This is a genomic window from Billgrantia antri, from assembly GCF_019430905.1.
Lineage (GTDB): Bacteria > Pseudomonadota > Gammaproteobacteria > Pseudomonadales > Halomonadaceae > Halomonas > Halomonas antri.
Genome location: NZ_JAHYCA010000003.1, coordinates 565228 through 622898, shown reverse-complemented (window position 1 = coordinate 622898; position 57671 = coordinate 565228). Strand labels below are relative to the sequence as shown.

General features: G+C 64.9%; 45 protein-coding genes and 5 tRNA genes (2 of these 50 only partly in view). 26 read left to right on the top strand and 24 right to left on the bottom strand.

Annotated features, from left to right (window positions below; genetic code table 11):
- Positions 1–772, top strand: the final stretch of a protein-coding gene (locus KPL81_RS10900) for an SLC13 family permease (protein ID WP_219792014.1). 1097 nt of this gene lie to the left of the window's left edge; only the last 772 of its 1869 coding nucleotides appear in the window; the start codon falls outside the window, past its left edge; its stop codon occupies positions 770–772.
- A 55-nt stretch (positions 773–827) separates the two neighbouring features.
- Here KPL81_RS10900 and KPL81_RS10895 read toward each other — a convergent pair whose 3' ends face one another.
- From KPL81_RS10895 to betI, 4 genes are all read right to left on the bottom strand, one after another.
- On the bottom strand, positions 828–3272 hold the full coding sequence (locus KPL81_RS10895; RefSeq protein WP_219792013.1) for an acyl-CoA dehydrogenase: 2445 nt from the start codon (positions 3270–3272) through the stop codon (positions 828–830).
- 148 nt (positions 3273–3420) lie between these two features.
- Complete coding sequence (betA, locus tag KPL81_RS10890) at positions 3421–5112, bottom strand: choline dehydrogenase (protein ID WP_219792012.1); 1692 nt, start codon at positions 5110–5112, stop codon at positions 3421–3423.
- 241 nt (positions 5113–5353) lie between these two features.
- The gene (betB, locus tag KPL81_RS10885) at positions 5354–6823 is read right to left on the bottom strand and encodes a betaine-aldehyde dehydrogenase (RefSeq protein ID WP_219792010.1); all 1470 of its coding nucleotides are present in this window, start codon (positions 6821–6823) and stop codon (positions 5354–5356) included.
- On the bottom strand, positions 6820–7440 hold the full coding sequence (gene betI / locus KPL81_RS10880) for a transcriptional regulator BetI (RefSeq protein WP_209473124.1): 621 nt from the start codon (positions 7438–7440) through the stop codon (positions 6820–6822). Before betI ends, betB begins: the two co-directional genes overlap by 4 nt.
- A 167-nt stretch (positions 7441–7607) precedes the next feature.
- On the opposite strand from betI, the gene KPL81_RS10875 reads away from it, so the two are divergent.
- The 5 genes from KPL81_RS10875 to KPL81_RS10855 all read left to right on the top strand — a co-directional run bounded on the left by KPL81_RS10875 (position 7608) and on the right by KPL81_RS10855 (position 9169).
- On the top strand, positions 7608–8570 hold the full coding sequence (locus KPL81_RS10875) for a choline ABC transporter substrate-binding protein (RefSeq protein ID WP_219792008.1): 963 nt from the start codon (positions 7608–7610) through the stop codon (positions 8568–8570).
- Positions 8571–8646: 76 nt separating this feature from the next.
- Positions 8647–8723, top strand: a tRNA-Met gene (locus tag KPL81_RS10870).
- A gap of 144 nt (positions 8724–8867) precedes the next feature.
- A tRNA-Asn gene (locus tag KPL81_RS10865) sits at positions 8868–8943 on the top strand.
- 32 nt (positions 8944–8975) lie between these two features.
- Positions 8976–9051 (top strand) — tRNA-Asn (locus KPL81_RS10860).
- A gap of 42 nt (positions 9052–9093) precedes the next feature.
- Positions 9094–9169: transfer RNA gene (locus KPL81_RS10855), tRNA-Asn, on the top strand.
- A gap of 115 nt (positions 9170–9284) precedes the next feature.
- Here the strand turns inward: KPL81_RS10855 and KPL81_RS10850 are convergent.
- Complete coding sequence (locus tag KPL81_RS10850; RefSeq protein ID WP_219792006.1) at positions 9285–12368, bottom strand: bifunctional diguanylate cyclase/phosphodiesterase; 3084 nt, start codon at positions 12366–12368, stop codon at positions 9285–9287.
- Between the two features lie 315 nt (positions 12369–12683).
- Positions 12684–14756, bottom strand: a complete 2073-nt coding sequence (locus tag KPL81_RS10845; RefSeq protein WP_219792004.1) for a carboxy terminal-processing peptidase — start codon at positions 14754–14756, stop codon at positions 12684–12686.
- A 127-nt stretch (positions 14757–14883) separates the two neighbouring features.
- On the opposite strand from KPL81_RS10845, the gene KPL81_RS10840 reads away from it, so the two are divergent.
- Positions 14884–16182, top strand: coding sequence for a M18 family aminopeptidase (locus KPL81_RS10840; protein ID WP_219792002.1), 1299 nt, complete (start codon positions 14884–14886; stop codon positions 16180–16182).
- A 52-nt stretch (positions 16183–16234) separates the two neighbouring features.
- On the opposite strand, the gene KPL81_RS10835 is transcribed toward KPL81_RS10840, so the two are convergent.
- The 8 genes from KPL81_RS10835 to KPL81_RS10800 form a co-directional block, all read right to left on the bottom strand.
- A tRNA-Met gene (locus KPL81_RS10835) sits at positions 16235–16311 on the bottom strand.
- A 52-nt stretch (positions 16312–16363) separates the two neighbouring features.
- Positions 16364–17455, bottom strand: coding sequence for a redox-regulated ATPase YchF (ychF, locus tag KPL81_RS10830; protein ID WP_219792000.1), 1092 nt, complete (start codon positions 17453–17455; stop codon positions 16364–16366).
- Between the two features lie 117 nt (positions 17456–17572).
- Positions 17573–18154: an aminoacyl-tRNA hydrolase gene (gene pth, locus KPL81_RS10825; RefSeq protein ID WP_209473111.1), complete on the bottom strand. Its 582-nt coding sequence runs from the start codon at positions 18152–18154 to the stop codon at positions 17573–17575.
- Positions 18155–18238: 84 nt separating this feature from the next.
- The gene (locus KPL81_RS10820; RefSeq protein ID WP_219791998.1) at positions 18239–18883 is read right to left on the bottom strand and encodes a 50S ribosomal protein L25/general stress protein Ctc; all 645 of its coding nucleotides are present in this window, start codon (positions 18881–18883) and stop codon (positions 18239–18241) included.
- Positions 18884–19003: 120 nt separating this feature from the next.
- On the bottom strand, positions 19004–19945 hold the full coding sequence (locus KPL81_RS10815; RefSeq protein ID WP_010629229.1) for a ribose-phosphate pyrophosphokinase: 942 nt from the start codon (positions 19943–19945) through the stop codon (positions 19004–19006).
- Between the two features lie 102 nt (positions 19946–20047).
- Positions 20048–20896, bottom strand: coding sequence for a 4-(cytidine 5'-diphospho)-2-C-methyl-D-erythritol kinase (ispE, locus tag KPL81_RS10810; RefSeq protein WP_209473107.1), 849 nt, complete (start codon positions 20894–20896; stop codon positions 20048–20050).
- 4 nt (positions 20897–20900) lie between these two features.
- Entirely contained in the window at positions 20901–21521 is a 621-nt protein-coding gene (lolB, locus tag KPL81_RS10805; RefSeq protein ID WP_219791996.1) for a lipoprotein insertase outer membrane protein LolB, read from the bottom strand.
- 26 nt (positions 21522–21547) lie between these two features.
- The gene (locus KPL81_RS10800) at positions 21548–23182 is read right to left on the bottom strand and encodes a tetratricopeptide repeat protein (protein WP_240549169.1); all 1635 of its coding nucleotides are present in this window, start codon (positions 23180–23182) and stop codon (positions 21548–21550) included.
- Between the two features lie 350 nt (positions 23183–23532).
- Here KPL81_RS10800 and hemA point away from each other — a divergent pair, with 350 nt between their 5' ends.
- The 13 genes from hemA to KPL81_RS10735 all read left to right on the top strand — a co-directional run bounded on the left by hemA (position 23533) and on the right by KPL81_RS10735 (position 37463).
- Positions 23533–24798, top strand: coding sequence for a glutamyl-tRNA reductase (gene hemA, locus KPL81_RS10795; protein WP_219791995.1), 1266 nt, complete (start codon positions 23533–23535; stop codon positions 24796–24798).
- An 11-nt stretch (positions 24799–24809) separates the two neighbouring features.
- Positions 24810–25898, top strand: a complete 1089-nt coding sequence (gene prfA, locus KPL81_RS10790) for a peptide chain release factor 1 (protein ID WP_209473101.1) — start codon at positions 24810–24812, stop codon at positions 25896–25898.
- A complete protein-coding gene (prmC, locus tag KPL81_RS10785) occupies positions 25898–26734 on the top strand; it encodes a peptide chain release factor N(5)-glutamine methyltransferase (protein ID WP_219791993.1) in 837 nt (278 codons plus the stop codon). The genes prfA and prmC overlap by 1 nt, the downstream gene beginning before the upstream one ends.
- Before the next feature lie 188 nt (positions 26735–26922).
- On the top strand, positions 26923–27423 hold the full coding sequence (locus KPL81_RS10780) for a winged helix-turn-helix transcriptional regulator (RefSeq protein WP_209473097.1): 501 nt from the start codon (positions 26923–26925) through the stop codon (positions 27421–27423).
- Positions 27424–27428: 5 nt separating this feature from the next.
- Positions 27429–28178, top strand: a complete 750-nt coding sequence (locus KPL81_RS10775) for a HesA/MoeB/ThiF family protein (protein WP_219792208.1) — start codon at positions 27429–27431, stop codon at positions 28176–28178.
- 235 nt (positions 28179–28413) lie between these two features.
- Positions 28414–29709 (top strand): NAD(P)/FAD-dependent oxidoreductase, encoded by a 1296-nt coding sequence (locus KPL81_RS10770; RefSeq protein WP_219791991.1) that lies wholly within the window; start codon positions 28414–28416, stop codon positions 29707–29709.
- Between the two features lie 38 nt (positions 29710–29747).
- Positions 29748–31094: a glutamine synthetase family protein gene (locus KPL81_RS10765; RefSeq protein ID WP_219791989.1), complete on the top strand. Its 1347-nt coding sequence runs from the start codon at positions 29748–29750 to the stop codon at positions 31092–31094.
- A 67-nt stretch (positions 31095–31161) separates the two neighbouring features.
- On the top strand, positions 31162–32262 hold the full coding sequence (locus KPL81_RS10760) for a polyamine ABC transporter substrate-binding protein (protein ID WP_219791987.1): 1101 nt from the start codon (positions 31162–31164) through the stop codon (positions 32260–32262).
- A gap of 263 nt (positions 32263–32525) precedes the next feature.
- Entirely contained in the window at positions 32526–33602 is a 1077-nt protein-coding gene (locus KPL81_RS10755; protein WP_422674128.1) for an ABC transporter ATP-binding protein, read from the top strand.
- A 21-nt stretch (positions 33603–33623) separates the two neighbouring features.
- Positions 33624–34532, top strand: coding sequence for an ABC transporter permease subunit (locus tag KPL81_RS10750; protein ID WP_219791983.1), 909 nt, complete (start codon positions 33624–33626; stop codon positions 34530–34532).
- A gap of 2 nt (positions 34533–34534) precedes the next feature.
- Positions 34535–35371: an ABC transporter permease subunit gene (locus tag KPL81_RS10745; RefSeq protein ID WP_240549168.1), complete on the top strand. Its 837-nt coding sequence runs from the start codon at positions 34535–34537 to the stop codon at positions 35369–35371.
- Positions 35372–35397: 26 nt separating this feature from the next.
- Positions 35398–36690, top strand: a complete 1293-nt coding sequence (locus KPL81_RS10740) for an NAD(P)/FAD-dependent oxidoreductase (RefSeq protein ID WP_219791981.1) — start codon at positions 35398–35400, stop codon at positions 36688–36690.
- 197 nt (positions 36691–36887) lie between these two features.
- Positions 36888–37463: a glycine zipper 2TM domain-containing protein gene (locus KPL81_RS10735; RefSeq protein WP_209473085.1), complete on the top strand. Its 576-nt coding sequence runs from the start codon at positions 36888–36890 to the stop codon at positions 37461–37463.
- Between the two features lie 75 nt (positions 37464–37538).
- Here the strand turns inward: KPL81_RS10735 and KPL81_RS10730 are convergent, their stop codons facing one another.
- A complete protein-coding gene (locus KPL81_RS10730) occupies positions 37539–38915 on the bottom strand; it encodes a glutamine synthetase family protein (RefSeq protein WP_219791979.1) in 1377 nt (458 codons plus the stop codon).
- Between the two features lie 232 nt (positions 38916–39147).
- On the opposite strand from KPL81_RS10730, the gene KPL81_RS10725 reads away from it, so the two are divergent.
- From KPL81_RS10725 to KPL81_RS10715, 3 genes are read left to right on the top strand one after another with little or no spacing between them, the layout of a single operon-like run.
- Positions 39148–39915 carry a gamma-glutamyl-gamma-aminobutyrate hydrolase family protein gene (locus tag KPL81_RS10725; protein WP_219791977.1) on the top strand — a complete coding sequence of 256 codons (768 nt, stop codon included), beginning with the start codon at positions 39148–39150 and terminating at the stop codon, positions 39913–39915.
- Between the two features lie 14 nt (positions 39916–39929).
- Positions 39930–41327 carry an aspartate aminotransferase family protein gene (locus KPL81_RS10720; RefSeq protein WP_276314037.1) on the top strand — a complete coding sequence of 466 codons (1398 nt, stop codon included), beginning with the start codon at positions 39930–39932 and terminating at the stop codon, positions 41325–41327.
- Positions 41324–42826, top strand: a complete 1503-nt coding sequence (locus KPL81_RS10715; RefSeq protein WP_219791975.1) for an aldehyde dehydrogenase — start codon at positions 41324–41326, stop codon at positions 42824–42826. Before KPL81_RS10720 ends, KPL81_RS10715 begins: the two co-directional genes overlap by 4 nt.
- 88 nt (positions 42827–42914) lie before the next feature.
- Here the strand turns inward: KPL81_RS10715 and KPL81_RS10710 are convergent, their stop codons facing one another.
- The 4 genes from KPL81_RS10710 to KPL81_RS10695 all read right to left on the bottom strand — a co-directional run bounded on the left by KPL81_RS10710 (position 42915) and on the right by KPL81_RS10695 (position 47605).
- Positions 42915–43403 (bottom strand): hypothetical protein, encoded by a 489-nt coding sequence (locus tag KPL81_RS10710; protein ID WP_219791973.1) that lies wholly within the window; start codon positions 43401–43403, stop codon positions 42915–42917.
- Positions 43404–43529: 126 nt separating this feature from the next.
- Positions 43530–44654 carry an agmatine deiminase gene (aguA, locus tag KPL81_RS10705; RefSeq protein WP_240549167.1) on the bottom strand — a complete coding sequence of 375 codons (1125 nt, stop codon included), beginning with the start codon at positions 44652–44654 and terminating at the stop codon, positions 43530–43532.
- Positions 44655–44662: 8 nt separating this feature from the next.
- On the bottom strand, positions 44663–46132 hold the full coding sequence (locus KPL81_RS10700) for a Na+/H+ antiporter NhaC family protein (RefSeq protein ID WP_219791971.1): 1470 nt from the start codon (positions 46130–46132) through the stop codon (positions 44663–44665).
- A 63-nt stretch (positions 46133–46195) separates the two neighbouring features.
- Entirely contained in the window at positions 46196–47605 is a 1410-nt protein-coding gene (locus KPL81_RS10695) for an aminotransferase (protein WP_219791969.1), read from the bottom strand.
- Positions 47606–47768: 163 nt separating this feature from the next.
- Between KPL81_RS10695 and KPL81_RS10690 the strand changes: the two genes are divergently transcribed.
- Together KPL81_RS10690 and KPL81_RS10685 are read left to right on the top strand one after the other, a co-directional pair.
- Positions 47769–49016, top strand: coding sequence for a M20 family metallo-hydrolase (locus KPL81_RS10690; RefSeq protein WP_219791967.1), 1248 nt, complete (start codon positions 47769–47771; stop codon positions 49014–49016).
- On the top strand, positions 49013–50512 hold the full coding sequence (locus KPL81_RS10685) for an aldehyde dehydrogenase (protein ID WP_219791965.1): 1500 nt from the start codon (positions 49013–49015) through the stop codon (positions 50510–50512). Before KPL81_RS10690 ends, KPL81_RS10685 begins: the two co-directional genes overlap by 4 nt.
- Before the next feature lie 68 nt (positions 50513–50580).
- Here the strand turns inward: KPL81_RS10685 and KPL81_RS10680 are convergent, their stop codons facing one another.
- Positions 50581–51399, bottom strand: coding sequence for a helix-turn-helix transcriptional regulator (locus KPL81_RS10680; protein ID WP_219791963.1), 819 nt, complete (start codon positions 51397–51399; stop codon positions 50581–50583).
- Between the two features lie 193 nt (positions 51400–51592).
- On the opposite strand from KPL81_RS10680, the gene KPL81_RS10675 reads away from it, so the two are divergent.
- Positions 51593–52969: a DNA recombination protein RmuC gene (locus tag KPL81_RS10675; protein WP_219791961.1), complete on the top strand. Its 1377-nt coding sequence runs from the start codon at positions 51593–51595 to the stop codon at positions 52967–52969.
- A gap of 27 nt (positions 52970–52996) precedes the next feature.
- Here the strand turns inward: KPL81_RS10675 and KPL81_RS10670 are convergent, their stop codons facing one another.
- The 4 genes from KPL81_RS10670 to gatA form a co-directional block, all read right to left on the bottom strand.
- Entirely contained in the window at positions 52997–54691 is a 1695-nt protein-coding gene (locus tag KPL81_RS10670; protein ID WP_219791959.1) for a methyl-accepting chemotaxis protein, read from the bottom strand.
- A gap of 240 nt (positions 54692–54931) precedes the next feature.
- Positions 54932–55483 carry a cupin domain-containing protein gene (locus tag KPL81_RS10665; RefSeq protein WP_219791957.1) on the bottom strand — a complete coding sequence of 184 codons (552 nt, stop codon included), beginning with the start codon at positions 55481–55483 and terminating at the stop codon, positions 54932–54934.
- Between the two features lie 162 nt (positions 55484–55645).
- The gene (gatB, locus tag KPL81_RS10660) at positions 55646–57094 is read right to left on the bottom strand and encodes an Asp-tRNA(Asn)/Glu-tRNA(Gln) amidotransferase subunit GatB (protein WP_219791955.1); all 1449 of its coding nucleotides are present in this window, start codon (positions 57092–57094) and stop codon (positions 55646–55648) included.
- Positions 57094–57671 carry the end of an Asp-tRNA(Asn)/Glu-tRNA(Gln) amidotransferase subunit GatA gene (gene gatA, locus KPL81_RS10655; protein ID WP_219791954.1) on the bottom strand. Its footprint extends 883 nt past the window's final position, so 578 of the gene's 1461 nt are visible here — the last part of the coding sequence; its start codon lies beyond the right edge, outside the window; it ends in the stop codon at positions 57094–57096. Before gatA ends, gatB begins: the two co-directional genes overlap by 1 nt.

The window sequence follows — 57671 nt, the reverse complement described above, 5'->3', positions numbered from 1 at the left end:
GTACGGCATGCATCTGGTGGCCGTGGCCCGCGACGGCAGCCGGCTGCGCCAACGCCTGCGCGATATCCGTTTTCAGCCGGGTGACGTGCTGCTGTTACAGGGCGGCGAAAGCAACCTCAGTGATAGTTTGGCCACGCTGGGCTGCCTGCCGCTGGCGCGGCGCAACATTTCGCTGGGGCAGCCGCGCATGCTGCTGGTGTCGATCGCCATTTTCGCGCTTGCCATCTGCGCCATGTTGTTCGATCTGCTCCCCAATGCCATCGCCCTGGCGCTTGCCGCCGTGGTGTCGCTGCTGGTCGGGGTGCTGCCGCTGCGCGAAGGCTACCAGGCCGTCGATGGACCGGTGATCGTGCTGTTGGCAGCGATGATTCCAGTGGGCACGGCGCTCGAGACCAGTGGCGGCGCGGCGCTGGTCGCCGAGAGCCTGCTGCGCTTGGGCGGCACTTGGCCCGTCGTTTCGATTCTGGTGCTGCTGTTCGTTACCACCATGATGCTATCCGACGTGATCAATAACGCGGCCGCGGCGGTCCTCATGGCACCGATCGCCGTCAGTCTGGCCAACGGTTTCGAGGCTTCCGTCGATCCCTTCCTGATGGCCGTGGCCGTGAGTGCCTCCTGCGCCTTCCTCACCCCCATCGGGCACCAGTCCAATACCCTGGTGATGGGGCCGGGCGGCTATCGCTTCGGCGACTATTGGAAGATGGGCCTGCCGCTCGAGATGGTCGTGATGGCAGTGGCGATACCGATGATCCTGCTGGTTTGGCCGTTGTAGGAGAGGCAACGAAAAACCCCGGCGCTGGGCCGGGGTTGGGTAGGATGGACCGAACTTACGCCGCGTTGTGGCGCAGGATGTTGGCCTTGTCGGTGGCGAACTCGTCGTACTCGAAGTCGTCCACGCTAAGCAGTTCCAGCACCTCGGCTTCGAAGCCGCGCATGAACTCGGCGTCCTCCGCGCTGACCAGCTCCTTTTCACGCGCCGCCTCCAGGCGAGCTTCGGGGTGCAGCGCCTCAGGCGGCAGTTCGCCCTTGGCGTAGGCCTTGTTGACCGTACGGTAGAGCGCCTCGGCGCGGTCGTAGTCGGCGAGCAGCGCGTTGTAGCGAGCCAGGGGATTGTCTTTCACGCCGTCGTTCTGCTGCCAGGCCGCTGCGAGCAGCTTGGCGCGCAGCAGCGTGTCGCGCGACACCGCCTGGGCGATCTCGCGGGTCAACTGGTCGGCGGGGCGCTTCCAACGCCGCCCCAACGGCATCGTCACGGCACGTAGCACGCCGGCGAGCGCGCGGTTGGGCAGGTTGTCGAACAACTCGTCGAAGGCCTGTTCGGCGCGCTGCAGCAGATGAGTGCAGCTGTAGTGGAGCAGGGCCGCCTCGCCCTCCACCTTGTCGCCCTCCTGCCAGTGCTTGAGCACCATCGAGGCGAGGTAGAGATTGGAGAGCACGTCGCCCAGCCGCGCCGAGAGCATCTCGCGCTGCTTGAGCGTGGCCCCGAGGCTGGCCATGGCGGCATCGGCACACAGGCTGAAGCCGGCCGAGAGGCGCGCCATGTCGCGGGCATAGGGTGCAGCCACCGCGTCGAAGGGCACCTCCGGCTTGCCGATGCCGAGTCCCATGGTGAAGGCCCGGGCGGCGTTGCCGAAGACCAGCGCCGCATGGCCGAAGAAGGCGCGATCGAAGGCCGGCAGATCGTTGCTGTCCGAGGCGGCCAGCTCCTCGAGCACGTACGGATGGCAGCGGATCGCGCCCTGGCCGAAGATCATCAGGTTGCGAGTCATGATGTTGGCACCCTCTACCGTGATCGACACCGGGTTGGCGCTGTAGCCGATACCCAGGTAGTTGCGCGGGCCCAGGGTCACTGCCTTGCCGCCGTGGATGTCCATGGCATCGGAGAGCGCGATGCGCTGGAACTCGGTGAGCTGGCTCTTGAGGATCGCCGAGGGCACCGCCGGCTTCTCGCCGCGATCGATGGTATTGGCGGTCTGGTAGACCGCAGCCTGGGCGATGTATCCCAGCGCGGCCAGGCGTGCCAGCGGTTCCTGCACGCCCTCCATTTCCGCTACCGGGACGTTGAACTGGCGGCGAATGCGGGCGAAGCCGCCGGTCCAGCCCAGGGCATAGCGTGAGGTGCCGCTGGCGCCGGAGGGCAGGGTGATGCAGCGGCCGATGGAGAGGCACTCCACCAGCATGCGCCAGCCCTGACCGATCATCTCGGTGCCGCCGATGATGGTATCCAGCGGGACGAAGACGTCCTTGCCCTTGATCGGGCCGTTGAGGAAGGGGCTGCCAATGGGATGGTGGCGACGACCGATCTCCATGCCGGCGGTGTTGCGCGGTACCAGGGCCAGGGTGATGCCGCGATCCTCTTCCTCGCTCAGCAGGTGGTCGGGGTCGAACAGGCGGAAGGCCAGGCCCACTACGGTGGCGATGGGCGCCAGGGTGATCCAGCGCTTCTCGAAGTTGAGGCGCAGGCCCAGCACCTCTTTACCGTCGATCACCTGCTTGCAAACGATGCCGGTGTCGGGCAGCGAGGTGGCGTCACTGCCGGCGCGCGGGCCGGTGAGGCCGAAGCAGGGGATTTCGCGGCCGTCGGCCAGGCGCGGCAGATAGTGATCCTTCTGCTCCTGGGTACCGTACTTGAGCAGCAGCTCGCCCGGTCCCAGGGAGTTGGGTACACCCACCGTGACCATCAGCGTCTCGCTGATGGAGAGCTTCTGCAGCACCAGCGACTGAGCCTTGGCGGAGAACCCGAGGCCGCCGTACTCCTTGGGAATGATCATGCCGAAGAAGCCTTCCTGCTTCAGGTATTGCCACAGTTCCTCAGGCAGGTCGGCACGCTCCTTGGCGATCTCCCAGGCATTGCACATGCCCGCTGCCACCGAGCACTGGTGCTCGATGAAGGTGCGCTCCTCCTCGCTCAGACCATCGTCGCGGTAGCTCATCAGCTTGTCCCACTTGGGGCGACCTGAGAACAGCTCGCCGTCCCAGGCCACGGTGCCGGCTTCCAGCGCGATGCGCTCGGTGTCGGAGACCTTGGGCGAGACGCGCTTGAACATGGCGAACAGGCGCGGGGTGAGCCATTGGATGCGCAGTGCCGGCAGGCCGGCCACGGCCACGACTGCCGCGCCGAGCAGCAGCAGCACGCCCAGCACCGGGGACACCAGCAGACTCACCAGGCCAAGGCCGCCGAGCATTGCCAGGATCGGCATGGCGCCGGCCTCGCGCCGCAACAGCGCCAGCAGGCCAGCGACGGTGAGGATCAGCAGTATGAGGGTGAGCATTTCTTCAGCGCTCCCTTGGTTCATGTTTAGAACAGTTGTTTGAATGTGTCAGCCTAGCCCATCTTGGTACAGGTGACCAGCCCAGTGAAAGGCACGAACGAAGGCGCCCCGCTCGATGGCGGGGCGCATGACGTGGTGGCGTAGATGCTCAGCTCAAGCGACGCTGGGGCTCGCGCCGGGCCGGACTCTCGCCGGCCACGTAGTAGGGCGCGTCGGAGGGCGGCAGCGGTTCGCGACCACGGATGCGGTCGGCGATCTTCTCGGCCAGCATGATGGTCGGGGCATTGAGGTTGCCGGTGGGGATCACCGGAAACAGCGAGGCATCCACTACACGCAGCCCCTCCAGGCCATGCACGCGGCCTTGGCCGTCGACGACGGCGTCGTCGCCTTCGCCCATGCGGCAACTGCCGCATGGGTGGTAGGCGGTCTCGGCGTGCTCGCGTACAAAGGCGTCGAGCTGCTCGTCGCTCTGCACGTCCGGCCCCGGCGATATCTCACGGCCACGGTAGGGATCCATGGCCGGTTGGGCGATGATCTCGCGGGTCAGGCGAATGGCATCGCGGAATTCCTGCCAGTCCTTCTCCTTGGCCATGTAGTTGAACAGGATGCTGGGGGCCGCCTTGGGGTCGCGTGAGGTAAGGCGAATGCGCCCGCGGCTCTCCGAGCGCATCGAACCCACGTGGGCCTGGAAGCCGTGTGCCTGCACCGCACTCTTGCCGTTATAGCTGATGGCGATGGGCAGGAAGTGGTACTGCAGGTTGGGCCAGGGCTCCTCGTCGTGGGTACGAATGAAGGCGCACGACTCGAACTGGTTGCTGGCGCCGATGCCGCTACCGAGCAGCAGCCACTCGGCGCCGATCTTAGGCTGGTTGAACCACTTCAGCGCCGGGTAGAGCGTGATCGGCTGCTTGCATTCGTACTGGATGTACATCTCCAGATGGTCCTGCAAATTCTCGCCGACGCCAGGCAGCTCGTGAACCAGAGGGATATCGAATTCGCGCAGGTGCTCGGGGTTGCCCACTCCCGAGCGCAGCAGAATCTGCGGCGAGGCGATGGCCCCGGCGCACAGCAGCACCTCGCGGCGGGCGCGAACCTGCTGCGCCTGGCCGCGGCGCAGGTAACGCACGCCCACGGCACGCTTGCCCTCGAACTCGATCACGTCCGTGGTGGCGTGGGTCTCGATGGTGAGGTTATCGCGCTGCTTGGCCAGGTCGAGGTAGCCGCGGGCGGTGGAGGAGCGGCGCCCCTTGGGAGTGACGAAACGGTCCATGGGGCCGAAGCCCTCCTGCTGGTAGCCGTTGACGTCCTCGGTCTCGGGGTAACCCGCCTGTATGCCGGCGTCGACGAAGGCGCGGTAGAGCTCGTTGTTGCCCTCCTTGGGCGTGGCCACGCTGACCGGCCCGTCGCCGCCGTGGTAGGCGTTGGGTCCGATATCGCGGCACTCGGCTTTCCTGAAGTAGGGCAGGCAGTCGACGTAGCGCCAGTCCGAGAGGCCTGCCAGGTTGGCCCAGTTGTCGTAGTCCAGCGCGTTGCCGCGGATATAGCACATGCCGTTGATCAACGACGAGCCGCCGAGGCCCTTGCCGCGACCGCACTCCATGCGGCGGCCGTTCATGTGCGGCTCCGGGTCGGTCTCGAAGGCCCAGTTGTAGCGCTTGCCTTGCAGCGGATAGGCGAGCGCGGCGGGCATCTGGGTGCGAAAGTCGAAGCGGTAGTCGGGGCCGCCCGCCTCGAGCAGCAGCACGCTGACGTCTGCGTCTTCGGTGAGACGGGTGGCCAGCACGTTGCCGGCGGAACCGGCACCGATGATGACGTAGTCGAATTCATGCATCTGGGACATAACATCTCTCACTGGTAACGCGGCGGATCGGGCCTGCTAACGGGGTCGCTCGGGGCTGATCCGTCGACAAGCCTGCGAGGAGGCGCTGTGAACCCTTCCCTGGGCGCTACCTACGCCATCCATGGCGTAGGACCTCCTCTTCGGCTTGTCCCCGGCGCCCCTCGCTGCAGCCAGCCGCGCTTGCCTTGGGCAGACACTACATATGTGTGCGAGCGGCAATGACGGGTCTCTTCATTGATACTTAAAACACTGACTCGAAGGGTCCCATCTCCACCTGCACCGACTTGGTCTGGGTGTAATGGGCCAAGGTCTCGATGCCGTTCTCGCGGCCGACGCCGGACTGCTTGTAGCCACCCACCGGCATCTCCGCCGGCGACTCGCCCCAGGTGTTGATCCAGCATATGCCAGCCTCGAGGCGATGAATGGTGCGATGCGCTCGGGCCAGGCTCTCGGTGAACACGCCGGCGGCGAGGCCGTAGTGGGTGTCGTTGGCGCGGCGGATCAGTTCCTCCTCGTCGTCGAAGACGAGGATCGACATCACCGGACCGAAGATCTCCTCGCGTACGATGCGCATATCGTCGCTGCAATCGGTGAACACCGTGGCCGGCGCCCAGGCGCCGCGGGAGAAATCGCCTTCGGCCAAGGGCTCGCCGCCGATCAGCACCTGGGCACCGTCCTGCTTGCCGTATGCGATGTAGTCGAGCACCTTGGCTTGATGCTCGAAGCTGACCAGCGGGCCGAAGTTGACGCTGGGGTCGAGCGGGTCGCCGGCGCGGACACGTGCCACGCGTTCGGCGACCTTCTCCTCGAAGGCCTGCTTCACCGAGCGCTCGACGAAGACCCGCGTGCCGTTGGTGCAGATCTGCCCGCTGGAGTAGAAGTTGGCCATCATCGCGGCGTCGGCGGCGCGCTCGAGGTCAGCATCGGCGAACACGATCAGCGGCGACTTGCCGCCCAGTTCCATGGTCACGTCCTTGAGCGTCGAGCCGCCGGCCGCGGCCATCACCTTCTTGCCGGTGCCCACCTCACCGGTGAAAGACACCTTGGCGATGCCCTCGTGCGCGGTCAGCATCTGGCCGACGCGGCCGTCGCCATGCACGACGTTGAACACACCATCGGGCAGTCCGGCTTCGGTGAAGATCTCGGCCAGCTTCATTGCGGTCAGCGGAGTGACTTCGCTGGGCTTGAACACTATGGCGTTGCCTGCCGCCAATGCCGGCGCCGCCTTCCAGCAGGCGATCTGGATGGGATAGTTCCAGGCCCCGATGGCACCGATGACGCCGAGCGGCTCGCGGCGGGTATAGACGAACGACGACTCGCGCAGCGGAATCTGGGTGCCCTCGATGGCCGGCGCCAGGCCAGCATAATACTCGAGCGCGTCGGCGCCGGTGACGATGTCCACTGCGGCGGTTTCGCTGATCGGCTTGCCGGTATTGCGCGTCTCGAGCTCGGCAAGCTCGTCATTCCTCTCTCTCAAGAGCGCGACGGCACGATTGAGGATGCGACCACGCTGCATGCCGGTCATGGCGGCCCAGCGGCGCTGGCCTTCCCGTGCCGACTCGACGGCGCGGTCGACGTCGGCCTGGCTGGCCTGCTCGACCTTGGCCAACAAGCTGCCATCATAAGGATTGATGACGTCGAAGGTTTCGCCGGAAGTGGCCGGCTGCCGACGGCCCGCGATGAAGAGGGTCTCGGTGTTGGAAGCTGTCATGCTGTCTCCTTTGTGGACGCAAGGGAGGTTTCGTAGCCGGTCAGTAGCTGGTCGAGGTAGGCGTGTGCCAGGCGTCGGGCGCGTTCAGTATCCAGCCCTTCTGGGCTCAGGGTGCCGCGCAGCCACAGGCCATCGATCATGGCGGCCAGGCCGCGGGCGGCATCGCGTGCCTCTTCATGTGGCATCAGTCGGCGGAACTGGCAGCACAGGTTAGAGTAGAGTCGCTGGTCGTTGACGTGCTGAAGCCGTTGAAGCTGCGCCTTGTGCATGCTGCTGGCCCAGAAGGCGAGCCAGGTCTTGGCGGCCGGTCCAATGATCTGGCTGCGGTCGAAGTTACCGTCGATGATCGCGCCGATGTGCTCTCGCGGCGAGCCATTGACGAGCTGGCGACGGCGCTGGGCCACTGCCTCGCCGAGGTCGCTCAGGATCTGGCGCATGGTGGCCTCGAGCAGGCCATCCTTGCCGCCGAAGTAGTGACTGATGATGCCTGCCGAGACGCCGGCGTGCCGGGCGATGCGCATCACGGTGGCATCAGCCAGACCGACTTCGTCGATGGCGGCCATGGTGGCCTGAATGAGCTGGCTGCGTCGAATCGGCTCCATACCTGTCTTGGGCATCTTCGTTCTCCCGATGCCGGTTACGATTTGCAACCACGGCCATGCGTGGTTACCTTTGGGACTAGCTTGGCATTTTTTTATTGAACGTTCAATCAATATAAAATCACTAAGCCCGTCGAGGCATTCCACTCGTCCAAACGATGCTTCATCCGCAAGAGGAGAGCCGAATGAACAAGACGATCGCCATGCATTCCACCGCCCTGAGCCTTGGCATGCTCGCCTGTGGGCTGGTAGCCCCTGCCTGGGCCGACGAGCCGCAGAGTTGCGAAACGGTACGCTTTGCCGAGGTGGGCTGGACGGACATCACGGCTACCACCGCCATGACTAGCGAAGTCCTCGAGGCGCTTGGCTATCAGACAAAGGTCGACACGGTGTCCGTTCCGATTGCTTATTCGGGCATGCGTAACGGCGATTTCGACGTCTTCCTGGGAAACTGGATGCCGTCCATGGCATCGATCAGTGACCCGTACATCGAACGGGGCGAAGTCGATCGCCTGTCAGCCAACCTGAAAGGGGCCAAGTACACCCTGGCGGTACCGCAGTACGTCCACGATGCCGGGGTCACGTCGGTCGCCGACCTCGATGAACACGCCGATAAGTTCGAGTCCAGTCTGCACGGTATCGAGGCCGGCAACGACGGTAACGAGCTGATCCAGCAAATGATCGATGACGATGCTTTTGGCCTGGGGGGGTGGCAGTTGGTCGACTCGAGCGAGGCCGGCATGCTGGCCGAGCTACGCGCCCGGGTAACGCGCGAGGAGTGGATGGTATTCCTCGGTTGGGAACCGCACCCGATGAATACCACCTTCGACATTGCCTATCTTGAAGGTGCGGACGACTATTTCGGCCCCGACCTGGGCGGCGCTACCGTCTATACCAATACTCGAGCCGGCTTTGCCGAGGAGTGCAGCAATGTAGGCTCCCTGCTCGAGAACCTCAACTTCACGCTGGAGATGGAAAATCGCCTGATGGGCGAGATCATGAACGAGGGTAGCGACCCGCGCGAGGCCGCTCGGGCCTATCTGCAGGAGAATCCCGACGTGCTCGATGCCTGGCTGGAGGGGGTCGATACGCGTGACGGCGAGCCCGGCGCCGAGGCTGTGAAGGCCGAGCTTGGAATTGATGCCTGAACGCTCTTGCCAAGGCGGCGGGGGGCGGGCATAATTCTGCCCCATCGCCGCGCCGAAGCATGGCAAGGTGTGAAAAGGCTACGTAGCTCAGCCGGTTAGAGCACATCACTCATAATGATGGGGTCCCCTGTTCGAATCAGGGCGTAGCCACCAGATCGATCAGAACGCCCGTGCAGCCAAGCCTGCACGGGCGTTCTGTTTCCGGTCGCCGCGTCTTGCTCCGGAGGTGGCGTCGACGAGATCCGCCCTTGACCTTATGTGGCTGATCCGTATACTACGCACCGTGTTCAGGACGATTCCCGGATAGCTCAGTCGGTAGAGCAAGTGACTGTTAATCACTGGGTCGCAGGTTCGAGTCCTGCTCCGGGAGCCATTGAACACAAGCTGATTTGTGACGTTCGTCATTCCTCGATAGCTCAGTTGGTAGAGCAAGTGACTGTTAATCACTGGGTCGCAGGTTCGAGTCCTGCTCGAGGAGCCATCAGCCCTCCACGGAAAGCGTTGCACTTTCCCGCCGTATCGTTCCCGGATAGCTCAGTCGGTAGAGCAAGTGACTGTTAATCACTGGGTCGCAGGTTCGAGTCCTGCTCCGGGAGCCAAGTTCCGTTGTCCCGTCGTCTGTCATCGGCTCGCCAGCGCGCCGTGAGGTTTGCCGTTGCGCTGGCTGATCGCGCCTGTCGGCAAAACGTTGCAGCGGACTTCAGTCGGGTCGAGTCATATGCCCTGTCGTACTTCGCGTACCAGATAGCGACGCTCGATCTCGTCGGCCGCCAGCGCCGGGCTGAACAGGTAGCCTTGATAGCCCCAGCATCCCTGTAGCTTGAGGAACGCCAGTTCTTCCTCGGTTTCCACGCCTTCGGCAATGGTCTGCAGGCCCAAGGTATCGGCCAAGGCGATGATGGCCCGCACGATGCCCTGCTTCTTCTCGTCCTCGTGCACCCTCTGGATGAAGCTCATGTCGATCTTGACGGTATCGATGGGGAAGTCGCGCAGGTAGGCGAGCCCCGAATAGCCCGTACCGAAGTCGTCGATGGACAGTGCCACGCCAAGGCGTTTCAGTGCCTGCAGCGTGGATAGGGTGTAATCCAGGTCGAACATGGCCACGTGCTCGGTGATCTCCAGCTCGAGGTCGTGACCCGGTACCTTTCGCTCGTCGAGCCAGCGAGTCAGCTCGGCAACGAAATCGGAGCGGGAGAACAGCGAGGCCGAGACGTTGACCGCTATCGGTAGTATGCGACGTCCCTGGCGTCGCCATTGCGCCAACTGGTCGATTGCCGTCTTGAGCATCCAGCGATCGATGGCGGCGATCTGGCCGCTCGATTCGGCAAGCGGAATGAAGCTTCCTGGCGGCACCAGGCCGCGCTCGGGATGCTGCCAGCGGACCAGCGCCTCGAAGCCGACTAACTCATCGTCGGCGATGCCGAGCTTGGGTTGGTAGTGAGCTCGCAGCTCGTTGCGCTGCATGGCGCCGTCGAGTTCCACTCGCAGGGTCAGTCGATGCTGCGCCTGATGCTGCATATCGCTGGAATAGAACGCATAGATGCCCCGACCACGTGCCTTGGCCTGATACATGGCGGTATCGGCGGCCTGGATCAGCTCATCGAGACTGATGCCATCGCGAGGTGCCTGGGCGATGCCGATGCTGCAACCAATGTGCACAGGCTGTTGATCGAGCCGGTAGGGCTGGCGAACGCTGCGGATCAGGCGCTTGGCCAGTGAGCGTGCTTCCTGTCGCCGACCGGCCAGCAGTACCACGAATTCGTCGCCGCCGAAGCGGGCCAGCGTGTCGCCGTCGCGCAGCTCGCGCTGCAACCGGGCGGAGACCAGCTGCAGCAGAAGGTCGCCCTGCTGGTGTCCCATGGCATCGTTGACGTGCTTGAATTCGTCCAGGTCCACGAAGAGTACCGAGAGGGCTGCCGGACCATCGCCCAACTGCTCGATTGCATGCTGGAAGCGGTTCTCCAGTAATAGCCGGTTGGGTAGCCCAGTCAAGGCATCGTAATTGGCGAGATTGAGAATTTTCTGTTCGGCCTCTACCTGGGCCGAAACGTCTTCCATTACGGAGATGAAGTGCTCTATCTGGCCATCCTCTCCCTTTACCGCGGTGATGGTGCCGCGCTGGGGATAGTGTTCGCCGTCCTTGCGTGAATTCCAGAATTCGCCGGCCCAATGTCCTTTCGTCAGCAGGCTGCGCCACAGCGACTCGTAGAATGCACGGTCCTGTCGGCCGGACTGGAGCATGCGAGGATTGCGTCCGACGACCTCCCGATGGCTGTGGCCCGTGATACGCGTGAAGGAGGGATTGACGTCGAGAATGTGGCCGCTGGCGTCGGCAATGATGATGGCTTCGTGACTGTGCTCGAAGACCTCCGATGCCAGCTTCAGGCGTTGACGGTCCGCCTGCATGGTCATGGCAAAGGCAATGTCGTCGGCAAGTTCGTCGAAAAGACGCAGCATGTCGTCATCGAAGCCTTCGGGCAGCAGGCTGACGACGGTCAGAACGGCCTGCACCGGTTTGCCCTTCGGCTGGATGGGGAACGCGGCAAGGGTGCCGTGCTCCTCCGGCAGGGCGGGGGAGAGGTATGGCTGCCAGTGGCGTCGGATGACATGTTCACGGCCGGCCTGAGCCTGTCGGATCAGGTCCGAGTCGGGGTAGCAGCATGCCGGGGGCGGGCCACCGTCCTGGCGTACGCAGATTGCGTCCGGGCACTTGTCGGCCATGCCCGGACGTGGTGGCTGTAGCGGTGTGATGCAGGCCAGGCTGAAGTCGCTCTTGGCAATGATGACTTCGCACATCCGCTCGTAGAGCTGAGTCGGTGTCAGCTTGAGATCGATCAGTGCCTGATTGGCATGGCTGAGCATTTCGTACATGTCGCGCATCTTCTGCACGCGATTGAGGACGTGACGGCGTTCCTCGATCAGGGCACCGAGCAGCCACACCACCATCTGGTTGATCAACAGGAAAACCGAGACGGCGATCAGGCTACGCTGGGCGCTTATCGGCGTGGCACCGGCTGCCATGGCATCGGCTGCGCCAGCGATCAGGCTGGCCGAAAGGACGATGAACAGACTGTTCGTCAAGGGTAGCCGGATGGCGGTGACCAGCAGCAGCGGCGTCAGCAGGAAACTGTAGGTGGCCAGCGTCCTGCCGGCAGGATTGCTCATGCTGAAGATCGCAGCCGCAGCCAGGCAGGTGAGCCCCCACAGCGCCAGTGATTCCCAATGGTACGGGTGGGTGCGGGTGGAGGAAGGACGAAGGCACAGCACCAGTAGTGGCGCGAAGAGCAGCAGGCCGTTCAGGCGCTGAATGCACCACCACAACCATTCCGTGACGAAATGCCCATTCGCCTGGGACAGGCCCAGCGCCGTCAGGCTGGACGACAGCATTGCCGGAAGCAGGCAGCCCCAAAGCAGGAATTGCGAGATACCCCGCTGGGTGTCCGGAATGCGGCCTTCCGGCGCGTAATGCAGCAGTAGATATGCACCCAGCCAGGCCTGCGCCAACAGGGGGCCGCTGACCCATAGGGCGGCGAGTGGCGACAGGCCCTTGAGGCCAAGACACATGCCGAATTCCACTGCCAGGACTGCACCTGACAAGCGCAGTCGCGCGCCCCGGGAGGGGGGGAGTACGAGGAAAGCGGCAAGCAGGATCCCTCCTTGAGGCAGGATCAGGCTGAAACCGTGGCTGGGATTGCGTAGCAAGGACGCCGCCAGGGAGAGCACGAGGTAGGCCAGCAACCAGCCCGACCAGTGCTGGCTGGCGTACCGAGCCGCACGTGCCAACCGATGAGTCACCATACGTATTCTTCCCTTAGGGCGTGAACGGGTGATGACGGGCCGTGAGTGGAGCGAACTCGTGCGGCGCCCCGGTAGCACGCTGAGGTCGTGGTAAGGGTCATTCTCGTTGATCCGCTGCTACACGCCATCAACGCAGCGTGGACGAAACCGGAACCGGCACGCCGTGTGGCGGTGATGCTAACAGGGATGTACATGAGAATGGATGACCTATCTCATGGTTGCAGGGGGGAGGTCTGGTTGAGGCATCGAGGTGGAGGGGGACGAGGGACCGGCCCAGCGTGGGGCGGAGTCCTAAAGGAGTCCGCCCCACGGCCGCTAATAGCGGCCGGCCAAGCGTCGCTCGGTCAGCTCGGCGTAATCGGCGAGGATGGCGGCGGCTTCGGTCACCTGGACGCGATCCACGGGCTCGTTGCGTTCCGTTTCCTCAGCGCTTTGCTCGCTACGCGCGTCGCTCAGCTCGTCCAGTGGCTCCAGGCCCAGGGCCTGGCGGCGACGGTTCTCCAGTGCCAGTTGCTCGGCATCGCGGCTCTCCACTTCCTGCTGGCGCTGGTCGCGATCCAGGCTGACGCTGGTGTGCTCCTCGCGTAGACGACGGGCCAAGGCCACTCGCTCTTTCAGGTAAACGAAGTTGGGGTGGGATTCGGCGCGTTCCCGATGACGTGCGCGCAGGGTTTCGAGATGCTCCCACGGCTCGCCGTAGTGGCGGTACTGGACGGCCTGGACAGTATCCCACTCCAGCGCGTTATCCAGGCTGCTCTCGCCGATTCGCTCCGGGTCGACCATGTCGGGGAACAGGATGTCGGGCTCGACGCCGCGGTTCTGGGTGCTCTCGCCCGAGATGCGGTAGAACTTGGCACGGGTCAGCTTGATCTGGCCGTGGCTGAGGTCGTTCAGGGTCTGCACCGTTCCCTTGCCGAAGGTGGCGCTGCCCAGCACCAGCCCGCGGCCATAGTCCTGAATGGCGCCGGCGAAGATTTCCGAGGCCGAGGCGGACAGGCGGTTGACCAGCACGGCCAGGGGGCCGTCGTAGACGGTGCCGGTCTCGGTATCGCCATACAGGCTGATGCGGCCGCGTGCGTCGCGCACCTGAACGGTGGGGCCGCGGTCGATGAACAGGCCAAGCAGCGAGTTGGCTTCCTGCAGGGCGCCGCCCCCGTTGTTGCGAAGGTCGAGCATGATGCCGTCGACGCCTTCCGATTTGAGCCGCTCCACCTCGCGCGCCACGTCGCGAGTGGTGCTGCGAAACTCTTCCTCTCCGGCCTGCCAGGCGTCGAAATCGACATAGAAGGTGGGGATGGTGATCACGCCGATGCGCTTGACGCCGTCGTCCCGCTCCACCTCGACGATCTCGCCCTTGGCAGCCTGCTCCTCGAGGTCGACGGTATCCCGAGTAATCTCGACGGTATGCGAGCGGGTCATGTCCACGGCTTCAGCCGGCACTACCTCGAGGCGTACAACGGTCCCCTTGGGACCGCGAATCAGGTCGACCACTTCGTCCAGCCGCATGCCGACGACGTTGACCGTCTTCTCCTCGTCCTCCTGGCCCACCCCGACGATGCGGTCGGCGGGCTCAAGGACCCCGGCGCGGTCGGCCGGGCCACCCGCCACCAGGCTGGTTACCTTCACGTATTCGCCATCGGACTGCAGCATGGCGCCAATGCCTTCCAGCGACAGTCGCATCTGGATGTCGAACGACTCGCCCTGGCGCGGGGAGAGGTATTCGGTGTGCGGATCGATGCTGCCGGTTACCGCGGCCATGAACAGGCCGAAGACGTCTTCGGCGTTGGTCTGACGCAGGCGCGTGAGCTGACCCTCGTAGCGCTGGCGCAGGTTGTTCTCCACCTGCTCTTCGTCCTGGCCGCTGATGTCGAGGGTGAGAGCGTCGTTCTTCAGACGCTTGCGCCATAGCTCCTCAAGCTCGGCTTCGCTGGCGGCCCAGTCGGTATCGCGACGGTCGAGGTCGAGTCGCATGTCGGTTTCGTAGGTGAAACCCAATCCCTGATCCAGGGACTCGAGCAGCCATTCGAAGCGCGCTTCCGCACGATCGTGATAGCGGTGATAAAGCTGGTAGGCGGGTTCCAGCTCGCCCTCGAAGAGCATGTCGTCGATACGCGTCTCGAGGTGACGAAACTCCTCGATGTCGCTCTCGAGCAGGAAGGCGCGCTGGCTGTCCAATATGTCGAGATAGCGCTCGAAGGCCGCTTGTGACCAGGTGTCATCGAGAGCGGTGTCGGCATAATGGCCGTAGCGCAGTGATTCGGCCACCTCGACGGCAGCTTGCCGCTGGTCATCGCCGGGCTGGATCTGAGCAAGCGCCAGTTGAGCGCACGACAACAGCAGCGCCAGCGTCAGGACCGCTGTGCGCCGAATAACGACAAACTGGCTCATCGATGAAGCACCCCTGGTTTCGTGTACACTTCCTTCCCTAGACAAGCGAATGCCCGGTGAGTTGCCTATGGCAGACATCGCATTGTAGCAGCTCTTGCGTCTACCACGACCCCTGATGAGGAATCACATGTCTCGGGAAGCCCGTCTCGAGCGCCTGCTCGACTTTCTGCACCGTTCTCCCACCCCCTGGCATGCCGTCGCGGCCATGGCCGAGCGGCTCGACGCCGCCGGCTTCCGCCGGCTCGACGAGAGCCAGGCATGGCAGCTCTCGGCGGGCGAGCGGGTCTACGTGACGCGTAACGACTCGTCCATCGTGGCCTTGCAGCTGCCTCATGCGGGGCTCGAGGCGCTGCGCATGATCGGTGCCCATACCGACAGCCCCGGACTGCGGCTCAAGCCGCACGCCGCCCAGACGGCGGCAGGCTGGTTGCAGCTCGGCATCGAGCTCTACGGCGGCGTGCTGCTGGCGCCCTGGTACGATCGCGATCTGGGGCTGGCCGGGCGCGTGCATGTGCGGCATCCGGATGGCCGGATAGAGGGCGTGCTGCTGCACGTGGAGCGGCCGGTCGCCATCATCCCCAGCCTCGCCATCCACCTCGATCGCGAGGTCAATGCCGGGCGAGCGATCAACGCTCAGACCCAGATGCCGCCGGTGTTTCTGCAGGGCGGAGAGAAGGCCGACCTGCAGCGCCTGCTGCTCGAGTGGCTGGGGGCCCAGCATGGCATTGCGGGGGCCGAGATCCTCGACTTCGAGCTGGCGCTCCACGACGTGCAGCCGCCGGCCCTGGTTGGCGTCGAACGCGAACTGGTGGCCAGTGCGCGCCTCGACAACCTGCTCTCTTGTTTCATTGGCCTGGAGGCGCTGCTGGAGAGCGATGGCAGCCAGGGTGTGGTTCTGGTCGCCAACGACCACGAGGAGGTCGGCAGCGCCAGCGCCTGCGGCGCCCAGGGCCCGTTCCTCGGCGACGTGCTGCGCCGCGTGAACGCGCAGCTTGGCGAGCCGGGTGACGAGGGCTTCATCCGTTTGATCCAGGCCTCACGGATGATCTCCTGCGACAATGCCCACGCCCTGCACCCCAATTTCATCGACAAGCACGATGCCGCCCACGGGCCTGTGCTCAACGGTGGGCCAGTGATCAAGGTCAACGCCAACCAGCGCTATGCCACCAACAGCGCTACGTCGGCGTTGTTCCGTGACGTCTGCCGCGAGGCCGAGGTGCCGGTGCAGACCTTCGTAACCCGTGCCGACATGGGGTGCGGTAGCACCATCGGCCCGATCACCGCCACCGAGCTTGGCGTGCCGACGCTGGACGTAGGCGTGCCCCAGTGGGCCATGCACTCGATCCGCGAGACGGCAGGTAGCCAGGATGTCGAGCACCTGACCCGGGCGCTGATTGCTTTCGCCAACCGCCCCCGGCTGGTCTGAGGCGTCACCACGAAAAACCCGGCGCACAAGGCGCCGGGTTTTTTTCGATCTTTGGTGGCTACGCCCTGACTCGAACAGGGGACCCCATCATTATGAGTGATGTGCTCTAACCAACTGAGCTACGTAGCCAATCAACGGAGGCGAAGTCTACGGATTCACTCCCGCCAGGTCAAGGCACTGGTTACACATTGAAGCGGAAGTGAATGACGTCGCCATCCTGGACCACGTATTCCTTGCCTTCGAGGCGCCACTTGCCGGCGTCCTTGGCGCTTTGCTCGCCGCCCAGGGCGACGAAGTCGTCGTAGGCGATCACTTCGGCACGGATGAAACCCTTCTGGAAGTCGGTGTGGATCACGCCCGCTGCCTCGGGGGCCGTGGCGCCGATCTTGACCGTCCAGGCGCGCACCTCCTTGACGCCCGCGGTGAAATAGGTCTGCAGGCCGAGCAGCTTGTAGCCGGCACGGATCACCCGATCGAGCCCTGGCTCCTCCATGCCCATCTCGTCGAGGAACATGGCGCGCTCCTCATCGTCGAGCTCGGCAATCTCGGCCTCGAGCTGGTTGCATACCGGCACCACCACGGCGCCTTCCTCGGCGGCGATCTCGTTTACCACGTCGAGATAGGGGTTGTTGTCGAAGCCGTCCTCGTTGACGTTGGCGATGTACATGGTCGGCTTGAGGGTAAGAAAGCCGAAGCTCTTGAGCTGGCGCTTTTCGTCATCGTCGAGACCGAAGCTGCGCAGCGGTTGGCCTTCGGCCAGGTGCGGCTGGATGCGGTCGAGGATCGCCTTGGTGGCGATGGCTTCCTTGTCGCCGCCCTTGACCACGCGAACCAGTCGCTGGATGGCGCGCTCGACGGTGTCGAGGTCGGCCAACGCCAGCTCCAGGTTGATGGTCTCGATGTCGGCGCGTGGATCGACCTGGTTGGCGACATGGATGACGTTGTCGTTGTCGAAGCAGCGCACCACATGGGCGATGGCCTGGGTCTCGCGGATGTTGGCCAGGAACTGGTTGCCGAGTCCCTCGCCCTTGGAAGCGCCCGCCACCAGGCCGGCGATGTCGACGAACTCCATGGTAGTGGGGATCACCTTCTGCGGTTTCACGATCTCGGCCAACTTGTCGAGGCGCGGATCGGGCATCGGCACGATGCCGACGTTGGGTTCGATGGTGCAGAAGGGAAAGTTCTCGGCATCGATGCCGGACTTGGTCAGGGCGTTGAAGAGGGTCGACTTGCCGACGTTGGGCAGGCCGACGATACCGCAGTTGAAACCCATGGGATCGTCCTGGAAAGCGTGTTCGCGTTTGGAAAGTGCTGGCTATTCTACCGTCGCTACGAGCTACGAGCTACGAGCTACGAGCTACGAGCTTGCTGCCCGAACCCGCCGAGACCGTCAGGCCTTGAAGCTGTGCAGCCGGCTCATGGCACGTGCCCATTCGCCTGTCATGACGAGCGGAAGCGTTGCCAGGCTCTCGTCGAGGGCCGCACCGATCGCTTCGAGTTCGCTCTTGCCCGGGCGGCCCAGCACATAGTTGGTCACCTGGCGTGAATCGCCGGGATGACCGATGCCGATGCGCAGGCGATTGAAGTCCTTGTCGCCCAGCGCACTGATGATGTCTCGCAGGCCGTTATGGCCGCCGTGCCCGCCTCCCTGCTTGTAGCGGGCGGTGCCGGGAGGGAGGTCGAGTTCGTCATGGGCCACCAGCAGTTCGCCAGGGGCGATCTTGAAGAACTGGCACAGCGCCGCCACGGCACCGCCGCTGCGGTTCATGAAGGTGGTGGGCTCGAGCAGATGGAGTTCCTGGCCGTCGAGCTGGACCTTGGCGTAAAGGCCGAGGAACTTCTTCTCCGTGCGCAGCTCGGTGCCGGCCTGGCGCGCCAGGATCTCGACCAGCCAGGCGCCGGCGTTGTGGCGCGTGGCGGCGTAGTTGTCACCAGGGTTGCCAAGCCCGATGATCGCCTTGACCTGGGGCATATGGGCCTCCAAACAAAAACAAGCGCCGTAGCGCTTGATCGGATGGGGAAGAGGGCCGCCCGAAGGCGGCCCCGGTGGCAGCGCTTACTCGGCGTTGCCTTCTTCGCCTTCCTCGCCTTCACTCTCGCCTTCGGCGGCCTCACTGCGGCCCTTCGGCTTGGTGATGCTCAGCACGGCGTTGTCGTGGTCGGCGCCGTGAGTCAGCTCGACCAGCGTGACACCGGCCGGCAGCTTGAGGTCGGAGAGGTGCAGGGTGGTGCCCATTTCGACATCGCTGATATCGACTTCGAGGAAGTCCGGCAGGTCCTTCGGCAGGCAGCTGATCTGCACCTCGTTGGAGAGGACGTGCAGCTCACCGCCCTGATCCTTGATGCCCTTGGACTTCTCCTCGCCCAGCACGTGCAGCGGCACGTTGATGGTGATCTCGTGCGTGGCGTCCACGCGCAGGAAATCGGCATGGGTGATCAGCGGCTTGTACGGGTGGCGCTGCAGGTCACGCACGACGACCTGCTCCTTCTTGCCGTCGATGACCAGATTGAGCACCGAGGAGAAGAAGGACTCGTCCTCGATGGCCTTGTAGAACGCGGCCTTCTCGACGGAGATCGGCTGGGGAGCCTGCTCGCCACCGTAGACGATGGCCGGCACTTCGAGGTTCGCACGACGCAGGCGGCGGCTCGCACCTTTCCCCAGGTCGTTACGAACGCTGGCATTCAGTGTGAAATCGGACATGGTATTGCCTCTTGCTGAAGGTAAGGGAGACGTGCGACCCGCGACCTGATCGCGACGTTCCCGAAAGCCCCGGGGGGCGCTACTCCGGCGCCACGTTCTTGCTGAGAATCGTTGAGAGCCTCAGTGGAACATGGCGCTGACGGATTCCTCGTTGCTGACACGACGGATCGCCTCGGCGATCAGCCCTGCCACGCTGAGCTGACGTATCTTGCCGCTGCGACGAGCGACGTCGGACAGCGGTATGGTATCGGTTACCACCACTTCATCGAGCACCGAGCCGGTGATGTTCTCGACCGCCGGGCCCGACAGGATCGGGTGGGTGGCGTAGGCCACCACGCGGCGTGCACCGTGATCCTTCAGTGCGTCGCCGGCCTTGCACAGGGTGCCGGCGGTATCGATCATGTCGTCCACCACCACGCAGGTGCGGTTCTCGATCTCGCCGATGATGTGCATCACCTGAGCCTGGTTGGCCTGGGGGCGGCGCTTGTCGATGATGGCGAGGTCGGCGTTGAGCTGCTTGGCGATAGCGCGGGCCCGCACCACGCCGCCTACGTCGGGCGATACCACGACCAAATCGTCATAGTTCTGGCGCTCGATGTCGTCGAGCAGGATCGGCGAACCGTAGACGTTGTCCACCGGCACGTCGAAGAAGCCCTGGATCTGGTCGGCGTGCAGGTCCATGGTCATCACCCGGTCGACGCCGGCCTTGACCATCATGTCGGCTACCACCTTGGCCGAGATCGGCACCCGGGCGGAGCGTACCCGGCGGTCCTGCCGGGCGTAGCCGAAGTACGGCACCACGGCAGTGATACGGGTGGCCGAGGCGCGCCGCAGCGCGTCCACCATCAGGATCAGCTCCATCAGGTTGTCGTTGGTCGGTGCGCAGGTGGACTGCAGAATGAAGACGTCCTTGCCGCGAACGTTCTCGTTGATCTCGACCGCGATCTCGCCATCGCTGAACTGCCCGACCGTGGCATTGCCCATCCGAGTGTCGAGACTCTCGGCGATCTTCTGGGCGAGTTCGGGGTTGGCATTCCCGGCAAAAACCATCAATTTTGACACGCGCATCCACCTATGCAGTGTTGGGGAGCCCTGTAGCGATGAACCAGGTTGCCGTGCGCGACGCCGTAGCGCTTTGGGGGCGGACGCACGCCGGCATCATGTTCAGTCACCTAGAGCAGCATGTAGCGGGGAGAGGTTCAGGCCGCGAGCAGTGAAAGCAGTATAGCGCTCCGGCAGGTCGGCCAATAGACGCCTCGCCGCGGCTTCCGTGTTCAGCCGAGCGAAGATGCAGGCACCGGTTCCCGTCAGCATGGCGGGTGCCCGGCTGCCAAGCCAGTCGAGGGCTTCGGCGACCTGCGGATAGAGTGACCGGACCGTCGGTTCGCAGTCGTTGTGCCAGCTGGGCGCTCCCCCCTGCAGTGCGCGCGCCATGGTAATCGGGGCGGTGTTACGTGTCAATTGCGCGGCCCCGAACACCGCGGCGGTGGCGACCTCGATACCGGGATGCACGACCAGGAACCATGGGGTATCAAGCGTGACCGGCGTGAGTCGCTCGCCTACGCCTTCGGCCCAGGCGGCATGGCCGCGTACGAACACCGGGACGTCGGCGCCGAGTCGCAGCCCGAGCGCGGCCAGCCGGTCGTGCGTTAGGCCGAGCTGCCATAGCCGGTCGAGGCCGAGCAGCGTGGTGGCGGCGTCGCTGCTGCCGCCACCGAGACCGCCGCCCATGGGCAGGCGCTTGGTCAGGTGGATATCGGCCCCCAGGGGGCAGCCGCTCTCCGCCTGCAGCAGCCGAGCTGCCCGCACGATCAGGTTGTCGCCGTCGGATACGCCCGGCAGGCCGGGCGTCAGGCGGATCTCGCCATCCTTCCTCAGCCGAAGACACAGCTCGTCGCCATGCTCGAGGAACTGGAACAGCGTCTGCAGCTCGTGATAGCCGTCGGCCCGGCGGCCGGTAATGTGCAGCATGCGGTTGAGCTTGGCCGGCGCCGGCAATTGGAGTTCGGTCATCGCTTCATTCGTCGATGCTCGGACGCCACTCGGTGACCACCAGCGTCACTTGAAGATCGTCGTATTCCATGACCATTCGGCGTGGCAGCCACAGCGACTCTACCTGGGTCCAGTCGCGATAGACGATCTGCCAGCCATCCTGTTCGAGTCGCAGGGGGAAGCCGCGTGCGTCCTCAGCCAATTGATAGCCGCTGTGATCGGCGGGCAGCCCGCGAATCCAGTCGGCCAGGGCGCTGACCGGCAGTGACCAGCCCAGCTGCTGCCGCATCAGGGCTTCGGGAGTCGGGGCTTCGAAACGCCCCTCGGCGTTGGTCAGGGTGAAGCGGCCCTCGCGACCCTCGAGCAGGTTGCGGCCGCTGCCGAAGGGGCCGCTGATCAGCATGCGGTAATAATGAGGGTGCTGGCTCCAGTCGAGGTTGGCGCTGGTCGTTTCCTGAGGCGTGCGCAATCCGGCTTTGCCAATCAGCGTCCAGGTGTCCAGGGCTTCCAGCCGCTCTTGCTGCGCCTGCCACTGATTGCTCGCGCGTTCGCCTTCCGGTGCCTTGCCCGGCGCAGCGCAGCCGGCCAGCAGCACAAGAGCGAGGCTCACGATAAACCAGCGTATCTCGAAAAAGGAGCGTCTCATGGCATCGTCTCGTTGACAGTGGATGGTCAGGGCGCCAGTTCGGGAATGCGTTCGAGGAGATCGTCGATGCGTGGGTGCTCGTCGTGTCGACGTAGCGCTTGTTCCACGACGCGCCGCGCCTCGTCCCGACGGTCGAGAACCCACAGCACCTCGGCCAGATGGGCGGCGATCTCCTGGTCGGGCATGCTGGCGTAGGCGCGTTCCAGCCACCCCAGCGCCTGCTCGGGATCGCCCAGTCGATAGTAGACCCAGCCCAGGCTGTCCATGATCGCCGGACTGCCGGGCTCGAGTGCATAGGCGCGTTCGAGGAGCTCGCGGGCTTCCTCCAGGCGCTCGGTGTCGTTGATGTCGGCCAGGGTGTAGCCCAGCGCGTTCAAGGCCGAGGCGTTCTCCGGGTTGGCTTCGATGATACGGCCCAGGTCACGCTCCATCCCTTCGAGGTCGCCACGCTCCCAGGTGCGCATCGCACGCAGATACAGCAGTGCCTCGTCATTGGGGGTGCGCGAGAGTTCGCGGTCGAGCAGGGCGTCGGCATCACCCTGGCGCCCGGCCTCGTCGAGCAGCTCCACCTCGAGAGCCACCAGTTCGCTGAAGTGCGATTCATGGCGCAGGCGCTCGATGCGCAGGAAGGCGCGGGCGTCGAGCAAGCGGTCGTCTTCGATCAGCATCTGAGCGGCGCGCGAGCGGGCGCGCAGAAAATCGCTGCCGGGAGCGACCTGGCGATAATAGAGCAGGGCGTTGTCCAGCTCGCCCTCCTCCTCGGCAATGGTGCCCATCAGATAAAAAGCCGCAGGTGGTGGGTCGTCGCTGCTGACCAGCGGCAGCAGCAGGCGTCGGGCTGCATCCAGGTGGCCGCCTTCCAGATAGAGACGGGCCAGCGAGATGTGCAGCTCCTGGTTGCCGACGTGCTCGTCCATCAGGGTGGAGGTGTGTCGTTCGGCGGCGGCCACGTTGCCCAGCATCAGCTCGGCCTGGGCCAGCAGCAGCAGGAAGCGCGGATCTCCCGGGGAGATCGCGAGACCGCGGCGTGCGGCTTCACGGGCCTGATGCGCATTGTCGGCTTCCAGCGCCAGCTGGGCGCGCGTCAGCCACAGGGCAGGCAGCTCCGAGTGATTGCGCTCGAGCCGAGTCAGGCGCCGCTCGGCCTGCTGACGCTGGCCCGTGGCCGCTTCGAGCGTTGCCATGGCCAGCACGGCATCGTGATAGTGGGGGTGAGTGCCGGCTTCGTTGCGGTCGAGATACTCTCCCAGCCGTTCGCGAAGCGGGAGCAGGTCCGTGCCGGATTCCAGCGCCAGTTCGGCGAAGAGGGCCAGCTCGGCATGCTGACCCTGCTCGGCCAGTGCCAGGCGTCGTTCGAGCGCCTGAGCCCAGTCGCCACGCTGCAAGGCCAGGCTGGCGAGCAGGCGCAGCGGTGCTTCCGCGCTCGGGTCGAGCTCGTGCCAGGTGCCAACGGCCTGTTCGAGCAGCAGAATATCGTTGCTGAAGCGTGCCGCCAGGGTACCGCGCTCCGCCAACGGCGTGGCTTTGTAGCGTTCGGCCATGGCCAGGTAGCCCAGCGTGGCGCGGCGATAGTCACCGCGCTGTCCCGCGAATTCGGCCGTCAGCAGCGTCGCCAGCCCCTCCGCGTCCAGTCCGTGCTCGATGGGGGGCGCCGATGCCATGGGGTCTTCTTGAGACATGGCTGAAGGAGAGGAGGTCAGGCTTTGACATCCGCCCAGCAGGGCGGTCAGGCCAAGCATTGCCAGTCCATGGCGTGAGGAGCGTATCAGCGTCGAGGGCATGCGTATCTCATCCGGTGTCCCGAGTTGCCAGCATACCGGCTAGCAGCCCAAGGGCAAAGGGATCGCTGCGTCGACGATGCGGCTCGACGAATGCGTTCCCTTGTCGTGCGTCAATTGCCGAGGCGGTGTGCCTGGCGCCGAGTTCGGAAGGCTGTGATAGAATGCAGCGCCGCAGAGACGATTTTTCATTTACGGTGCCGTTGCCGACATCACCCGAAGACGCTTAACGCATGACGCTTCTTGCCCTTGGAATCAACCACAGGACGGCCACGGTCGCAGTGCGCGAGCGGGTCGCCTTCACCCCGGCTCAGCTCGAGTCGGCGTTGGCCGAGTTGCGTCACCTGCCCCAGGTGCACGAAGCGGCGGTGCTCTCGACCTGCAACCGCACGGAGCTCTATTGCGTTACCGAACCGAGCGGCGAGCGTACCATTCTCGACTGGTTGAGCCACTTCCATGGGTTGGCGCTCGAAGAGCTGACACCCTGCGCCTATCACTATCTCGACAACGATGCCGCGCGTCACTTGATGCGCGTTGCAGTGGGGCTGGATTCGATGGTGCTGGGGGAGCCTCAGATACTCGGTCAGCTCAAGGAGGCCTACCAGTCGGCACGTCAGGCGAGCGGGTTGGGCGGCGAGCTGGAGCTGCTGTTCCAGCACACCTTTGCGGTGGCCAAGCAGGTGCGTACGCGCACCGGCATCGGCCAGAACCCGGTGTCGGTGGCCTACGCCGCAGTGAGCCTGGCAAGCCGTATCTTCGAGGACTTCGGTCGTTCGCGGGCACTGCTGATCGGTGCCGGCGAGACCATCGAGCTGGTGGCGCGTCATCTTCGCGAGGCCGGCGTGCGCGACATGATCGTCGCCAATCGTACGCGTGAGCGTGCCGAGGTGCTGGCGGGCGAATTCAATGCCGAAGCGATCTCGCTCAACGAGATACCCGATGCCCTGGCGCGTTCCGACATCGTCATTTCGTCGACCGCCGCACCGTTGCCGATTCTGGGTAAGGGCATGGCGGAGCGGGCGCTGAAGAAGCGCCGCCACCGGCCGATCTTCATGGTCGACATCGCCGTGCCGCGGGACATCGAGCCCGAGGTCGGTGATCTGGATGACATTTTTCTCTACACCGTCGATGACCTCAACGAGGTGATCCAGGAGAATCGGCGTCACCGTCAAGCGGCCGCCGACCAGGCGGAAGCACTGATCGAGCATGGCGTACACGTCTGGCTGCACGAACGGCGCATCCGCAGCAGCGGAGAGCTGATCCGGCGCTATCGCGACCAGGCGGCCGAGCTGCGCGAGTATTCCGAGCGTCAGGCGCTGGCAAAGCTGGCTCGCGGGGAGGACCCTGAGGAGGTGATACGCCTGCTGGCGCACCAGCTCACCAATCGCCTGCTGCATCGGCCCACGGTAGCCCTGCGTGAGGCATCCGGCGGCGAGCGACGTGATCTGCTCATCGCCGCCGAGGCGCTGCTGCTGAATTCCCCATCAACGAAACCCTGACAGGACACGCCATGAAAGCGACCCTGCGCCAGCGTCTCGATGGCTTCGTCGAGCGCTTCGAGGAGCTCGCCGCCTTGCTGGCGGAGCCCGAGGTGATCAGCGATCAGCCTCGCTTCCGCGACTATTCCCGTGAGTATGCCGAACTCGAGGCGTTGGCCGAGGCCTGGCGCGATTACCTGGCGACCGAGCGCGAGCTGGAAGACGCCGCGTTGCTGGCCGACGACAGCGATGCCGAGATGCGCGAGCTGGCCCAGATGGAGCTGGAGGAGGGGCGGGAACGGCTGGAGACACTTGAGGCACGGCTCAAGCAGCTGCTGGTGCCGCGTGATCCCGATGACGGTCGCAACGTCTTTCTGGAGGTTCGCGCCGGTACCGGTGGCGACGAAGCAGCACTGTTCGCCGGCGACCTGTTCCGCATGTACTCGCGCTATGCCGAGAAGCGGGGCTGGAAGGTCGAGGTGATCAGCGCCAGTCATGGGGAGCAGGGCGGCTACAAGGAGATCATCTCGCGGGTCAAGGGCGATGGGGTCTATGCCCGGCTCAAGTTCGAGTCCGGCGCGCACCGCGTCCAGCGGGTGCCTGCCACGGAGTCCCAGGGGCGCATCCATACCTCGGCCTGTACCGTAGCGGTGATGCCGGAGGCCGATGAAGTGGGCGATGTCACCATCAATCCCGCCGACCTGCGGGTGGATACGTTCCGCTCCAGCGGTGCCGGCGGCCAGCACGTCAACACCACCGACTCGGCGATTCGCATCACCCACCTGCCGAGCGGGGTGGTGGTCGAGTGCCAGGAGGAGCGCAGCCAGCACAAGAACCGGGCCAAGGCCATGTCGTTGCTGGCCGCGCGCCTCAAGCAGAGCGCCGTGGAGAGCCATCAGCGCGAGCGGGCCGACACGCGCCGCAGTTTGGTCGGGTCGGGGGATCGCAGCGAGCGCATTCGCACCTACAACTTCCCCCAGGGCCGGCTCACCGACCACCGCATCAACCTGACGCTCTATAAGCTTGGTGAGGTGATGACCGGCGAACTCGACGAAGTCCTCGATCCGCTGATCCAAGAGCACCAGGCCGAGCAGCTGGCGGCGCTGCAGCAGGAGGCCTGATGCGCCTCGACGCCCTGGTGGCGTGGGCTAGCAAGCGGTTGGCTGGGGCGGGCTCGCCCACGCCGCGGCTCGATGCCGAAGTGTTGCTGTGTCATGTATTGGGCGTCGAGCGTACCTGGCTCTATACCTGGGGCGACCGGCCCGCGACGAGCTACGCGCGGGCTCGCTTCGAAGCCCTGGTGGCGGCACGCGCAGCGGGACATCCGGTGGCCTACCTGACCGGCGTGCGCGAGTTCTGGGGGCTGGCCCTGGCCACCTCGCGGCACACCCTGATTCCCCGGCCCGACACCGAGACCCTGGTGGAAGTGCTGCTCGAACTGGCGTCTGAGCCGTCGGGTCGGCTGCTCGATCTGGGCACCGGGACCGGCGCCATCGCACTGGCCTTCGCCAGCGAGCGGCCCGGTTGGGAGGCGCTCGGCGTCGACCGGGTGCCCGAGGCCGTGGCGCTGGCCGAGTCCAATGCGGGTCGGTTGGGCATCGCCAATGCGCGCTTCCTTCACAGTGACTGGTTCACTGCCCTGGCGGAGGAGCGCTTCGCGCTTGTCGCGGCCAACCCGCCTTATATCGACGCCAAGGATCCGCACCTGGCACAGGGCGACGTGCGCTTCGAGCCCAGCAGCGCCCTGGTCGCGGCGGAGGCCGGGCTGGCCGACCTGCGTCATCTCGCCGAGCGTGGCATGGCCCACCTGTCGGCCGGGGGCTGGCTGGTGCTGGAGCATGGGCACGACCAGGCGGCAGCCGTTCGCCGCCTGCTGGAGGCCTACGGTTATGTCGCGATAGCCAGCCGACGGGACCTGGGCGGACAGGAGCGGGTCACGTTCGGGCGGCAGCCGTAGCAACGTTGAGGAGGCGTATTGGAGGGGTGGTGGTCGCTGTGGTACATCTGTTCAGGAAATAATTCCAAATGTCGGCATGTTTGTGCGACCGAACACCAGCACTACGCCTGAATGCCGCGCTTTTTCAGGTCGATTTGCTGACATGGCGACGCTTCACTCACTCTCATTCGGCTTTCCACGACACCATAATGAAAACCAAGACCCGCTCGCTCGATCGTATCGATCTCAAGATCCTGCGCTGCCTGCAGGACAACGCCCGTATCTCCTACGTCGACCTGGCCGCCCAGGTCGGACTCTCCACCACACCCTGCCTGGAGCGCGTAAAGCGCCTCGAAAAGTCCGGTGTCATCAAAGGCTACAAGGCGATACTCAACCCTCGTTCGCTCAAGGCCAATCTGTTGGTGTTCGTCGAGATCAGCCTCGAGACGCAGTCGCCGGCCGTGTTCGACGAATTCCGCCGTGCCGTCTCCCGCTTGCCACAGATCCAGGAGTGTCATCTGGTCTCGGGGCAGTTCGACTACATTCTCAAGTGCCGGATTCCCGAGATGTCCGCCTATCGCCAGCTGCTCGGCGACGTGGTGCTGACCCTTCCCGGCGTCAAGGAGTCGAAGAGCTACGTGGTGATGGAAGAGGTCAAGGAGGAATTCTCGCTTTACGTCCCCGACATCGACGAACTCGAAGGCAAATAATGGCCATGAACGACGAGGCGCTGCTGCGCTACAGCCGGCAGATCATGCTGGAGGCGATCGACATCGACGGGCAGGAGCGCCTGCTGGCTTCGCGCGTGCTGGTGGTGGGTGCCGGCGGACTGGGCTCGCCGGTGGCGCTCTACCTGGCCGCCGCCGGTGTGGGTCACTTGGTCCTGGCCGACGCCGACGAGGTGGAACTCTCCAACCTGCAGCGCCAGATCGCCCATGGCATGGACGATCTGGGGCGCAACAAGGCGCGCTCTGCCCGTGATTCCGCCGCGGCGCTCAACCCCGGGTGCGACATCCGCGTGATCGAGGCGCATCTCGATGAGGCCGCGCTCGATGCCACCGTGCGCCAGGTCGATCTGGTACTCGACTGTACCGACCGCTTCTCCAGCCGCTATGCCATCAATGCCGCCTGTCAGCGCGCCGGTGTACCGCTGGTGTCCGGGGCGGCGATCCGGTTCTCCGGCCAACTGGCGGTGTTCGATTCGCGCGATGCCGCTTCGCCCTGCTATGCCTGCCTCTATCCCCCGGGGGAGGGCGGTGACGAGGAGCTGCGCTGTGCCGAAAGCGGGGTGGTGGCGCCGTTGGTGGGGTTGATCGGCTGTTTTCAGGCGCTGGAAGCGGTCAAGCTGCTCAGCGGCGCCGGAACGCCGCACAGGGGGCTTTCCACCTTTGACGGCCTCTCCGGGCAGTGGCGTCACTTCCAGGTGCCGCGCGATCCGAACTGTCCGGTATGTGCCGCACGCTGAGCTCGGGTGATGGTTATTATTTTACAAACGGAATTGGCCGTCATAGTGAGAAAACCCAATTCGGCTGCGCTATTTCTCAATTTAATGCTGTTTTTAAAAGATTTTTTAAAGACCTGCTTGGGTTGGGTAAAGGCTGGTATGTCAATTTCGTTATTGAATACTTGACAGCCCCTGTCGGTATGGTGCCAGACTAGTCGAACCCGATGTCCCGGTGTACCGCTTCAGGAAACGCAGTATGACCACTGCCGCCCAGACCGACAGACCCGCCTCCTACTATCGCGACTCGATCGCGGTGCGTCTCGATCAGATATGTCCACCGCTCGCCGGCCAGCGGCGTGTCGACGTGTGCGTGATCGGTGGCGGTATCACCGGCTGTTCCGCCGCGCTCCACCTGGCCGAGCGTGGCTATTCGGTAGCGCTGCTGGAGGCTCGCGAGATCGGCTTCGGCGCCTCCGGGCGCAGCGGAGGGCAGATTCTTCCCGGTCTGGGGACCGATATCGCCACCGTAGCGCAGGCGCTTGGCCGCGAGCGTGCCCGGGAGGTGTGGGAGATGAGTCGCGAGGCGGTGCGCCTCACGGCCGAGCTCATCGAGCGCCACGCCATTCCCTGCGACCTCGCCTGGGGCTATCTGCATGCCGCAGTCAAGCCGCGCCACGTGCGTGGCCTGCGCGAGATGCAGGAGAGCCTGGCGCGGGACTACGGCTACACGGCGCTCGAGTGGCTGGAAGGTGGGGCGCTGCGTGAGCGAGTCGTCACCGACGCCTATCCCGGCGCCCTTCTCGAGCACGAGGGGGGGCACCTGCATCCGCTCAATTATACCTTGGGCCTGGCACGGGCGGCCCAGCGGGCGGGCGTTGCGATTCACGAGCACAGCCCCGCCCTGGCCGTACGTCGCGGCCAGCCGGCTACGGTGGTGACGGCCCAGGGGGAGGTCACGGCCGATTTCGTGGTGGTTGGCGCCAATGCCTACCTGGGGCAACTGCTGCCGGAGCTGGATGGGCGCGTCATGCGTGCGGCCAACTATATCATCGCCACCGAACCCCTGGGTGAAGCGCGGGCGGCTCAAGTCCTGCCGTGCAACGATGCGCTGTCCGATGCCAATTTCGTGCTCGACTACTATCGTCTCTCGTCCGACAGGCGGCTGATCTATGGCGGGGAGGTCAGCTACGATGGCCGCGAGCCACGGGGTTTGCAGCAGCGCATGGACGCCAAGATCGCACGCTTGTTTCCGGCCCTCGACGGGGTACGTATCGACTACCGCTGGGGTGGTGACGTGGCGATCACGCTCAACCGTGCGCCGGACTTCGGCCGCCTTGGCAGCAACGTCTACTATGCCCAGGGCTATTCGGGGCACGGCATGGCGCTGGCCGGGCTGGCCGGAAAGCTGCTTGGCGAAGCCATTGCCGGTCAGAGCGAACGTTTCGATCTCTTTGCCGCCATGCCCCATCGCCGCTTTCCCGGCGGCGAGCGCCTGCGCACGCCGCTGCTGGTACTGGCCACCACTTTTTACAAGCTGCGCGACCGACTATAACGAACGTGACGCCCGGGACGGGCTGCAATGAGGTTCCCATGAAAGACCTGGAAAGCTGGCTGAAGGAGCGACGCATCACCGAGGTGGAGTGCCTGGTCAGCGATATCACCGGTATTGCCCGCGGCAAGATTACGCCGGTGTCGAAGTTCATGGCCGAAAAGGGAATGCGGCTGCCCGAGAGCGTGCTGCTGCAGACCGTGACCGGTGACTACGTCGAGGACGATCTCTATTACTCACTGCTCGACCCCGCTGATATCGACATGCTCTGCCGACCCGATATCTCCGCGGTCTATCCGGTACCCTGGGCGCTGGAGCCTACCGCCCAGGTGATCCACGATTGCTACGACAAGATGGGCAACCCCATCGAACTCTCCTCCCGCAACCAGCTCAAGCGGGTGCTGGCGCTCTACGCCGAGCAGGGCTGGAAGCCGGTGGTGGCACCCGAGATGGAGTTCTACCTCACCAAGCGCTGCGAGGACCCCGACCTGCCGCTGCTGCCGCCCATCGGCCGCAGCGGGCGCCAGGAAACCGGTCGGCAGTCGTTCTCGATCGATGCGGCCAACGAGTTCGATCCGCTGTTCGAGGACATGTATGACTGGTGCGAGGTTCAGGGCCTCGACATCGATACCCTGATCCACGAGGAGGGGACCGCCCAGATGGAGATCAACTTCCGTCACGGCGACCCTCTGATGCTGGCCGACCAGGTCTTCCTGTTCAAGCGCACCCTGCGCGAGGCGGCGCTCAAGCACGACGTGGTGGCGACCTTCATGGCCAAGCCGATCACCAACGAGCCCGGCAGCGCCATGCATATCCATCAGAGTGTGCTGGATGCCACGACCGGCAAGAGCGTGTTTGCCAACGAGGACGGCTCCATGAGCCAGCTGTTCCTGCACCATATCGGCGGCATGCAGCGCTTCATTCCCGAGGCGCTGCCGCTGATGGCGCCCAACGTCAATTCCTTCCGCCGTTTCCTGCCCGACACCTCGGCGCCGGTCAACGTCGAGTGGGGCGAGGAGAACCGCACCTGCGGGCTCAGGGTGCCGGACTCTTCACCGCAGAACCGGCGAATCGAGAACCGCCTGCCCGGCGCCGACGCCAACGCCTATCTCGCCATTGCGGGAAGCTTGCTGTGTGGTTACCTCGGTATGATGCAGCAGCTCAACCCCTCCGCGCCGGTGCAGGGCCGAGCCTTCGAGCGTCGCAACCTGCGCCTGCCGTTCACCCTCGAGCAGGCCCTGGAGCGGATGGAGAACTGCAGCGAGCTGGAGCGCTACATGGGACATCGCTTCGTGACCGGCTACGTGGCAGTCAAGCGGGTGGAGAACGAGAACTTCAAGAAAGTCATCAGCTCGTGGGAGAGGGAGTTCCTGCTGTTGAGCGTTTAGTGGGAAGAATGACCGGCCAGCTGCTGTGGTCGGGCCGACGACAACAATGCGAACAAGAGGTGTCATCATGTCATGTAAACGCAAGCTGACTCAGGCCGTAGCGCTGTGCTCACTGACCATCGCCGCTGCCGCCCAGGCCAATGAGGTGCGCGTCTACAACTGGTCGGACTACATTGCGCCGGACACGCTGGAAAAGTTCACCGAGGCCACCGGCATCGAGGTGATCTACGACGTCTACGACAGCAATGAGGTGCTCGACGCCGCCATGCTCTCTGGGCGCTCCGGCTATGACGTGGTGGTGCCCTCCAACCACTACCTGACCCGCCAGATCAGCGCCGGGGTCTACATGGAGCTGGATCACGACAAGATCCCCAACATGGAGAACCTCAACCCCGAACTGATGGAGCAACTGGAGTCGATCGACCCGGGCAGCCAGTATTCGATTCCCTACATGTGGGGCACCAACGGCATCGGCTACAACGTCGAGCGAGTCACCGAGATCCTCGGCGAGGACGCGCCGCTGGATTCCTGGGCGCTGATCTTCGATCCCGAGGTGACCGCGGCACTGAACGAGGGCGGTTGCGGTATCGCCATGCTCGATTCGGGCGACGAGATGCTCTCGCCGGCCATGGCTTATCTGGGGCTTTCACCAAAGTCCGAAGAAAGAGAAGATCTTGAGGCGGCCGGCGATCTGATCGCCGCGGTGCGCGACAACATCACCTACTTCCACTCGTCGCGCTACATCTCCGACCTTGCCAACGGCGATATCTGCGTGGCGGCGGGCTATTCCGGCGACATCTTCCAGGCCGCCGACCGCGCCGAGGAGGCCGGGCGAGACTTTACCATCGAATACGCCATACCCAAGGAGGGCGCGGCGCTGTGGTTCGACATGATGGCGATTCCGGCCGACGCGCCCAACCCGGACAATGCCCACGCCTTCATCAACTTCATCCTCGAGCCCGAGATCGCTGCCGACATCACCGAGTATGTGGTCTACGCCAACCCCAATATCGCCGCCAACGAGTATCTCGACCCGGAGATCCTCAACGACCCGGCCGTCTACCCCGACCAGGAGGTGATGGATAACCTCTACGTTGCCGAGGAGAAGCCGCTGGCCGTGCAGCGCATACGTACCCGCGTCTGGAACCGGGTGAAGTCCGGTATCTGACCCTCCCATGCCGGCCCTGCGGGGCCGGCATATAGACCTGAATTCGTCACGTACCCCTGGTGCCGCCACGCCCAGGTCGTCGGGCCCGGCCAGGCACCATTCGTGACGAGTTCCGCCTTCGCTTTCATCTCGTTTGCACAGGAGATGCTGTGATGCCTGAGACCCGGACCCCAGCGACGGAGCCACCGCGACGAACCGCCACGAGCATGGCTCAGGCCGAAGGGGCGCTCGGCAAGCCGCGCCCGGCCCGTCACGAAGACTTGATGGAGATTCGCCGCGTCAGCAAGCGCTTCGACGGCGTACTGGCGGTGGATGATGTCAGCCTGTCGATTCGTCGCGGCGAGATCTTCGCCCTGTTGGGCGGCTCCGGCTCGGGCAAGTCGACGTTGCTGCGCATGCTGGCAGGCTTCGAGAAGCCCAGCGAAGGTCAGATCGTGCTCGATGGGGAAGATATCACCGCCATGCCGCCCTACGAGCGGCCGATCAACATGATGTTCCAGTCCTACGCGCTGTTTCCGCACATGACGGTGGCGCAGAATATCGCCTTCGGCCTCAAGCAGGACAAGCTGCCTCGACGCGAGATTGACGAGCGTGTGGCCGAGATGCTCAAGCTGGTGCACATGGAGGCCTACGCCCGACGCAAGCCGCACCAGCTCTCCGGCGGCCAGCGGCAGCGCGTGGCACTGGCCCGGTCGCTGGCCAAGCGACCCAAGCTGCTGCTCCTCGATGAGCCGATGGGGGCGCTGGACAAGAAGCTGCGCACCGAGATGCAGCTCGAGGTGGTGCAGATCCTGGAGCGTGTCGGCGTCACCTGCATCATGGTTACCCACGACCAGGAGGAGGCCATGACCATGGCCGACCGCGTGGCGATCATGGCCGATGGCTGGATCGCCCAGGTGGGAACGCCGATGGACGTCTACGAGAGCCCAGCCAACCGCATGGTGGCCGAGTTCGTGGGTACGGTGAACCTGTTCGAGGGCGAGATCGTCGTCGATGAAACCGACCACTGCATCATCGAGAGCCCCGCGCTCGGCCGCTCGATTCGCATCGGTCACGGTGTCAGCACCCAGGCCGACGAGCGTCGGGTGTGGGTGGCGGTGCGTCCGGAAAAGACCTGGCTGACCCGCGAACGTCCGTCGGGCGAAACCAACTGGGCGGCCGGTATCGTCGAGGACATCGCCTACCTCGGCGGCTTTTCGGTCTACTACGTGAGGTTGGAGGGCGGCCACCTGGTCAAGGCCAGCATGACCAATACCGAGCGCCGCGGCGACCGGCCGCGCTGGGACGAGCCGGTATTCGTTCACTGGGACGACCAGAGCGCCGTCATTCTGCACGACTGATCGAGACGCCGGGAGATCCGCATGACTCACGTAACCGCTCGCCTGCGGCGACTGCTCAAGCCCGGCCGTGGCTGGATCATCGCCGTCCCGCTAATGTGGCTGACCCTATTCTTCCTGCTGCCGTTCGGCATCGTACTCAAGATCAGCCTCTCCGAGGCTGCCATCTCGATACCGCCTTACGGCCCTATCTTCGACTATGCCAACCAGACGCTTAACGTCATCGTGACGTTCGGCAACTACCTGTTCCTGGCCACCGACACGCTGTATGTCTCGGCCTATTGGGGCTCGGTGAAGATAGCCCTGCTGGCCACCGTGCTGTGCCTCGCGCTCGGTTATCCCATGGCCTATGCCATGGCCCGCGCTCCGGCCCGCTGGCAGCTGGTATTGCTGCTGCTGGTGATGCTGCCGTCGTGGACCTCGTTCCTGATTCGCGTCTATGCCTGGATGGGTATCCTCAGCAACAACGGCTTGATCAACAACCTGCTGATTTGGGCGGGGTTGATCGATTCGCCGATTCGCATGCTCAACACCAACTTCGCCGTGATTCTGGGAATCGTCTATGCCTACCTGCCGTTCATGGTGCTGCCGCTCTATGCCAACCTGACCCGGCTCGACACCTCGCTGCTGGAGGCGGCCTCGGACCTCGGCTCGCGCAAGTTCAACACCTTTCTCACCGTGACGCTGCCGCTATCGAAGGGCGGCATCATCGCCGGCTCGATGCTGGTGTTCATCCCGGCGGTGGGGGAGTACGTGATCCCGGAGCTGCTGGGCGGGCCCAATACGGTAATGATCGGCAAGGTGCTGTGGGAAGAGTTCTTCCACAACCGTGACTGGCCGGTGGCTTCGGCACTGGCGATGGTGATGCTGGCGATCCTAATCGTGCCCATCGCCCTGTTCCACCGCTACCAGTCCCGTGAGCTGGAGGAGTGACCATGCGCAAGCCATCCTTCACCACCGTGATGCTGATCGTCGGGCTCGTCTTCCTCTACCTGCCGATGCTCATCCTGGTGATCTACTCCTTCAATTCGTCGCGTCTGGTCACCGTATGGGCGGGCTTCTCGGCGCACTGGTATGTCGAACTGTTTCGTGACGAGCAGATCCTCTCGGCCATATGGACCAGCCTGCGCATCGCCTTCTTTTCCGCCTCCATGGCGGTGTGCCTGGGCACGCTGGCCGCCTTCGTGATGGTGCGCTTCGCCCGTTTCCGCGGCAAGACGGCGCTCTCCAGCATGGTCACTGCGCCGCTGGTGATGCCCGAGGTGATCACCGGTCTGTCGCTGCTGCTGCTGTTCGTGCACATGGCGCAGCTGATCGGCTGGCCAGCGGACCGCGGCATGGTCACCATCTGGATTGCCCACACCACCTTCTGCAGCGCCTATGTGGCGGTGGTGGTGGCCTCACGTCTGCGCGAGGTGGACCTGTCGATCGAGGAGGCGGCCATGGACTTGGGGGCCCGCCCGGTGCGTACTTTCTTCCAGATCACCCTACCGGTGATTGCGCCGGCGCTGGCGGCGGGATGGCTGCTGGCTTTCACCCTGTCGCTCGACGATCTGGTGATCGCCAGCTTCGTCTCCGGTCCCGGTGCGACCACGCTGCCGATGGTGGTGTTCTCTTCGGTGCGCCTTGGCGTCTCGCCCAAGATCAACGCCCTGGCCACGCTGATCATCCTGGCGGTATCGCTGGCCACCTTCATCGCCTGGTACCTGATGCGGCGCAGCGAGGCAAGGCGGCGGCAGGCGATGTTGCAGGATATGACGGCAGGAAGATAATTTTTTTCGTTGAGCATGAGGTAGTTATGTCGATCCAAGCCAATGCCGAGCATGTGGCGTCCTACTATGCTGCCACAGCCCACCCCGTGCCGGAGCGCCCCGCCCTGGTCGGCGACATCGAGTGCGAGGTGTGCGTGGTGGGGGCGGGCTTCACCGGTATCTCGGCGGCCCTGCACTTGGCCGAGCAGGGGTTGGAGGTGGTCGTGCTCGAGGCCGCCCGCGTCGGCTTCGGCGCTTCCGGGCGCAACGGCGGCCAGATCGTCAATAGCTACAGCCGCGATATGGACGTGATCGAGGCCAGGTACGGTGCCGGCACCGCGCGGGCCTTGGGCGATATGGCCTTCGAGGGCAATCGCATCATTCGTGATCGTATCGCCGGCTACGAGATCGCCTGCGACCTGAAGCAGGGCAACCTGTTCGCTGCCTGCAACCGCAAGCAGCTCGAGGGGTTGCGCGAGCACAAGGCGCTATGGGAGCGCTATGGCAACCGTCAGCTGGAACTGCTGGAGGGCGAGGCCTACCGGCGCGAGATCGGCAGCGAACGCTATGTCGGTGCACTGGTGGATCATTCCGGTGGCCACCTGCATCCGCTCAATCTGGTATTGGGCGAGGCCGCTGCGTTCGAGTCGCTGGGCGGCAAGATCCATGAGCAATCCCCTGTGCTCGAGGTGCGTCACGGTGAGAGCGTCACGCTGCGTACGCCGAGTGGCAGCGTGACTGCACGGCGCGTGGTGATGGCCGGCAACGCCTACCTGCAGGGCATCTTGCCGGAGCTGGAGGGCAAGTCGATGCCCTGTGGTACGCAGATCATCACCACCGAGCCGCTGCCAGAGGCGCTGCGTCGCGAGCTGATCCCTCACGACATGGCGGTGGAGGATTGCAACTACCTGCTCGACTATTATCGCTTCACCGCCGACGGCCGCCTGCTCTACGGTGGCGGGGTCAACTACGGCGGCCAGGATCCGGCGGATATTGCCGCGGTGATTCGTCCCAAGATGCTCAAGACCTTTCCGCAGCTGGCCGATGCGCGCATTGACTTCGCCTGGAGCGGCAACTTCCTGATGACGCTCAATCGATTGCCGCAGTTCGGTCGCCTTAACGACAATGTCTATTATGCACAGGGCTACTCGGGGCACGGGGTAACCTGCTCGCACCTGGCCGGCAAGTTGATCGCCGAAGTGATGCGCGGCGAGGGCGAGCGATTCGAGGCCTTTGCCGGCCTGCCGCACCTGCCGTTCCCCGGTGGGCGATTGCTGCGCGTGCCGCTCTCGGCGCTCGGAGCATGGTACTACGCCACGCGGGACCGGCTCGGCTGGTGAGGTGTCGCCAGCGGCGGACAACGGGGCAGAAAATGTGAAAGCCGTTGCGTCGCGCTTAACGTCTCCCTACCGCTGCGTATACTGAAGTCATTCCCGGGCGGCATGGAGTGCCGCTCGTCACGTCTCTTCTCTTGCACATCGTATCGAGCCGAGCCTTATAAGCCCGGGGCGGCATATCGCCCTGCAGGAGGAGCGTGATGAACAAGTCGATCGTGATCGGAGCGACGCTGAGCGTATTGGGACTGGGTGGCCTGGGCTACGGCGCCTGGCAGGTACAGCAAGCGCCCAGGGAGAGCGGGCCGCAGTTCGCCGAGGTTGTGGCGGTGCAGCCGGTGACGCGCAGCGTCGAGACGCCGCGCGAGGTGTGTGAGGACGTGGTGGTCCAACAGCAAGCCCAGGCGCCCAGCCGCGATCCCCATCGCATCGCCGGTACGGCAGCGGGGGCCGTGATTGGTGGCTTGCTCGGCAACCAGGTCGGTGGCGGCAGTGGCAAGACCCTAGCCACCGTGGCGGGGGTGGTGGGCGGCGGCTTTGCCGGGCGCGAGATCCAGGGGCGTATCGAGGCCAACCAGACCCAGACCTACACCACCACGCAGCGCCAGTGCCACACCGTCATGGATACCCGGGAGGAAACCGTCGGCTATGACGTCACCTGGCGCCACGGCGACCTTACCGAGGTGTCCCGCCTGGACCATCAGCCGCAGGGTGATCGCGTGCTGCTCGAGGAAGGGCAGCCACGTTGGGACCTCCCGCTGGCCACCAGCGATGGTTGATCACTCTTCCTCGTGTCGCCCCGGCTTCGGTCGGGGCGCTGTTATTTGCTCCGCCCCCGTGAGAGTGCGCGCTCGTCAAACGTGACGCAGGTACCAGGCGTACTCCAGCTGGCTCACCGTCTGCATGGCTTGTTCACGCTCGGCGCGCCGGTTGGCAGCGAAAACGTGAACGAACTCGCGGCCCAGGGCGCTCTTGAGCGGCTCGCAGGCTTCCAGCAGGTCGATCGCCTGTTGCCAACTATTGGTCAAAGAGGGCTCGAACTGCTCATAGGCGTTACCCTCGACGGGCGCAGGCGGCGTCAACTGTTCCGCGATGCCGTGCTCGACGCTTGCCAGCAGGACGGCTAGCAGCAGGTACGGATTGACATCGGCCCCGGCGACCCGGTGCTCGATACGGCGTGCGTCGTTGTTGCCGGAGGGGATGCGTAGGGCCACCGAGCGATTGTCGAATCCCCAGGTCGGGGCCATGGGGACATAGAGCCCCGGCTGGAAGCGCCGGAACGAATTGAGGTTGGGCGCAAAGATGGCCATCGAGGCCGGCATCAGCTCCAGTAGTCCCGCCACGGCCCAGTGGAGCGTTTGGCTGCCGAGGAGATCGCCGTTGTCGGCGGCGAAGACATTGCGGTCGCTGGCATCGAGCATGCTGAGGTGCACGTGGGTGCCGTTACCTGCCTCGAGGCCGTAGGGCTTGGCCATGAACGTGGCCTCGAAGCCGTGATTCAGCGCCACGCCCTTGACCAGTCGCTTCAGCAGGACGGCACTGTCACACGCTCTGAGTGCATCGTTGCAATGGCCGAGGGTGATCTCGAACTGGCCCGGCGCGCACTCCTTGAGCGCCGTGTCGAGCGGCAGGTTCTGGAGCTCTGCCGCCCGCTGCACGTCTTCCAGGAAAGCCGCATACTCGTCGAGCTCATCGATGGAGTAGAGCTGGCTCTGGCTAGCGCGCTCGCCGTTGCGCGGTGAACGCGGTGGCTGTATCCGCCCCTCTGGGGTGCGCTCGCGGTCGAGCAGATAGAACTCCATCTCCACTGCCGCCACCGGCGTCAGGCCCCGCTCCTGCAGTCGCTGTAACTGTCGTGACAACACCTGGCGCGGGTCGGCGAAGAAGGGCGAGTCGTCGGGCTCGACCATGGTCATCAGCACTTGGCCCTGGCGGCCATTGCGCAGCCAAGGCGATGGCAACAGCGTGCCCTCGAGGGGGCGACAGATCCGGTCTCCGTCTCCGCTGGCGAGGCCGAGGCCGGTCGCCTCGATGGTATGGCCGTTGATGTCCAGGGCGAAGACCGAGGCCGGCAGGTTGATGCCGTCATGGCAGACCTTGTCCAGCTTGTCGCGCGGGATGCGCTTGCCGCGCATGACACCGTTGAGATCGCTGATCAGCAGATCGATGCTGTCGATGTCTGGATGGCGCGCGAGAAACTCCCGGGCCTGGTCGGCGCTGAGCGGCGGCATGGGGCACCTGTCACTGTCGCTGGTTCGTCATTAATGCCTATCTTTCGTTGACGAGCCTGTGTTGTCAAATCTTTTACGGATTGTCGGTGCGGATTGCTGATGCTTCTCCGCAAAAATGCCTTGTATGTGTAGCTTGAGCAAGGGGCGGTGGGGCCGGGGGTGGATTTTTTTGCCTCGATGGTGGAAAGTTTAATCAACACAGTTCTGCCAGCCTGATTTCGAGGAGGCCGCCATGCCGAGCCGACCCCTGGTGGGCGTCATCGCCTGTCGCCGAGAGGTGGAGGGCCACCCTGCCCACGTAGTGACCGACAAGTACCTGAGTGCACTGCGCTCCTATGGCCTGGCGCCGGTGGTGCTGCCGGTCTGGCAGGATGCCGTGGACGGCGACCTGCTCGCGCATCTGGACGGTCTGCTATTGACCGGCAGCTACTCCAACGTCGATCCCGCCCGCTACGGTGCAAAGCGCGCACGGGAGAACACCCGCGACGACCTGCACCGCGATGCTGCCGCGCTGGCCTGGATACCCGCCGCCATTCGTCAGGGCCTGCCGCTGCTGGGGATCTGTCGCGGCTTCCAGGAGCTCAACGTAGCCTACGGCGGCACGCTGCACCAGGCGGTGCAGAACGTGCCCGGCCTTGCCGACCACCGCGAGCCAGAAGCCGACTACGCGACCCGCTATGCGCCTGCGCATGACATCGAGGTTTGCGCCGGAGGCCGCCTGGCAGCGCTGTACACCGAGCCGTATGCAACGGTCAACTCGCTGCACCAGCAGGGTATCGATCGCCTGGGTGACGGGTTGAAAGTGGAGGCGACGGCGCCGGACGGGCTGATCGAGGCGATATCGGTGGTCGCAGCCCCGGCCTTCGCCCTGGCGGTTCAGTGGCACCCCGAATGGCGTACACAGGAGCATCCGCTCTATCACGCTCTGTTCGAGGTCTTCGCCGCTGCCTGTCGTGCTCATCTTGCCGACCGCGCCGTTGCCGAGTCGCTATCCATCTGAGCAGGAGAATACCCATGCAGACCCAGACCTACCGCCAGTTGGATCGTGACCACCACCTGCACCCCTTCACCGACTTCAAGGCACTGGCGGAGGAGGGTAGCCGCATCGTCACTCACGCCGAGGGTATCTATATCCATGACAGCGAGGGCCATCGCATCCTCGACGCCATGGCCGGGCTGTGGTGCGTGAACCTCGGCTATGGTCGCGAGGAACTGGTCGAGGCGGCCACCGCGCAGCTGCGCGAACTTCCCTACTACAACAACTTCTTCAAGAGCACCCATCCACCGGCGGTGAAGCTGGCCGAGGCGCTGTGCCGGCTGGCACCGCCGCACATGAACCGGGTGTTCTTCACCGGCTCGGGTTCCGAGGCCAACGATACCGTGCTGCGCATGGTGCGGCGCTACTGGGCCCTGGAAGGGAAGTCCGACAAGCAGTGGGTGATCGCGCGCGACAACGCCTACCACGGCTCCACTGTGGCCGGCCTGAGCCTGGGCGGCATGGCGCCGATGCATGCCCAGGGCGGCCCGACGGTGCCGAAGATAGCCCATGTGCGCCAGCCCTATTGGTTTGGGGAAGGGCGCGATACCAGCCCCGACGCCTTCGGCCGCGAGTGCGCCGCGGCGCTCGAGGCGAAGATTCTCGAGCTCGGCGAGGAGAACGTCGCGGCTTTCATCGCCGAGCCGGTGCAGGGCGCTGGCGGTGCCATCATCCCGCCGCAGAGCTACTGGCCGGCCGTCAAGGAGGTGCTGGCCAGGTACGACATCCTGCTGGTAGTCGACGAGGTGATCTGTGGCTTCGGTCGCCTGGGCGAGTGGTTCGGCAGCGTGCATTACGGCCTCGAACCCGACCTGATGCCGATTGCCAAGGGGCTCTCGTCCGGTTACCTGCCGATCGGTGGCGTGCTGGTGGGCGACCGCATCGCCGAGACGCTGATCGAGCGCGGCGGTGAATTCTTCCATGGCTTCACCTACTCCGGTCATCCCGCCTGTGCCGCCGTGGCGCTGAAGAACCTCGAGCTGATGCAGGCCGAGGGCATCGTCGAGCGGGTACGGGACGACGTTGGCCCCTATCTCGCCGAGCGCTGGGCCACTCTGGCCGGTCATCCCTTGGTGGGCGAAGCGCGCTCGCTGGGGTTGATCGGTGCGCTGGAGCTGGTCGATCCGGCTACCGGCGAGCGTTTTGCCAAGTCGCTCGGTGCCGGCACCCTGTGTCGCGACATCTGCTTCGATCATGGCCTGGTGATGCGCTCGGTGGGTGATACGATGATCATTTCACCGCCGCTGGTGATCACCCGCGCCGAAATCGATGAACTGGTGCGCCTGGCCCGCGAGGCGCTGGATGAGACCGCGCGGCGGCTGGCCGCATGCGAGCAGGCGGATGAGTCACCCTTAAGAGAGGAGTCCGGATCGTGAGCCGTACGTCATCTCCACGCACCCTGGCCGACTGGCAGGCCCTGGCAGCCGAGCTAGCCTTCGAATCGCGCGCCTTTATCGACGACACCTTCGTCGATGCCGACAGCGGCGACACCTTCGAGTCGCGCAATCCGGCCACCGGCGAGCTCCTGGCCCAGGTGGCCAGCTGCGACGAACCCGACGCCGAGCGCGCCGTGGCGGCGGCGCGCCACGCCTTCGCCGGCGGCGCGTGGTCGCGCCTGGCGCCGGGCAAGCGCAAGAAGACCCTGCTGCGTCTGGCCGAGCTGATGGAGGCCCACAAGCACGAGCTGGCGCTGCTTGACACCCTCGACATGGGCAAGCCCATCACGAGCTCGCTGGGCGACATGGCCGGCGCCATCGGCTGCATCCGCTACCAGGCCGAGTGCATCGACAAGCTCTACGGCGAGGTGGCGCCCACCGGCGAAGACTCCCTGGCCCTGGTGCTGCGCGAGCCGATCGGCGTGGTGGCGGCCATCGTGCCGTGGAACTTCCCGCTGATGATGACCGCCTGGAAGATCGCCCCGGCGCTGGCCGCCGGCAACAGCGTGATCCTCAAGCCCTCGGAGAAGTCGCCGCTATCGGCGCTGCGCCTGGCCCAACTGGCCAATGAGGCCGGCCTGCCCAAGGGCGTATTCCAGGTGCTGCCGGGCTTCGGCCACACCGTGGGCAAGGCCCTGGCGCTCTCCATGCAGGTCGACTGCCTGGCCTTCACCGGCTCCACCGCGGTGGGCAAGCAGCTGATGCAGTACGCCGGGCAGTCCAACCTCAAGCGGGTCTACCTGGAGTGCGGCGGCAAGTCGCCGAATCTCGTCTTCGCCGACTGCAAGGACCTCGACCAGGTGGCCAGCCATGCCGCCGCGGCGATCTTCCACAACCAGGGCGAAGTGTGCATCGCCGGCTCCCGGCTGCTGGTGGAGAATTCGATTCGCGACGACTTCGTCGAGCGGGTGCTGAAAGCCGCCGAGACCATGCAGCCGGGCGATCCGCTGGACCCGGCGAGCTTCATGGGCGCCATCGTCGACGAGGCCCAGCACCGCCGCATCCTCGACTACATTCGCCAGGGCGTGGAGGAGGGCGCGCGGCTGCGCAGCGGCGGCCAGGCCATCGACGGGCCGGGGCTGTTCATTCCGCCGACGGTGTTCGACGGCGTGACGCCGCAGATGACCATCGGCCGCGAAGAGATCTTCGGCCCGGTGCTGGCGGTGTTCGGCTTCGACAGCGAAGACGAAGCCATCGCCATGGCCAACGACACGCCCTACGGCCTGGCGGCGGGGCTGTGGAGCCAGGACATCGACCGCATCATGCGCGTGACGCGGCGGCTGCAGTCGGGCCAGGTGTTCGTCAACAACTGGGCCGGGGGCGACCAGACCATGCCCTTCGGCGGGGTCAAGCAGTCGGGCAACGGGCGCGACAAGTCGCACCACAGCCTGGAGGAGTACTCCGAACTCAAGAGCGTGTGGATCAATCTCGCTACCTGAGCGAGCCTCTCGGAAGAGGATCTTCTACAGCGACGAGGCCGGCCCCATGGGGCCGGCCTCGTGGTTTCTGTGGCTGCCGCGAAGCTGATCAGCCGCGGCCGCCGCCGGCACCACCGCCGCCGGCACCACCACCGCCGCCGGCACCACCACCGCCGGCACCACCACCGCCGGCACCACCGCCGCCGGCACCACCGCCGCCGGCACCACCGCCGCCGGCACCGCCAGCGTTAGCGGCGCCCATGCCACCGGCATTCCCGCCGGCAGCACTCCCGTCGGCCTGATCAGGTGCCTCGGTGCTGCGCCCGCCGCTGGCGGTGCCGCTGATGGTTTGGCCGTCGACTCCGCCCTGGCTCACCGCCTCCTGGGCGGTCTCCAGGCCAAAGCTGGCTGCTTCTGGGGTCTCTTCGCTGGCCGTATCGAGGCTTTCCAGTGCCTGCTCTCGAGTCTCGGGCTGGCTCTCCTCAACGACAACTCCGTTATCGAGTTCCTCAGTCGTTGCCGGACCTTCCTGGGCGAGAACTGTCAATGGCAGGGTGCCAGCCACGAGTGCCATGCCGATCAGGTGTTTTCCAAGCATTGTCGCGCTCCTATTGAATCGCTGTGTCCAGCTTCGCTAAGGCCTTCGCCCGCCTGCGTGTGGTCTCTTCTCAAGGGAGCCTGTTAATAGCATGCTCCAGGGGGCGAAGTTCGACAAGCGAGTGCCTCAGCGTGGCCGCCTAGACTGGGGCTGCTGCTGGGTAATGCAGTGGATATTGCCGCCGCCGAGCAGGATCTCCCGGGCCGGTACGCCGATCACGCGACGGTCGGGAAACAGCCCCTGGAGAATGTCGCGGGCCTGCTCGTCGCGGCGCGGATCGAGCAGCGGCATGACCACCACCGTGTTGCCGATGTAGAAGTTGACGTAGGAACCGGCCATGCGGTCACCGGGACGCCGCGGGTGGGAGCTGCTCAACCGGTCGATGCCGCTGGCTTCGTCCTCCTCGATGAACAGCGGGCCCGGCTGGGGCAGCTTGTGCACACGCAGCTTGCGGCCCTTGGCATCGGTCGACGATTCCAGCGCCTGCAGGGCTTCCCGACAGATGGCGTGCTGGGGATCGGTCTCGTCGTCGCACCAGCTCATTGCCACCTCGCCGGGGGCGACGAAGCAGCACAGGTTGTCCACATGGCCGTCGGTCTCGTCCAGGTGGCAGCCCCGAGGCAGCCAGACCACCTTCTCGATACTCAGGGTGTCGCGCAGCACCCGCTCCATTGCCTCGCGATTCATGCCGGGATTGCGGTTGGGATTGAGCAGGCACTCCTCCGTGGTCAGCAGCGTACCCTCGCCATCGACATGGATCGCGCCGCCTTCCAGTACCACCGGGGCGGTGAAGCGGGGAATACCGAGCATCTCGGCGATCTTGGTGCGAATGCGCCGGTCCTTGTCCCAGGGGAAGTAGAGCCCTCCGTCGAGGCCGCCCCAGGCATTGAATTGCCAATCGACCATGGCCAGGCGACCGTCTGGGTGGGTAAGGAAAGTGGGGCCCACGTCGCGCATCCAGGCGTCATTGCTCGAAATCTCCACCACCCTCACCTGTGGTGGCAGCTGGTGGCGGGCATTCTCGTATTGCTCGTCGTTGACGCCGACGTAGACCGTCTCGCTCTCGGCGATGGCGGTGGCCACCTCGACGAAGGCCTGCTGGGCCGGCTTGGCGCCGAAGCGCCAGGTATCCGGTCGCTGGGGCCACAGCATCCAGCAGGCGTCGTGAGGGGCGAACTCGGCGGGCATGGCATAGCCCTGAGCCTTGGGCGTCGAGTCGGCGAGTGCGGTGGCGTTCATCGGTACGTTCATGGGGATTCTCACATTAGCCCGGCCAACAGGAAGATGGCGGCCGAAATGCCGGCGGCGATCAGGACATAGGGAAGCTGGGTCAGCGCGTGAGCCATGGGCGTGCAGCCGGAACCCTGGGCGGAAAGGACCGTGGAGTCGCCATAGAAACAGGCGTGGCTGCCGAAGGCGCTGGCCGAAATCAGGGCACCGATCACCAGCGGCATATGGGCATCCATACTGGCCGCCAGCGGCAGCACGATGGGCAGCGCCACGGCGAATAGCCCCCAGAAGGAAGCGGTGGCGAAGGCCAGGAAGGCCATTGTCACGAACACAACTACCGGCAGCATGCCCGGCGTCATCAGCGGCTGCACAGTAGCGATCACGTAGTCCGTGAGCCCGAGCATGTCGTTGACTTCCTTGAGGGCGAAACCGGCCACCAGGGTGCCCAGCGGCATGATCATCGCCTTGAAGCCGTCCAGGGCGGTATCGAAGGTATCATGGAAGCTGAGCAGGCGTTGCACGCCGATCAGCACCAGGGTCACGGCCAGTGCCACGATCACTCCACGCAAGATGTCGATATCGTAATACCAGGTGAAGAAGACCAGCGTGACGATAGGCAGCAGGAAATTGAGCAGGTGAGGCCGCTTGCGCCCATCGTCCGCCACTTCCAGGGCGCCGTCGTCGACCCCTGTCGGAATCGGCTGTCCGGCGGCGGCACGGGCTTCGGCGGCCTTCATGGGTCCGAAATCGGGGAGCCAGCCGAGGGCTACCAGCGGCACCAGCGCCGCTGCCACCCAGGCGTAGAACATGAAGGGGATCGCTTCAATATAAAGCTGCATGCCGTTACCGGTCACGTCGTTGTCTTCCAGCAGGCCGGCAAAGAACACGGCCCAGGTGGAGAAGGGCACCAGGATGCAGATCGGGGCTGCGGTGGAGTCCACCACGTAGGCGAGCTTCTCTCGCGAGATGTTGAAGCGGTCGGTGATCTTCTTCATCGAGGCGCTGATGGTCAGCGCGTTGAGGTAGTCATCGACGAAGATGATGAGACCGAGTACCCAGGTGGCCAGCAGGCTCTGGCGGCGGCCGTGGATGCGCCGGGTGACGGCATCGCCGAAGCTCAATACGCCGCCTGTCTTGACCAGCAGGGCGATCAGGCTGCCGAACAGGCCACAGACCAGAATGATCCAAGTGACGGTATCGTTGCCCAGCACCGTCAGGAGGATATCCGAACCCTGCGACACCACTGTGGTGGGATCTATCATCAGCAGGCCCACCAGGGCGCCCATGAGCAGCGACTCGATGGTGCGTCGGGTGAGGATGGCCATGCCCAGCACCACGGCGGTGGGTAACAGGCTGTAGACGCCATAGTCGTCGCCGTCGATCAGTGCCAAGCCGCTGAGGCTGGCAATCAGCAAGATACCGAGAAATAGCAGGCCGCCCTTGGTGGAGCCGCCAACGCTATGGGGGTGGGCCGTCGGGCCCGAAGGTGAGTGTGTCATGGTCGTCAACCTTTGTTGTTGTACGTTGCTCTATTGGTAGCATCGCTGGCAGCAGCCGGCGGGTTACAGATAACCGTCCTTGCGTAGCGATGCCGTGGTCGCGGCGAAGGCCTCGTCGAGGATCGCCACCACCCGATCCACCACGTCACGGTCCCAGATCAGCGGCGGCGAGATGATGTTGAGATGGCCCACCGGGCGGATGATCAGGCCGCGTTTCTGGGCCTCGGCGGCGACCCGGTCACCGACCCGTGCCTCCACCGGCAGCAACTTCCTGGTGGCCTTGTCGGCGACGTTCTCGATGGCCAGCATGAAGTGGCTGCCCCTTACGTCGCCGACGGTTTCATGATGCGAAAGCGTCTTTAGCTGCCGCTCCAGGTAGGGCCCCACTTCGCGCACGTTCTCGCAGATGCCTTCTCGCTCGATGATCTCGATGTTCTTGAGCGCCGCGGCACAGCTCACCGGATGGCCGGAGTAGGTGAAGCCGGTGCTCAGCACGCCGCCCTTGCGCTGGGGGGTGCCCAGCACCTCGTAGATCGCATCGGAGATCAGCGTGGCGCCCAGCGGGGCATAGCCGGAGGAGAGCCCCTTGGCGCAGTTGATGATGTCCGGCTGGGTGTCGAACACCGCCTCGGAAGCGAAGAAGTGGCCCAGGCGACCGAAGCCGGTGACCACTTCGTCGGCAATATAGAGAATGTCGTGGGCGCGACACACCGCCTGCATGCGGGCATGGTAGCCCTGAGGTGCCATCAGCACGCCGCCGGCGCCCATGATCGGCTCGGCAATGAAGGCGGCGATGTTGCCGGCACCGATATCGGCGATGGTCTCCTCCAGTTCGGCCACCAGGTGATCGCAGTAGTCGGCCTCGCTCATCCCCGCCGGGCGGCGGTAGCAGTTGGCCTCGCTGAGGTGGGTCACCAGGTGGTCGAGTGTATCGAAGTCCCAGTTGTTGCTTTCGATGCCGGTTAGGGTGGCAGCCAGGTAAGTGGTGCCGTGATAGGCGTTGTTGCGTGACAGGATACGCTTCTTGTTGGGCTTGCCCAGCCGGTTGAAGTAGTAGTGCACCAGGCGGATCGTGGCGTCATTGGCCGCCGAGCCGCCGCAACTGAAGAAGACATGGTTGAGGTTTGCCGGTGCCAGCTCGGCAAGCTTGGCGGCAAGTTCTGCCGCCGGCGCGTTCGACAGATTGTTGAAGGTGGAGAAATAGGCCATGCGGGTGGCCTGCTCGGCCATGGCCTGGCCGATCTCGGCGCGGCCATGACCGACGTTGACGCACCACAGGCCGGCGATGCCATCGATGAAGCGGTGGCCGTGGATGTCCTCGACGTAGATGCCGTCGCTGTCGACGATCAGGTCGCAGCCCTTTTCATGAAACAGGCTGAAGTCGGTGAACGGATGGATGAAGTGATCCCTGTCCTTCTGCCACAGCGCCCGGGCATCGTAGGTCCGGGGTGGCGTGCGGGTAGCGGTGGTCATGGTTGGCCTCGCGTGTCGATGTCGTTGTTGGTGTGTGCTGCATTGAGGTCAGGATCAGACTAGCGAGGGGGTGGTAGCGGGGAACATATCCTGATTGGGGTATATCGGTTCCGCGACGGGTCGGCCTAGGGTTGGGATATAAAGACAAAGGGAGGCAACCTGTATGAGCGTTTCCATCGACGGCCAGCGGCTCTGGGCGAGCTTGATGGCCATGGCCGAGATCGGCCCCACCGAAAATGGCGGCAGCTGTCGCCTCGCATTGACCGAAGAGGACGCCACCGGGCGGCGACTGCTGATCGAGTGGTGCGAGGCGCTCGGCTGCACGCTGCGCGTCGACCGGGTCGGCAACCTCTTTCTCCGTCGCCCCGGCAAGTGCGATGACCTCGATCCAGTGGCCACCGGCAGCCACCTCGACACCCAGCCCAAGGGCGGTCGTTTCGACGGTATTCTCGGGGTTCTGGCGGGGCTCGAGGTATTCCGCACCCTCCATGACCATGACATCGTCACTGAACGTCCTCTGGAACTGGTGGTCTGGACCAACGAGGAGGGCAGCCGCTTCGCCCCGGCCATGGTCGCTTCTGGCACCTATGCCGGCGAGTTCAGCGTCGAGTCGACCCTGGCACGCAAGGATCGCGACGGCGTCTCCTTCGGCGAGGCGCTCTCTGCCTGCGGCTTCGCCGGCGAGCTGCCGGTGGGCGAACCGCGGCTCGACGCCTTCTTCGAGCTGCATATCGAGCAGGGGCCGGTGCTGGAGCAGGAGGGGGAGGCCATTGGCGTGGTCACCGGCGTGCAGGGCATGCGCTGGTTCGACGTGACCCTGCGCGGCCAGTCGGCCCATGCCGGGCCTACACCGATGCGCTACCGCCACGATGCCCTGGCCGCCGCGGCGCGCCTGCTCGATCGCCTGCAGGCGCACGCCATGGCCGACGACAGCGGTGCCACCAAGGTTACTTTCGGCTGCCTGGAGATCGACAGCCCCTCGCGCAACGTGATTCCCGGCGAGGTGCGACTGAGCGTGGATCTGCGCCATGTCGACGAGGGCGAGCTGGATGCTCTGGAGGCCCGCTATGACCAAGAGCTGGCCGCCGCGACCGAGAGGTTCGGCGTGGAAGCGGCCAGCGAACGGATCTGGGCCTCGCCAGTGGTCGACTTCGACGCCGGTTGCATCGAGGCCGTGGAGCGCGCTGCCCGCGGCCAGGGGGTGCCGTACCGGCGGATGATGAGCGGGGCCGGCCATGATTCGGTCTATGTCTCGCGGGTGGCGCCGACCGCGATGATCTTCATTCCCTGTCGTGACGGCATCAGCCACAACGAGGCCGAGTACGCCACGCCAGAGCACTGCGCCTTGGGTGCCCAGGTACTCTGCGATGCCCTGCTGGAACGCGCCAACCCTCAAGGAGGTGCGCAATGAGCTTCGAAGCCCCCGGAACTCGCGACGATTGGCACGCCCTGGCACACTCCTTGGTCCCGGAGAGCCGCGCCTTTATCGACGACGCCTTCGTCGACGCCGACAGCGGTGACACCTTCGAGTCACGCAATCCGGCCACCGGCGAGCTGCTGGCCCAGGTGGCCAGCTGCGACGAACCCGACGCCGAGCGCGCGGTGGCAGCGGCGCGCCACGCCTTCGCCGGCGGCGCGTGGTCGCGCCTGGCGCCGGGCAAGCGCAAGAAGACCCTGCTGCGTCTGGCCGAGCTGATGGAGGCCCACAAGCACGAGCTGGCGCTGCTCGACACCCTCGACATGGGCAAGCCCATCACGAGCTCGCTGGGCGACATGGCCGGCGCCATCGGCTGCATCCGCTACCAGGCCGAGTGCATCGACAAGCTCTACGGCGAGGTGGCGCCCACAGGCGAGGACTCCCTGGCCCTGGTGCTGCGCGAGCCGATCGGCGTGGTGGCGGCCATCGTGCCGTGGAACTTCCCGCTGATGATGACCGCCTGGAAGATCGCCCCGGCGCTGGCCGCCGGCAACAGCGTGATCCTCAAGCCCTCGGAGAAGTCGCCGCTATCGGCGCTGCGCCTGGCCCAACTGGCCAAGGAGGCCGGCCTGCCCAAGGGCGTGTTCCAGGTGCTGCCGGGCTTCGGCCACACCGTGGGCAAGGCCCTGGCGCTCTCCATGCAGGTCGACTGCCTGGCCTTCACCGGCTCCACCGCGGTGGGCAAGCAGCTGATGCAGTACGCCGGGCAGTCCAACCTCAAGCGGGTCTACCTGGAGTGCGGCGGCAAGTCGCCGAATCTCGTCTTCGCCGACTGCAAGGACCTCGACCAGGTGGCCAGCCATGCCGCCGCGGCGATCTTCCACAACCAGGGCGAAGTGTGCATCGCCGGCTCCCGGCTGCTGGTGGAGAATTCGATTCGCGACGACTTCGTCGAGCGGGTGCTGAAAGCCGCCGAGATCATGCAGCCGGGCGATCCGCTGGACCCGGCGAGCTTCATGGGCGCCATCGTCGACGAGGCCCAGCACCGCCGCATCCTCGACTACATTCGCCAGGGCGTGGAGGAGGGCGCGCGGCTGCGCAGCGGCGGCCAGGCCATCGACGGGCCGGGGCTGTTCATTCCGCCGACGGTGTTCGACGGCGTGACGCCGCAGATGACCATCGGCCGCGAAGAGATCTTCGGCCCGGTGCTGGCGGTGTTCGGCTTCGACAGCGAAGACGAAGCCATCGCCATGGCCAACGACACGCCCTACGGCCTGGCGGCGGGACTGTGGAGCCAGGACATCGACCGCATCATGCGCGTGACGCGGCGGCTGCAGTCGGGCCAGGTGTTCGTCAACAACTGGGCCGGGGGCGACCAGACCATGCCCTTCGGCGGGGTCAAGCAGTCGGGCAACGGGCGCGACAAGTCGCACCACAGCCTGGAGGAGTACTCCGAGCTCAAGAGCGTGTGGATGGCACTAGCCCCCTGAGCACTCGCCTTCGATACGGTCTTCGACATGCCGACTCCCTGACACGGGAGCCGGCTTTTTTGCGAGCGTCATACCGCCTGCTGGCGCGATACCAGGGCCACGTGGTCGAGGAACAGCCGAAACAGCTGCGACTGGCTGGAGACCTCCAGGCGCTGGTAGATGTGCTTGCGGTGAACCTTGACCGTGCCGTCGCTGATATCGAGCTCCCGGGCTGCGGATTTGGTCGAATGGCCGGCCAGCAGCAGGCGCACGATTTCCTGTTCGCGAGTCGTCAGTATCCCGGCGCCGAAGCTGGCGAGAGCGACTTCCACCGGCTCCTGCTCGGCCAGGCGCTGCTGGAACTGGTTCCCCTGCCATTTCCAATATTCGACCAGCAGCGCTTCCGCCATGGGTGAGAGGTGGCGCAAGGCTTGCAGGGCGCGCCGGGTCAGCGGTGGCGACTTGGCACCGAACCCCAGCGACACGGCAATGACCACCTCCTCATCCACTCGGCAGAAGAAGCCGACTTCATCGACCAGGCCCAAGGCACGGTAGTAATGAGCGTAGTATTCACTGGCTTCGAAGCGATCCGGGGCCAGCTCGCGCAGGCGATGGGCGCCCTGATCCAGGCCGTTGCTCACTGCCGTGAAGAAGGGATCGAGCAGATAGGCCTGGCTCAGGTAGCGCTCGACACCCTGCTCGTGGCGATGCGGCGGGTAGTCGTCGTGGATCAGCAGCGGTTGCCGGCGGCCACGATAGGCGTTGATCAGCACGGTTTCGTGACCCACCAGCTCGCGTAGCGTCTGGTCGAGCCGGGCGGGTAGGTCGGGGGTTGCCGCCGTGCGCAGCAGGCGAGCCAGCTGCTGGTGCCAGGCATGGCTTTCGGAACGGGCAAGGAAGTCGAGCATTGCAGGTGCATCAGTAGAGTCTGGCTTTCACGATAGCATGGCCCTGCGTTGATGCCTGGACGCCGTTCGTTGATGGCTGAGCTGAAGACGAAACGTTGAGCGATGCCAGGCTGGGCGCGATGCAGGCCGTGACAAACTCGGCGGTATTGAGGAGACTTGCGAGCTATCCCTTTGCTGCAGCAGGAGAATACTCTTGACCGATCTCACCGCCCTGCTGGCCTCCCTGCCCCAGGGCATTGTCCTGATGGCTGCCACGTTGGCGGCGTTCCTGTTTGCCTTCGGCCTGGCCGGCTGGCTTGCGGCCCGCCGCCAGCGCGCCGAAGCGCAACGTCACGAGGCCGCTCTGGCCGCTCTCCGGGAGCGCCTCGCCGAGCGTGAGCAGCGCCTCGACCAGCTTCAGCGCGAGCTGGGCGAGGTACAGGTCAGTGAAGCGCGCCTGGCCACCATGCTGGAACAGAAGCAGCAGCACTTCGAGGCGCAGCTGGCCCTGCTACGCGACAGCCGCGACCAGCTGCGCCAGGAATTCGAAAACCTGGCCAACGAGATCCTCGAACGCAAGGGGCGCGCCTTCTCGGAGCTTTCCCAGCAGCGCATCAGCGGCCTGCTGCAGCCGATCCAGGCCGAGATGAAGGGCTTTCGCGAGAAGGTCGAGACGATCCACCGCCACGACACCGAGCAGCGCGCCGGTCTGCGCGCCGAGCTGCGCCACCTGCAAGCGCTCAATCGTGAGATCACCGATCAGGCCGAGCGCCTGACCCAGGCGCTGCAGGGCCAGAAGAAGGTGCAGGGCAACTGGGGCGAGCTGATGCTCGAGAACGTGCTGGAGGGTTCCGGCCTGCGCCCCGGCAAGGATTACCAACGTGAGGTGAGTTTCACCACGGCCGAGGGTCGCCGGCGGCCCGATGCGGTGGTCTACCTGCCCCAGGGGCGTCACCTGGTGATCGACGCCAAGACCTCATTGTCGGCCTATGTGCGCTACGTCAACGCCGATGACGAACACGAGCGCGGGCTGGCCCTGGCGGCCCATGCCAGGGCGGTGGGCGAACGTATCGCCGAGCTTGCCGACAAGCAGTACTACGACCTGCCGGGCCTCAACTCGCCCGACGTGGTGATCATGTTCATTCCGGTGGAATCGGCCTACGTCGAGGCGCTCAAGCACGACGAGACGCTTTATCAGCGCGCCATCGAGCACAACGTGCTGGTGGCGACCCCCACCACGCTGTTGACCAGCCTCAACGTGGTGCGCCAGCTGTGGCGCTTCGAGGATCAGAGCCGCCACAGCGCCGAGCTCGCCAGCCGCGCCGAGAGGTTCTACAACAAGCTGCGCCTGTTCCTCGAGAGCATGCAGGAGGTGCAGGCGAAACTCGACGGCGCTCGCGACAGCTACGACCGCGCCATGGGGCAACTGGTCAACGGGCGCGGCAACCTGATCAAGCAGGCCGCCGAGTTTCAGGAGCTGGGGGTGGCGGTGAAGAAAGAGCTGCCCGCCGAATTGGTTGAACGGGCGGGGCTGGAACTGGAAAGCGAGCGCCCCCGTACGACCGTGCCGGACGGGGGCGCTGTGGAGTAACCGGCTGCGTCTACCGGCAGGGTCGGGTCAGAAGCTAGCCCATTCGGGCTCAGGCTTGTGGCCTGTCAGCTGCAGCTGAGGCAGGAAGGGCGAGGAAGCATTCCTGGGCGCTGTCTCGATCCCTGCGCTGCGCTGCCCAGGATTCGTCGGCAACTGGAAGGCAGACATGGCCGTCATCAGCTGCCGTGCATGCTGGCGGAGGTTGTCGGCCGCCGTAGCGCTCTCCCCGACCAGCGTAGCGTTCTGCTGGGTGACCCGGTCCATCTCGGCCACGGCGGTGCCGGCTTCCTGCACCCCGGCGCTCTGTTCCACGCTGGCCTGGCTGATCTCGCGCATCAGTTGGCTGACCCGTGCAATAGCCGCAACGATCTCCTCAGTGGCCTGGCGTGCTTCCGTGGCCCGGGCATTACCGCTCTTCACGCGCTCGATGTTGCTGGTGACCAGTTCATTGATTTCGCTAGCGGCATCGGCGCTCTTCTGGGCCAGCTTGCGCACTTCTGCAGCGACCACGGCAAAGCCACGGCCATGTTCGCCGGCACGTGCTGCCTCCACCGAGGCGTTGAGCGCCAGGATGTTGGTCTGAAAGGCAATGTCGTCGATGGTCGAGATGATCGTTGCGATCTCGCCGGCGCTCTTGTCGAGCTCATCCATTGTTGCTGCCATTTGCTCGATTGCGTTGCCTCCCTGGCGGGCCGTATGCGATGCGTTTTCGGCCTCACGGCTGGCCTGGCCGGCGTTCTCGGTATTCTGCACCACGGCACCGTTGAGCTCCTCCATGGCCGAGGCGGTCTGGGTCAGGGCGCTGGCCTGCTGCTGGGTACGTGAGGCGAGATCGGTATTGCCCTCTGCAATCTGCTCGCTGTTGCTGGCCACCGCTTCGGCGGCGGCTCGTACCTGGGATACGATGTATTGCAACTGGCGTGCCATCCCCACCTGGGCGGCCATGATGCTGCGCTCGTCGTTCTTGCGCAGGCGCCCGGCAGTGGCCAGCTCGCCGCGGCCGATCGCTTCCGCGAAGGCGCGCACCTCATGCGGCTCGGCGCCCAGCTCGCGCAGCAACTGACGGGCGAGCAGGTAGGCGATGCCGCCCCCCACGAGCAAGGCTGCAAGGCACAAGGCCAGCATCAGCATCTGGAAGCCGGCAGCGGTATCGCGGGCCAGGGCGCTGTCGGCGGCACTTTCGGCCTCCTGGTGGTCGATGAAGGCATTGATGCTGTCGAGCCAGGCGAAGAAGGCGGGGCCGGCGGCGCTGAGCAGCCGCTCCCGGGCTGCGACGAGATTCCCTTGTTCGCGCTGTTGCATGACCTCTGCCGCCAGGCGCTGGGTGGATTCGGCCTGACGCTCCACGGCGGCCAGCAGCTCCCGCTCACGTGGCGTGACGCTTTCGCGCGTCATTTCGCTCATGCCGCTGGCAGCGAGTCGATAGTCGTCGGCCAAGGCCCGGTAGTCGTTCTGCAGCGCTGCCAATTCCGGTTGTGTCTCCACCAGGGTCATGTCGCGCAGCAGGATAGCGCGGTCATGCACGCTGCCCCGCCAGTCGATGGCGTGACGCAGCTTGACGCCATTGACGTCATTGATGGTGGTAAGGCTGCGGTCGATACGGTTGACCTGCACGATGCCGATGGCAGTGAGCAGCACGATCAGGGCGAGCACGGCGGAAAAGCCGAGAAGCAAACGGGTGCGGATGCCGAGCCGGGCAAGGCTGGCGCTGATGGCCTTCATGATGTCGTTCCTTCTGCGTGGAGGGGCGTGCAATTGTTATACAAGGCATACTCTATAGGGCACGCAAAAAGTTGTACAATCATTTGACACTATTTATGCCATAGCCACGTCATAGCTACGTCATAGCCACGTAGAGGGTCGATTGATAGCAGTATCTAGCTATTAGAATTAAAAAACCTGCCGTACAGGGCAGGTCCTTTGAAAAACTTGTACAGGAAGGGGTGGTGCTGGTCGGCTTGGCTAGAAGGCGCGGGCCGGCGTGCAGCAGCTCACCAGTCGGCAGGAGGCCTTGCCGGGGTTGCGGAAGCGGTGGGGTACGTTGGTATCGAAGTAGTAGGCCTCGCCGGGCCCGAGCAGGCGGGTTTCGGCGCCGATGGTGATCTCGATCTCGCCCTCGAGCACCACACCGGCTTCTTCGCCCTGGTGGGCAATCATCTCGCGACCGGTGTCGGCACCGGGGGGGTAGGTCTCGATCATGAACGCCAGGGCACGGCTAGCGCGATTGGCGCCGACCAGCTTGTAGATGACTTCGCCGCTGCCTACGTCGGCCAGCTCCTCGGCGGAGTAGAAGACCTGGTTTCGGCTCTCCATGTCCAGCGTGAAGAAGTCCCCGACGCTGATGGGTATGGCATCGAGGATCTTCTTCAGCGAACTGACAGAGGGGCTGACCTTGCCCTGCTCGATCAGCGACAGGCTGGAGTGGGTGACCCCGCAGCGCTTGGCCAGCTCGCGCTGGGAGATGCCGCGCAGGGTGCGCAGCGCACGCAGACGTGTGCCTACATCATCCGACATCCTCGGCTCCTTGGGTCTGGTGGGAAAAGCGCCGTAAAACGTCACGAGCGATGGCAGGTTGGGAGCCGCCGGAGCGGAGGAGCCGGAGTTTACTGGTGTCAGTGAGGATTCCGAGCACCGCCGGCTCCCAAGATGCCGAGCGCAGTGGTTCTGCGTGCTTTTCTATGCGTCCAGCTTTTCCTTCAGCAGCGCATTGACCTGCTGCGGATTGGCGGTCCCACGCGAGGCCTTCATCACCTGGCCGACGAAGTAGCCGATCATCTTGCCGCGCTTGTCCGGCTCGGCATCGCGATACTGAGCGACCTGGGCCGGGCTGTCGGCGATCACCTGGTCGATCATCGCCTCGATGGCACCGCTGTCGGTAACCTGCTTGAGCCCCTGGGCCTCGATGATGTCATCGGCGCTGGCACCTTGGCCGTTCCACAACGCCTGAAACACCTGCTTGGCGGCCTTGCCGTTGATGGTGTCGTCGATGACGCGGACGAGCAGTTCACCGAGCTGGCGGGCCGAGACCGGGCTGTCCTTGATCGACAGGCCTTCGCGGTTCAAGGCGCCCGAGAGTTCGCCCTGGACCCAGTTGGCGGCCTGCTTGGCATCGCCGCAGACGTCCTTGACCTCGTCGAAATAGTCGGCCATCTCGCGGGTGGCGGAAAGCACGCTGGCGTCGTAGGCCGACAGGCCCAGTTCGTTCTCGAAGCGGGCACGCTTCTCGGCGGGCAGCTCCGGCAGGTTGTCGCGCAGGTGATCGATGTAGGCCTGGTCGAGCACCACCGGCAGCAGGTCGGGGCAGGGGAAGTAGCGATAGTCGTTGGCTTCCTCCTTGGTTCGCATGCTGCGAGTCTCGTCGCGCTCGGGGTCGAACAGGCGTGTCTCCTGCACTACCTTGCCGCCATCCTCGAGCAGCTCGATCTGGCGCTCCACCTCGAAGGCGATGGCGCGCTCGACGAAGCGGAAGGAGTTGACGTTCTTGATTTCGGCACGGGTGCCGAAGGCTTCCTGGCCCTGGGGGCGTACCGAGACGTTGACGTCACAGCGCATCGAACCCTCGGCCATGTTGCCGTCGGAGATGCCGAGGTAGGTAACGATGGAATGTATGGCCTTGAGATAGGCGGCGGCCTCTTTCGCCGAGCGCATGTCGGGCTCGGAGACGATTTCGAGCAGCGGCGTGCCAGCGCGGTTGAGGTCGACGCCGGTCATGCCGTGAAAGTCCTCGTGCAGCGACTTGCCGGCATCCTCCTCGAGGTGCGCGTGGTGCACGCGAATCGGCTTGGTCGTGCCGTCCTCCAGGGTGATCTCGACAATCCCGGCACCGACGATGGGCTGGTACATCTGGCTGGTCTGATAGCCCTTGGGCAGGTCGGGATAGAAGTAGTTCTTGCGATCGAACACCGAAACCTCGGGGATCTCGGCATGGATGGCCAGGCCGAACTTGACCGCCATCGCCACGGCGGCCTCGTTGAGCACCGGCAATACTCCGGGCAGGCCCAAGTCGACGGCGCAGGCCTGGGTGTTGGGTTCGGCGCCGAAGGCGGTGGAGGCGCCGGAGAATATCTTCGAGCGGGTGGCGAGCTGGACGTGAACCTCCAGCCCGATCACGGTTTCCCATTGCATCAGGCGTTCTCCTCGGCGAAGGCGGGGCGTTGACGGTGCCAGTCGGTGGCCTGCTGGAACTGATGGGCGACGTTGAGCAGGCGCGCCTCGGTGAAGTGGCTGCCCAGTATCTGCAACCCGATGGGGCGGCTGCCGGCGAAACCGGCCGGTACGCTCATGCCGGGAATGCCCGCCAGGTTGATGGCAATGGTGTAGATGTCCTGCAGGTACATCGAGACCGGATCCTTCTTGGCGCCGAGATCGAAGGCCGGCGTGGGCGAGGCTGGGCCCATCAGTACGTCGACTTCCTCGAAGGCGTCTAGGAAGTCCTGGCGAATCAGGCGGCGCACCTGCTGGGCCTTCTTGTAATAGGCATCGAAGAAGCCTTCGGAAAGCGTGTGGGTACCGATCAGAATGCGGCGCTTGACCTCGTCACCGAAGCCCTCGGCGCGGCTGCGCTTGTACAGGTCGATCAGGTCGGCGGGGTTGTCGCAGCGATGGCCGAAGCGTACGCCGTCGAAACGCGACAAGTTCGATGAGGCCTCGGCGGGGGCGATGACGTAGTAGGCCGGGATCGCGTAGTGAGTGTGCGGCAGGC

Bases quoted from the DNA above. Each gene is read 5' to 3' on its own strand.
- KPL81_RS10895 (WP_219792013.1), bottom strand. From the start codon at position 3,272: ATGCTCACCCTCATACTGCTGATCCTCACCGTCGCTGGCCTGCTGGCG.
- betA (WP_219792012.1), bottom strand. From the start codon at position 5,112: ATGTCCCAGATGCATGAATTCGACTACGTCATCATCGGTGCCGGTTCC.
- betB (WP_219792010.1), bottom strand. From the start codon at position 6,823: ATGACAGCTTCCAACACCGAGACCCTCTTCATCGCGGGCCGTCGGCAG.
- betI (WP_209473124.1), bottom strand. From the start codon at position 7,440: ATGCCCAAGACAGGTATGGAGCCGATTCGACGCAGCCAGCTCATTCAG.
- KPL81_RS10875 (WP_219792008.1), top strand. From the start codon at position 7,608: ATGAACAAGACGATCGCCATGCATTCCACCGCCCTGAGCCTTGGCATG.
- KPL81_RS10850 (WP_219792006.1), bottom strand. From the start codon at position 12,368: ATGGTGACTCATCGGTTGGCACGTGCGGCTCGGTACGCCAGCCAGCAC.
- KPL81_RS10845 (WP_219792004.1), bottom strand. From the start codon at position 14,756: ATGAGCCAGTTTGTCGTTATTCGGCGCACAGCGGTCCTGACGCTGGCG.
- KPL81_RS10840 (WP_219792002.1), top strand. From the start codon at position 14,884: ATGTCTCGGGAAGCCCGTCTCGAGCGCCTGCTCGACTTTCTGCACCGT.
- ychF (WP_219792000.1), bottom strand. From the start codon at position 17,455: ATGGGTTTCAACTGCGGTATCGTCGGCCTGCCCAACGTCGGCAAGTCG.
- pth (WP_209473111.1), bottom strand. From the start codon at position 18,154: ATGCCCCAGGTCAAGGCGATCATCGGGCTTGGCAACCCTGGTGACAAC.
- KPL81_RS10820 (WP_219791998.1), bottom strand. From the start codon at position 18,883: ATGTCCGATTTCACACTGAATGCCAGCGTTCGTAACGACCTGGGGAAA.
- ispE (WP_209473107.1), bottom strand. From the start codon at position 20,896: ATGACCGAACTCCAATTGCCGGCGCCGGCCAAGCTCAACCGCATGCTG.
- lolB (WP_219791996.1), bottom strand. From the start codon at position 21,521: ATGAGACGCTCCTTTTTCGAGATACGCTGGTTTATCGTGAGCCTCGCT.
- KPL81_RS10800 (WP_240549169.1), bottom strand. From the start codon at position 23,182: ATGGCATCGGCGCCCCCCATCGAGCACGGACTGGACGCGGAGGGGCTG.
- hemA (WP_219791995.1), top strand. From the start codon at position 23,533: ATGACGCTTCTTGCCCTTGGAATCAACCACAGGACGGCCACGGTCGCA.
- prfA (WP_209473101.1), top strand. From the start codon at position 24,810: ATGAAAGCGACCCTGCGCCAGCGTCTCGATGGCTTCGTCGAGCGCTTC.
- prmC (WP_219791993.1), top strand. From the start codon at position 25,898: ATGCGCCTCGACGCCCTGGTGGCGTGGGCTAGCAAGCGGTTGGCTGGG.
- KPL81_RS10780 (WP_209473097.1), top strand. From the start codon at position 26,923: ATGAAAACCAAGACCCGCTCGCTCGATCGTATCGATCTCAAGATCCTG.
- KPL81_RS10775 (WP_219792208.1), top strand. From the start codon at position 27,429: ATGAACGACGAGGCGCTGCTGCGCTACAGCCGGCAGATCATGCTGGAG.
- KPL81_RS10770 (WP_219791991.1), top strand. From the start codon at position 28,414: ATGACCACTGCCGCCCAGACCGACAGACCCGCCTCCTACTATCGCGAC.
- KPL81_RS10765 (WP_219791989.1), top strand. From the start codon at position 29,748: ATGAAAGACCTGGAAAGCTGGCTGAAGGAGCGACGCATCACCGAGGTG.
- KPL81_RS10760 (WP_219791987.1), top strand. From the start codon at position 31,162: ATGTCATGTAAACGCAAGCTGACTCAGGCCGTAGCGCTGTGCTCACTG.
- KPL81_RS10755 (WP_422674128.1), top strand. From the start codon at position 32,526: ATGGAGATTCGCCGCGTCAGCAAGCGCTTCGACGGCGTACTGGCGGTG.
- KPL81_RS10750 (WP_219791983.1), top strand. From the start codon at position 33,624: ATGACTCACGTAACCGCTCGCCTGCGGCGACTGCTCAAGCCCGGCCGT.
- KPL81_RS10745 (WP_240549168.1), top strand. From the start codon at position 34,535: ATGCGCAAGCCATCCTTCACCACCGTGATGCTGATCGTCGGGCTCGTC.
- KPL81_RS10740 (WP_219791981.1), top strand. From the start codon at position 35,398: ATGTCGATCCAAGCCAATGCCGAGCATGTGGCGTCCTACTATGCTGCC.
- KPL81_RS10735 (WP_209473085.1), top strand. From the start codon at position 36,888: ATGAACAAGTCGATCGTGATCGGAGCGACGCTGAGCGTATTGGGACTG.
- KPL81_RS10730 (WP_219791979.1), bottom strand. From the start codon at position 38,915: ATGCCGCCGCTCAGCGCCGACCAGGCCCGGGAGTTTCTCGCGCGCCAT.
- KPL81_RS10725 (WP_219791977.1), top strand. From the start codon at position 39,148: ATGCCGAGCCGACCCCTGGTGGGCGTCATCGCCTGTCGCCGAGAGGTG.
- KPL81_RS10720 (WP_276314037.1), top strand. From the start codon at position 39,930: ATGCAGACCCAGACCTACCGCCAGTTGGATCGTGACCACCACCTGCAC.
- KPL81_RS10710 (WP_219791973.1), bottom strand. From the start codon at position 43,403: ATGCTTGGAAAACACCTGATCGGCATGGCACTCGTGGCTGGCACCCTG.
- aguA (WP_240549167.1), bottom strand. From the start codon at position 44,654: ATGAACGTACCGATGAACGCCACCGCACTCGCCGACTCGACGCCCAAG.
- KPL81_RS10700 (WP_219791971.1), bottom strand. From the start codon at position 46,132: ATGACACACTCACCTTCGGGCCCGACGGCCCACCCCCATAGCGTTGGC.
- KPL81_RS10695 (WP_219791969.1), bottom strand. From the start codon at position 47,605: ATGACCACCGCTACCCGCACGCCACCCCGGACCTACGATGCCCGGGCG.
- KPL81_RS10690 (WP_219791967.1), top strand. From the start codon at position 47,769: ATGAGCGTTTCCATCGACGGCCAGCGGCTCTGGGCGAGCTTGATGGCC.
- KPL81_RS10685 (WP_219791965.1), top strand. From the start codon at position 49,013: ATGAGCTTCGAAGCCCCCGGAACTCGCGACGATTGGCACGCCCTGGCA.
- KPL81_RS10680 (WP_219791963.1), bottom strand. From the start codon at position 51,399: ATGCTCGACTTCCTTGCCCGTTCCGAAAGCCATGCCTGGCACCAGCAG.
- KPL81_RS10670 (WP_219791959.1), bottom strand. From the start codon at position 54,691: ATGAAGGCCATCAGCGCCAGCCTTGCCCGGCTCGGCATCCGCACCCGT.
- KPL81_RS10665 (WP_219791957.1), bottom strand. From the start codon at position 55,483: ATGTCGGATGATGTAGGCACACGTCTGCGTGCGCTGCGCACCCTGCGC.
- gatB (WP_219791955.1), bottom strand. From the start codon at position 57,094: ATGCAATGGGAAACCGTGATCGGGCTGGAGGTTCACGTCCAGCTCGCC.